Origin of the sequence: Bacillus sp. EB01 (assembly GCF_000613125.1) — a bacterium.
GTDB lineage: Bacteria > Bacillota > Bacilli > Bacillales > Cytobacillaceae > Bacillus_D.
Genome location: NZ_HG964497.1, coordinates 5231300 through 5282259, shown reverse-complemented (window position 1 = coordinate 5282259; position 50960 = coordinate 5231300). Strand labels below are relative to the sequence as shown.

Genomic DNA, 50960 nt, shown 5'->3' with positions numbered 1-50960 from the left:
AGCATGAAGCCCCCCTCAAGATGAGATTTCCCATTCGCAAGAAGTAAGATCCCTGAAAGATGATCAGGTTGATAGGTCAGAGGTGGAAGCACGGCGACGTGTGGAGCTGACTGATACTAATAGATCGAGGACTTAACCATATTTGATTACTTCGTTTCTTCTGATTCTTCCTTTACGATTACCCAGTTTTGAGGGAACAAAATTTCTCTTGAAAAAAAACAAAAAGACATTATAATAAAATATGTCTTCATTGTCTGGCGACTATGGCGAGAAGGTCACACCCGTTCCCATCCCGAACACGGAAGTTAAGCTTCTCAGCGCCGATGGTAGTTGGGGCGTAAGCCCCTGTGAGAGTAGGACGTTGCCAGGCTCCATTATTCCGCAGTAGCTCAGTGGTAGAGCAATCGGCTGTTAACCGATCGGTCGTAGGTTCGAGTCCTACCTGCGGAGCCTTTTATGCATTATAGAATAATGCTTCCATAGCTCAGTAGGTAGAGCACTTCCATGGTAAGGAAGAGGTCAGCGGTTCGAGCCCGCTTGGAAGCTTATTTTTTGAAGGCCCCTTGGTCAAGCGGTTAAGACACCGCCCTTTCACGGCGGTAACACGGGTTCGAATCCCGTAGGGGTCACCATATGGAGGATTAGCTCAGCTGGGAGAGCATCTGCCTTACAAGCAGAGGGTCGGCGGTTCGATCCCGTCATCCTCCACCATTTAATATTTTTTAAAAATGCCGGTTTAGCTCAATTGGTAGAGCAACTGACTTGTAATCAGTAGGTTGGGGGTTCAAGTCCTCTAGCCGGCACCATTTTGGAGGGGTAGCGAAGTGGCTAAACGCGGCGGACTGTAAATCCGCTCCCTCGGGGTTCGGCGGTTCGAATCCGTCCCCCTCCACCATTTTTTGAATATGCTTCAATATTTAGAGGCATACTATGTATGTTCTTTTTAAGTTTATTGACTTTTAAAGAGCTGAAAATAATTATTGGGCTATAGCCAAGCGGTAAGGCAACGGACTTTGACTCCGTCATTCGTTGGTTCGAATCCAGCTAGCCCAGCCATTTTTTATTTTGCGGCTCATTCGCATAAATAAGCAAAACTCTTTCAAGTCATTACATAAGCTTGCAGATACGAGTGGCGCATCGGATTACGCTGCTTATAATTAGTTCGAGCCATTAGCTCAGTTGGTAGAGCATCTGACTTTTAATCAGAGGGTCGAAGGTTCGAGTCCTTCATGGCTCACCTTATAATTATATCATTGTCCATTTTACTATTTTTGGTTATACTTATTTCAGAGTGCGGAAGTAGTTCAGTGGTAGAACATCACCTTGCCAAGGTGGGGGTCGCGGGTTCGAGCCCCGTCTTCCGCTCCATGACTGGGGCCTTAGCTCAGCTGGGAGAGCGCCTGCTTTGCACGCAGGAGGTCAGCGGTTCGATCCCGCTAGGCTCCACCATCACACATACATATAGACCATTTCAGCCTTAAATTCATTGAATTTAAGGCTTTTTTTATTTCAAGGAGTCGATTCCGTGTGGGTTGAATGATTGGTTTCTTAAGATAGAAGCAAAAGGATATGAATGTAACATCAGTTGGAATGCAGCCATATATTTTTTTAGTGAGTACTGTATATATATGCAGTGCTCTGCTGTGTTGAGTCAATTTGCTCATAGAGGTTAAAATGAAAGAAATACAAAGGGGGAGGAAAAGATGAAGAGATTGTCTATAATCGGCATGCCTATGGACCTGGGGCAATTGCGACGAGGCGTGGATATGGGACCGAGTGCAATACGCTATGCAGAGGTAGTTGAAAGGTTAAGGATTTTGTTTGATCATATAGAGGATTTAGGGGATATTCCAATTGGGCGCCCAGAGGTTGTTATTGACCAACAGTCCAATTTGCGCAACTTGGAATTGATAACTGAAAAAAGTGAGCAGTTAGCTGATATAGTGGATCAAGTAGTGGCGAAAGGGGCCTTCCCGCTTGTCCTGGGTGGAGATCATAGTATAGCGATTGGGACACTTGCAGGTATTGGAAAGCATTACAATAACTTAGGTGTCATCTGGTATGATGCGCATGGCGACTTAAATACAGCAGACACCTCTCCATCAGGAAATATTCATGGTATGCCTCTTGCAGTCAGTCTTGGTCTCGGCCATAAGAAATTAACCGAAATTGGCGGTTACAGTCCAAAGATAAAGCCCGAGAATATTGTTATTATTGGTGCAAGAGCATTGGATGAGGGCGAAAAGGATTTAATTAAAGAAAAGGGCATTAAAGTATATACCATGCACGAAATTGATAGAATGGGTATGGCTAAAGTGATTGAAGAAACAATTTCTTATCTTAAAACTAAAACGGACGGTGTCCATTTATCACTTGATTTGGATGCGCTTGACCCACTTGACTGCCCTGGTGTTGGTACTCCTGTATATGGCGGAATAACGTACCGGGAAAGTCATCTGGCAATGGAAATGCTTGCAGAGGCTGAAATCATCACATCAGCTGAATTTGTGGAAGTAAATCCCATCTTGGATGAGCGAAATAAGACAGCTACTGTAGCAGTGGAGTTGATGGGTTCGCTATTTGGGGAGAAGCTGCTTTAATAGATTAGATTAAACTAATAAAATCGGTATGTTGATCCTTCCTCTCTTTTAGTGTCCATTCAACATCTGATTTTTTTCAAAAATGAAAATACCAGCAGACCAATTACTTTGGGACTGCTGGTTTTTAATTACCACTATTCCATTTAGCGGAGATTCAGGCTTTTTTGGCGATCAATAAATGATATGTGTTGAGTAGGTTATCTAATTTTGCACTTGCTTCAACCACATTTCGATCCGTTAGTGGGGTGTTTGAAGCAAGCTTGACCATTTCTTTCCTCGACATTTCTATATCTTGGGCCAATTTTGTAAGCTGATAGTTCATATTTACCATTCCCTTTTAAAAATTTACTATTTTTATCTCCGTTATTTGTTATTTTCAAACCTTTCTACACCATAATTGCCAAGATTTTGATAAAATTGTTTTAAAATAAATGAAACCTTTTTGCAAGCGATTCGTAAAATCGCATAGCCGCAATTGGAGGCGGAGGTAAACCATTGGATGCTCTTGTGAAAAAAAGGATAAAACAAGTAAAAAAAGGTGACCAGGACGCTTTTGCAGAGATTGTTGAAATCTATAAAGACAAACTGTTCCAACTGGCCTTTCGGATGCTTGGCAACAGACATGAGGCTGAGGACATCGCTCAAGAAGCGTTTATCCGGGCATATGTAAATATTAATAGCTATAATCAGGAATATAAATTTTCAACCTGGCTATATCGGATTGCGACCAACTTATGTATAGACCGGATTAGAAAGAAAAAACCGGATTTTTATCTGGATGCGGAAATGGCTGGAACTGAAGGGTTGAATCTCTATTCACGTATACCATCAGAAACACCGCTTCCTGAAAAGGAATTGGAAAAAATGGAACTTCAGGAAACCATACAAGGGGAAATTATAAAACTTCCTGACAAATACAGATCAGCGATTGTTCTTAAGTATATTGATGAACTCTCATTAAATGAAATAAGTGAAATATTGGATTTACCTCTAGGGACGGTAAAGACCCGGATTCATAGAGGACGTGAAGCATTAAGAAAACAGTTACGACATGTGTGAGAGGTGAACTAGTATGAAATGCCCTGATCAAATCATTGGCTACATGCACGACTACCTGGATGAAGATATTGAACCAGAACATGAACAATTGTTAAAGGAACACTTTGGCACTTGCAAAGATTGCCAAAGACTTTTTCATGAACTTGAAAAGTCTGTCGCTCTTGTAAAAAGTACATCCCATATACAGGCGCCACAGGGATTTACCGAGTCAGTTATGGCGAAACTCCCAAGAGAAAAAAGGAAGGTGGGGATCCAGCGTTGGATGAAAGGCCACCCTATCGTTTCAGCGGCAGCTGTATTTATTGTCCTAATGGCAGGGAGCCTCTTTTCAATAGCGGGCAATACCGATCAAGAATTCTCGACTACGAACGCTGACCAGGTAGTAATACAAAATGATACGGTCATTGTTCCTGAAGGCAAGGTTGTCAAGGGCGACCTAGTAGTAAAGAATGGGGATATCAAGATTGAAGGCGAAGTCCAAGGAGATGTAACAGTCATTAATGGTGAAAATTATTTGGCCTCAGCAGGGAATGTAACTGGTAAAATTGAAGAGGTCGATAAAACCTTTGACTTAATCTGGTATCATATTAAGAATGCTGCCACCAATCTTGTTGGACTGGGACAGAATGAATAAACTCGCTGGTTTAGGGGCTGTATTTTTTAAAACAGGCATCGGTGCTATACCGATGCCTTATATTGTTTCAGCAGGATTTCTCCCGTAATAAATGAATATGATAAGTAGTAGCGTATTTTGTGCTATAATGAGAAAGTTACATTTATCTAAATAGATACTCCCAAAAATGGGCTTACATATTAAATTACCGGAGGAAAGCCAATGCCGTTTGGAGATATTTCGCTATTTGACTACTTGGCCGGTATTGTCGATATCGCCATTGTCTGGTATGTCGTATATAAATTAATCATGCTAATAAAAGGAACGAAGGCAGTCCAACTACTTAAGGGAATTTTTGTGATTCTTCTAGTCAAAGTGTTAAGTGACTTCCTTGGGCTTAAAACGTTAAGCTGGATTGTTGATAACATTATCACATGGGGATTCCTTGCGATTATCATTATTTTTCAGCCTGAGCTAAGGAGAGCGCTAGAACAGCTGGGACGCGGCCGTTTCTTTTCTAGGAGCGGCAGCCAGGAAGAAGAGGAGCTGGAGAAGACGACTACAGCCATTGTAAAAGCCGTGGATTACATGGCGAAACGGCGGATTGGGGCTCTGATTTCAGTTGAACGGGAAACGGGAATGACAGATTATATTGAAACAGGCATAAGGCTGGATGGGAAAATTTCATCGGAGCTTCTGATCAATATCTTTATCCCGAACACGCCTTTGCATGACGGGGCTGTAATTTTACAAAAAAACAATGTTGCGGCTGCAGCCTGCTACCTTCCGCTATCAGAAAGTCCCTTCATTTCAAAAGAACTTGGGACCAGGCACAGAGCTGCTTTGGGGATCAGCGAGGTTACGGATAGTATTACAATAGTTGTATCGGAGGAGACCGGTGCAGTTTCTTTAACAAAGAATGGTGAGCTTTACCGGGATCTCAGCATGGATGCTTTTAAGGAAATGGTTACAACGGAATTGGCAGGTTCTGAAAAATCTAAGCCTGCTTCTTCAAACCGGTGGAATTGGAGGATGAAGAGAAATGGATAGATTGCTGGACAACAGCTGGTTTGTCAAGGTCGTTGCCCTCCTGCTAGCCTTCCTGCTCTATTCTTCTGTTCCTGAAAAAGCGGGAAACCAGCTAAAAGAAATTTATGTACCAGGAGATGAAACGACAGAAACAATAGAAGATGTTCCACTTAATGCCTATTATGATACTAAGAATCTTATTGTCACAGGCTTGCCTGAGACGGTCAATGTACAGGTTTCAGGTCCTAAAAGCCATGTTCAAAATGCAAAGACTCTTAAGAATTTCGAGGTTTATGTAGAGTTGTCGGATGCAGAGGTAGGCAAGCGAAACGTAAAGTTAAAGATTAGGAAACTCTCTGATAAACTGGACGCAAAACTGTCCCCCGCCTCTGTTAACATTACGATTCAGGAGCGGATCACCCGTGAATTCAAAGTGGAAGCGGAATACGATTCAGGAAAGGTCTTGGATGGGTTCGGCGCATCTCCCCCGCAGATTAAACCAGAAAGAGTAAAAATAACCGGTCCTCGTGATGTTATTGAAAGTATCACCTATGTAAAGGCAACTTTAGATTTAAAGGAGCCGATTTCAGAAACAACAACACGAGATGCAAATATACGTGTACTTGATAAGGACTTAAATAAACTCGATGTTATTGTGGAACCAGAAGCGGTGGAAGTAACGATACCTGTAAAAAGCTTGACGAAGAAAGTTCCAATAAATATAGTCGAAAAAGGAAGTTTACCTAAAGGGCTGGTCCTGGAATCGATAGAATCCGATACTAAGGAAGCGGTAATAACAGCAGATGAGAATATATTGGCGAATACGGATGCGGTGCGTGCGGAAATTGACTTGAGCAAGATTACAAAAAGCACGACAGTAACAGTGCCAGTTATTATATCAAAGGGTATAACAGCTGTTTCTCCGGAATTGGTCAAAATTACAGTGAATGTCCAAAAAGCTGAAGAAGAGGTCAGTCTCTCTTCTATTCCGGTCAATGTTACTGGTCTTTCAGAGGGGGCTGAAGTTACGTTTGAAACTCCAAAGGATGGTCGTACAAGCCTGCTCGTGTATGGCCCCGCAGAACAGGTCAACACGCTTGAACCAGACGATTTTCGGCTCTTTGTTGAATTAGCCGGACTTGAAGAAGGAGAGCATGATGTTCAAATACAGGTTGATGGGCCTGATGGGGTTTCATGGAGGATGGCCCAGTCCACAGCAACAGTGACAATAACAAATACGGATGTCTAATATTCGATTGGATTTAGCAGAAGGAGCGATTGTGAAAATGGGAAAATATTTCGGTACCGACGGAGTGCGCGGAGTCGCAAATAGTGAACTGACACCTGAATTGGCGTTTAGATTGGGACGTTTTGGAGGTTTTGTCCTTACTAAGGATAAGGACCGCCCGAAAGTAATTATTGGGCGGGATACCAGAATTTCCGGGCATATGCTTGAAGGAGCACTTGTTGCCGGACTTCTTTCAATAGGTGCGGAGGTAATGAGACTTGGCGTTATATCCACACCAGGAGTAGCATTCTTGACAAAGGCACTGGGAGCCCAGGCTGGAGTTATGATTTCTGCCTCGCACAACCCTGTTCAGGATAATGGAATTAAATTTTTTGGCCCCGATGGATTTAAGCTTTCAGACGAACAAGAAGCTGAAATTGAGAAACTGATGGATCTACCTTCTGATGAGCTTCCTCGTCCAGTAGGAGGGGAATTGGGTCAGGTAAATGATTATTTTGAAGGCGGCCAAAAATACCTTCAATATTTGAAACAAACAGTAGATGAAGACTTTTCGGGAATTCATGTTGCCTTGGATTGTGCCCATGGTGCAACATCATCACTTGCTACTCATTTGTTTGCAGACTTGGATGCCGATATTTCCACCATGGGGGCATCTCCCAATGGCTTGAATATAAACGCCGGAGTTGGCTCAACTCACCCTGAAGCACTGGCTGCATTTGTCAAAGAAAAGGGAGCGGATATCGGCCTTGCTTTCGATGGGGATGGAGACAGAATGATTGCAATTGATGAAAATGGTGAAGTCGTTGATGGGGACCAAATTCTTTATATTTGTGGAAAGTATTTGAAAGAACAAAACAGGCTGAAGCATTCCACGGTTGTTTCTACTGTCATGAGTAACCTTGGATTTTATAAAGCTCTTGAAAAGAATGGCATCCAAAGTGCTCAAACAGCTGTAGGAGACCGATATGTTGTCGAAGAAATGAAGAAAAATGGCTTTAATCTTGGCGGAGAGCAATCAGGCCATATTATTTTCCTTGATTACAATACAACTGGAGATGGGCTGTTAACCGGCCTACAGCTTGTAAATATAATGAAAACGACAAAAAAGCCTTTATCTGAGCTCGCGAATGAGTTTAAGAAGTTTCCACAGCTGCTTGTTAATGTTAGAGTAACAGACAAGCATCATGTTACAGATAATGAGAAGGTAAAAGCCATAATTGAAGAGGTAGAAAAAGAAATGGCAGGTGACGGCCGGATTCTTGTTCGCCCTTCTGGTACAGAGCCGCTCGTCCGAGTAATGGCTGAAGCTCCAACTGAGGAGCAATGCTCTAATTATGTGAATAGAATTGTTAAGGTAGTAAAAGAGGAAATGGGATTATTAGAATAAGTTTGTAAAGCATTGGCTCACTAAGCCAATGCTTTTTTACTGTAAATCGATAAAACCAACCTCGCACGTAAGAATAATTAGAATGATTTGCTCATACAGATAGAGTATTAACTAGGAGGGAGGAAAGAGGATGAATATGTTATTTGTTATCGTGAATGTTGCGGTTCTCTTATTGCTAATGTATGGGCTTTTAGTAATGCAAAAAAAGCATGTTTCTTTTTCAAAGCGTGTATTTACGGGTTTGGGATTAGGGGTGGTATTCGGAACAGCGATTCACTTACTTTATGGTACAGCATCAGAGGTTACAACAGTAACAATGGGCTGGCTATCAATCGTCGGCACAGGTTATGTTAAACTGTTGCAAATGATTGTAATGCCGCTAGTTTTCATTTCGGTCGTCGGTGCAATTACAAAACTCAAATTAACTAAAAATATTGGTAAGATCAGCTTCCTGGTTATTGGTCTGCTATTGGGTACGACAGCAATATCAGCAGCAATTGGTATTGGATCCGCCTTGGGATTTGGCCTTGAAGGGGTCCAGTTAACCGAGGGAGAAGCTGAAGCGGCACGTAATGAACTATTGAAGGAAAGGGTCGTCACTGTAGAAAATATGACCATCCCCCAGCAAATCCTTGAAATGTTCCCGGGGAATCCATTTGCTGACCTGACTGGGGCAAGGGCGACTTCAACTATTGGGGTCGTGCTATTTGCAGCGTTTATCGGAGTTGCTTATCTTGGGATTAGGGGGAAAGAGCCAGAACGTGCAGAGTTTTTTGCAAAAATAATAGATACTTTTTATTCAATTATCATGAGGGTTGTTACATTAATCTTAAGGCTTACACCGTATGGTATCCTCGCAATCATTGCAAAGGCCGCGGCGACAAGTGATTATGCCGCGATTGTTAATTTGGGCAAGTTTGTAATCGCATCCTATGTTGCACTTATTCTTATGTTTATTGTTCATTTGGCACTCTTGGCACTGGCTAAGGTTAGTCCGGCCCTATATGTAAAAAAAGGATTGCCTACTTTATCGTTTGCTTTTTCATCCCGTTCAAGCGCGGGAACATTGCCGTTAACTCTTAAAACGCAGACAAAGGATTTTGGTGTCTCAGAGGGAATTGCCAACTTTTCAGGCTCATTTGGACTCACAATCGGTCAAAATGGGTGTGCGGGTATTTATCCAGCGATGCTTGCTGTCATGGTGGCCCCTGCAGCAGGGATTGATCCGACTAGCATTTCCTTTATTGTGACACTGATTCTGGTGGTGACAATCAGTTCTTTCGGTGTAGCTGGTGTTGGCGGAGGTGCGACATTTGCTGCATTGATCGTTCTTTCGGTCATGAACCTTCCAGTCGCGATTGTCGGACTTCTAATTTCGGTTGAGCCTTTGATCGATATGGGAAGAACCGCGCTAAATGTAAGTGGTGCTATGACATCAGGAGTGCTTACAAGTAAAGTGACAGGTGAACTGGATGAAAATGTCTACAGCCGGCCTACTGTTGCAGAGGCATAAAGTCAGCGTTTTAACCCGCATTAACGGGCTGTAAGTCCCCCACCTGAAGGGCCTTAGAATATCCGAAAAAGCTTTAGGTAGGGGACAGCAGCCCGTAAAAGCCCATTCGTTCAACTAACAATCCGTGGCGGAGGAAGAAAACCCCCATGGATTGAAGTTTCACTTTATCTAGCTTGATGCATAAGGGAACGTACTTATTCCCTTATGCATATTTTATTTTATAATAAAGTATCCCTTACTCTCCTTTTTAACAGAATCGTTTAACATAGCCAATTCATGAAGATAGTCTAAGTTTGTGATTCTGCCAATTTGGGGTATAGGAAGGAAAAACTTTACATCTTGACGTAAGTATCATTCTCATGTAAGATGGGTCTTGCTGGTTTTTGTAAAATGCAACCAGCCTATTCAACAATGGAAAGGTGGGCAGTGGTTTACACATACTAAAAGCGCCAGGACTAATCCGGATCGGAAAAAGGGATTAGTTGACGAGGTGGAGGTTTATCGAAGTTTCGGCGGATGCCTCCCAGCCGCAGCGCACGGCTGACTCTTGCTGCTTAAAAACATCAGGGCAACTTGATGGACAAAGAGCTGCAAGATGCGCAAAAGGAATAGGCATGAATGTAGGAGCCGTTCCATTTATTAAACGGGGATAGGGGGCAAGCTGTGCCCTCGGTACTGTCTTGCCCTCTGATACAGGAGGATAAGAGATAATGTGTGGAATCGTTGGATATATCGGTAATAAGGATTCAAAAGAAATATTGCTTAAAGGCCTTGAGAAGCTTGAATATCGCGGGTATGACTCTGCCGGGATTGCTGTAATGAACGAAAATGGGGTTAGCGTGTTTAAGGAGAAAGGGCGAATTGCAGATCTCCGCAAAATTGTTGATCTAGGCGTTGAAGCAAACGCAGGGATTGGCCACACTCGTTGGGCTACCCACGGAGCACCCAGCAAAAGAAATGCACACCCTCATCAAAGTACTGCTTCAAGGTTCACACTTGTTCATAATGGTGTAATAGAAAACTATGAAGAGCTAAAACGTGAATATTTGATTGATGTTAAGCTCGATAGTGATACTGATACAGAAGTTATTGTCCAGATGGTTGACCTTTTTGCAAAGGATGGACTGACAGCTCTGGAATCCTTCCGTAAAGTATTGAGCCTGCTTAAAGGCTCATATGCACTGGGCCTTCTCGACAGTGAGGATAAGGAAACAATTTATGTAGCGAAAAATAAAAGCCCGCTCCTTGTTGGACTTGGCAATGGGTTTAACGTAGTTGCCAGTGATGCTATGGCAATGCTTCAGGTTACTGATCAGTACGTTGAACTTATGGATAAAGAAATCGTGATTGTAAAAAAGAATTCCGTTGAAATTCAGACTCTTGAGGGTGAAACAATAAGCCGTAATCCATATAAGGCGGAACTTGACGCTAGTGATATTGAAAAAGGCACATACCCTCACTATATGCTTAAGGAAATTGATGAGCAGCCGCTTGTCATGCGTAAAATTATTCAGAAGTACCAGAATGATAACGGTGAACTGTCGATTGATGGGGATATTGTAAATGCAATCAAGCAATCCGATAGGATTTATATTATTGCAGCTGGGACTTCTTATCATGCAGGCCTGGTAGGAAAACAATTAATTGAAACACTTGCCAAAGTACCAGTTGAGGTTCATATCTCCAGCGAATTTGGCTATAATATGCCGCTTCTTTCGGAAAAACCTTTGTTTGTATTTATCTCCCAAAGCGGTGAAACAGCGGACAGCCGTGCTGTGCTCGTCCAGATAAAGGAAATGGGCCATCCTGCTCTTACTATTACGAATGTTCCGGGCTCCACCCTATCCCGGGAAGCAGATTTCACATTGCTGCTTCATGCCGGCCCGGAGATTGCTGTAGCTTCAACGAAGGCTTATACAGCCCAGTTGGCTGTACTTGCAATTTTAGCTGAAGTAACCGCGAAGAGCCGTGGTCTTGAAATAGGATTTGACCTTGTCAAGGAATTAGGAATTGTTGCAAATGCAATGGAAGTACTGTGTGATTCCAAAGAAATCGTTGAGCACATTTCGCGTGAATTCCTGACTGTTACCCGCAACGCCTTCTTTATCGGAAGGGCAGTCGATTATTATGTCGGCATGGAAGGTGCGCTTAAGCTGAAGGAAATTTCATATATACAGGCTGAAGGATTCGCCGGTGGTGAGTTGAAGCACGGCACCATTGCGCTAATTGAAGAAGGAACTCCTGTCATTGCCCTTGCAACTCAGGAAAAAGTAAACTTAAGCATTCGAGGAAATGTTAAAGAGGTTGCTGCACGTGGTGCGAACCCTTGTATCATCTCCATGAAGGGCCTTGAAACAGACGAAGATAGCTTCGTAATTCCAGCTGTCCATGATATGCTGACACCGCTTGTTTCTGTCATTCCGCTCCAGTTGCTTGCATACTATGCAGCCCTGCACCGCGACTGTGACGTAGATAAGCCAAGAAACTTGGCGAAATCTGTTACTGTGGAATAATCATGGTAAATGGACACAGTTTACGTCATTCAAGTACTGTAATTTAAGTTGGTATCTGAACGGGGAAAGAAGTTAAATATAATTATAAGCAATCCAGAATCGGGAGACGTACAGTTGGTACGTTTTCTCGGTTCTTTTTTTATTTGTTCATATTTTTTAAATGCAAATTAGGACTGAATTCAGTAAATGATTCACTCCTTCCCTTTTGGAGCCAGAGTGGAAGAGATTGCTTCAAGCATAAGGAAAAAAGTTTTTGGAACTGTATTGAACGTGGGCTATTCAGTCATTTAACAAAAGTAAAAGCTGTTAAGGAGAAATGCAAAAGAATGTTAAAAATTGATTCCCATCAATTTTTAATATCGATAACCGTCCTATAATAAAACCATCAACAGAACAGTCGATTTAGTTGCTCGTGAACTTAGGCTTACTGAAGCACATGGACATATGTTGCCAGAAGATAAATCCGCGTATATCAAAAAAATGCAAACAGAAGGACACATCGTAGCTTTTGTTGGTGATGGGGTCAACGACAGCCCTTCACTAGCCCTTGCAAATATCGGCATCGCAATGGGCAGCGGAACAGATGTTGCGATTGAAACATCTGACGTAGTCTTAATGAATTCCAACTTCAGTAACTTATCACATGCTTTAGGGTTAACAAAGGCAACTGCAAGCAACATGAAACAAAATATCGCTATTGCGGTAGGTGTGGTATTAGTTTTACTTGTTAGCGTATTCTTTAGTGAATGGATGAACATGTCCATCGGCATGTTGGTTCAAGAAGCTAGTATCCTCGTAGTGATCGTGAACGGCATGATATTGCTGAGATATCGATTGGGAGGAAAAAGGACTGTTGGAGAAGCTTAAATAGAAACGCCTGAACCTGCTTAAAAGGTGTTGCCAAAATTTCAAGCTGTCTTACCGAAAAACTTGATTTCTATTAATTTTTTTCAAACGAAACAGGGGCTATACTTGACTTGTGAAGAGGAAGAACAACGAAGCCTCAATGTTAAAGAAAGGAGAGATCAGCTTGCAAAAAGCAGTCATTCAATTAGAAACATTATCTTGTCCATCTTGTATGCAAAAGATTGAGAATGCTGTAAAAGGATTGAAGGGGATCAAACAAGCAAGTGTAACGGTATTATTCAATTCCAGTAAGATGAAAGCAGATTTTGATTCAGAAATATTGATGATAGGAGATATTGAAAATGCCATTGAAGACTTGGGCCATCCGGTCATCAAATCAAAGGTAAAATCCTCATAAGGCGGATAACAAAATTCTTTAAGGGAGCGGAACCCAATAATGTCAGAACAAGTGAGGACCTTTAGCGAAGTTGTCGTTGATTATTTACCGAAGTTGGATTTATACACTAGTGCGATTATCCGTGCCCATGGTAACAATCACCCGGAGGCTTTTGCAGTTCGTGCTCTATTTGAAGGAATGAATGAATGAAAAAGTAAAAAAAGCTGGCACAAACAAACCCAACTTGGAAGCGGAGTTTACTCAGTTGCGTAACATTACAGATAACTACATGATTCCTGGAGATGTATGTGAAACGTATGCAGCCGTATATAATATGTTATCAGAGGCAGAAAGCTCTTATCATAAATAAGAGAATAAGAGGGAGAAATAAATATTGAAAAGGCTATTGAAGACCTGGGAAACTTGTGATTAACACAAAAGTAAAATCTGTATAAGAGCTGTATGCTGGATTGAAAATAGAAGTGTCAAAAAAGAGCGGGAGGATTGATTGTTAATCTTCTGCTCTTTTTGTATCTCTTTTTCAACTTAATAATTGAGAAGATCGGATTAATCATATATTTTTCGGAGGAGAACAAAAATTGAAATTAAAAGGAGAGAGAGCCAAGAAGTAATGTAACCCCTCATTATAGAAAAAAGTATTGCAATAGTCCATTTTTCCGATAGACGAATGGAGAAATTATAGTATATTTAAGTTGAAGAAAGTTTTTGAAAATAATAACAAAATAAAGTTAAGGAAAAAGGAGGTTTTTGGCATGAAGAATAAATTCGAAACGTTTAGCTCCTTAAAACGCACAATATATTTATGGATCATTCCTTGCCTCCTCGTTTCATTGTTATTAAATAACTTCTTGCAAAACACGTCAGGCAACGAGCACATAGTTGGAACTGTAATCAACACTGTTCTTATCGTGTGGTTCAGTATTTCCTGGTTATTATTGTATAAAAATCAACTTCGCCTGGTTGAGTCTGTAAGTGTAATAATAGTAAGCCTTTACCATATAATTACGTTCTATGACGCAGTTAATAAAGTTATTTTAGAAGCCGGGGAAAACTCGCTTGGAGATTTCATCATTTGGATGCCAGTCATTATGATGTACATTTTTGTTTCGACTAGAAGGAAATATAGTTTGATAGTCGCATTTACAATTCTGGGGCTTACATTAATACCAGGCATACTAAACGCGGGTAGAATCTCGGCGGAGGCTATGGACTCGTTTATCCAATATTATGTTGCAACTATTGTTTATATAGTCATGCTTTATTTTACACAGTACCTTTTTGGTGTTTATAAGGAACTGGCTGCGGCAAAACGGGATGCGTATACGGATTCCTTGACCGGGATTGCAAACCGCCATCAGATTGATACTTGGCTAGAAGGATGTATTGAGGATTGTGCTTATAGTAATAATGCTTTTTCTGTGGCATTTTTTGATATTGACCACTTCAAAGCAATTAACGATCGATATGGACATCATGTAGGGGATGAAGCGCTAAAGGAAATTGTCTCCTTAATTGAAAAGAATCTTGGTGCAGGCGAGCTTTTTGGAAGATGGGGAGGGGAAGAATTTATCGTCATCATTCAAAAACCTGAGAAGGAAGCTGTCATTCTTGCTGAAGGGCTGCGAAAAGTAATTGAATCCCATGAATTCAAGGTTGTTGGAAACATTACCTCCAGCTTTGGGATTGCAGGATATAAAAAGCGCGATACGATTGTCAGTCTTTTGGACCGGGCTGATAAAGCTCTTTATACATCAAAACAACTTGGGAGAAATAAAGTTTATTTACATGAAGCACCGGCTGGATGAGCCGGTGCTTTTACTATGGTTTCTTAAAGTCCTGATTGGGCAGGAACAGAATCTTCACGCAGGTAACGTGAGAATGTTTTTTTCCAGACGTGATAAGTAACCAGGAGAAGGATTGCTGCTCCGCTGATGGCCATTAACATCCAGGCGGGAAGAATTTCAAATAGAACACCGAACAAAATAAGCCCTATCGGTGTCATCCCGCTTGCTCCAGTTTCCAATAGAGACATCACCCGTCCCCGAAGTTCATCCGGGGTTTTCTTCTGCAGCAGAACAAAGATAGGCATGTTTATGACCATTGATAAAGAAGAGCTAATTAGGACAAGGGCGATTAAGTATATGAATATGGCTGTGTTGGGTATGCCTGAAACTGCTGGGAGACTGGGAAGACCCATAAGTATTAATGCAATGGACATACCTGTTATACCGCTAAGGATCGCAAACTCTTTCTTCTTAATTTCCGGCCGGACAGACAAAATTAAAGCCATTAGGAGAGTCCCTACTGAAAACGAACCTTCGATAATTCCTAATTGATACGAGGGCATGTTGCGAACGACTAAGACCAAATACGGCAGGGCAACTGGAAAGGCTGTAAACCAAAAATTCAGCCAAATTGCGAAAAAAATAAGATGCTTAATGAACGGTTCATTTCTAACATAGATAAAGCCTTCCTTTAAATCCTGAAAGAAACCAGTTCTTTCAACTAAATCCTTTTTCTCGGCAAAGAGATTGTACCGGATAAACAAGCTGAGAAGGCCTGAAATGGAAAAGGCAGCAATATTTATTGCCATGAAGGTAGTGATTGGCATAAAACCGAAAAAGGCACCACCAAGAACCGGGCCGAGGATGGCGGACATGGAAGCGGCGGACTGGTTCAGTGACATTGCCTTTTGGATATTATCTGGACCAACCATATTAAAAATTGTGGATGTGACTGCATTGGAATAAAAGGTGTTTAATGTAGTAAGAATTGCTGAAGCTATATACAGCAGCCAAATATCCTGTGTAACATAGGTAAAAAGGACAAGGATTATCCCTAGCCATATGGCACAGCCAAAGTCGCTAAAGATAATAATTTTCTTTCGGTCATACCGATCTGCCAGAGCCCCTGCAACAGGTGAGAGAAGAACCCTTGGAAGAGCCGACATTAACAATGTAATGGCAAAGTTGAGGCTTGAGCCGGTTTGTTCAAGGATATAAAGTCCAATTGCAAAGCCGTAAATTGAGGAGCCGAGAACCGCGACCATTTTAGCAGGTACGAAAAGAAATAAATTTCTTTTAACTGCTTGTTTCAAGATTACACTTCCTCTCCAGGTAATAGTTTTTTGAATACTAATGAAAGATCATAAGATGCTCTTCCGTTCTTATGAGCCACGGTTCTCTTTAGCCATTTTTCGAGAAGAGAGTCAAAATCGTCTTCGAATTCCTTCAATTCTTCTTCCGTAAATTCGAGGCTTATGCCTTTTGTGGTAACTCCCATTTGCTTCGTTCCTTCACTGCGTTCTTTTAAGTTAAAGTGCGTTGCTTTTGAGCGGTAGTATTTCTCGACAATCCCCTTATTTTCCTTTGTTTCTGTTAGGTCCAGAATCCCTCCCTTAAAAAGCTGCTGAATATGGTAGTGGATGCTCCCGGCTGTTTTTCCTAGTTCATCAGCAACCTGTTTAGCCGTCATTGCCTGCTCGCTTAAGAGATAGATAATTTTCACACGTAAAGGTGTTGATATTAGTTTCTGCTGTTCCAAGGTTATGTCCATAATCCTATATTCCAATTTTATTGCACTTCTTTCTAAAAAAGTATTTTGATTTAATTTTACTTTACGTTCTAAATAATTAGAATGCAACCTTTAATTGGAAAAAAAGGAATTATATTTTCCATACATAGTAAATGACTATATAAATCAACCTACGGTAAGGAAATGATTTAAAAGGAGCAGAAAGGGGAAGGAATCCTTAACTGAACCTAAAGGCTCCTTGCTTAAACAAGCAAGGAAAGGGAATTTTAAGGTTGACACAACTAGATAATGAAAGTATACTTACTTACATAAAGTAACTAAATTATGAGAGGGGTACAAATATGGAACAGAAATTTCATACTTACCCAAATACGTTTATAGGCGGCGTTCACTTAAAGGTTGAAAATTTAGAGCGATCCCTTGAATTTTATAAAAAAGTAATTGGTTTTCAAGTATTGGAACAGTCCGATCGGCAAGCCGTACTTGGAGCTGGAGGCAATCAACTTGTTACGTTGGAACAGCCTGATAATGTCATTCCAAAACAGCCACGGAGGAGCGGCCTGTATCATTATGCGATTCTTCTTCCTTCAAGGAAGGAATTAGGAAAGGTACTGCGGCATCTTCTGGAAATTCAATATCCAATAGGAGCAGGGGATCATCTTGTTTCCGAAGCATTATATTTGGATGATCCGGATGGAAATGGGATCGAGATTTATTCGGACCGCCCATCTTCAGGCTGGTCCTGGAATGGAAGTGAGGTTGAAATGGCCACGAAGCAAATTGATGCAGAAGGTATTCTGGCTGCTGCAGAAGGAGAAAAGTGGCAAGGAATGCCTTCAGGAACAATCATTGGGCATGTGCATCTTCATGTGGCGAATTTGCAGGAAACCAAAAAGTTTTACGGTGAGGGACTGGGATTTGATCTAGTGAGCAGATATCCACAGGCTTTGTTTATGTCAACCGGCGGTTATCATCATCACCTTGGGCTGAATACCTGGAATGGCGTAGGCGCGCCTTCACCTGATGAGAATAGTGTAGGACTTAAATACTTCACCTTACTTATGCCAGCGGAGCAAAGAGAGACTGTTATTAAAAAACTCCATGATCTTGGTGTGGCAATTGATGATAATTATATGGTAAAGGATCCTTCGGGTACAGCAGTTAAGCTGGAGACAATTTAATAATCATGATGACAGGAAGCACCCATGCGGCTTCCTGTTTTTTCTATTACCAGAATGCAGCTCGAGAGCCTATGCCTAATCGGCCTTTTGTTCCCCCGATACGATAAGTCATCATCAATTTATTGCCCATTTCTTATTGGAAAAACAACCCTTCTTCCTAAGAAGAAGGGTCAGTCTCATCTAAATCTCTGTTTTCGAAATCTTTTTCTTTAATTATTTCAATATAGAGGATTTGGTGTCCATCAAGATCTGTTACTCTGAATATATAACCTTCTTCCTTAATAAAGTCCCCGGTTTTGACATCATATGTATGGGAAAGAAACCAACCTCCCAACGTATCGATATCCTCATCGGAAATAGAAGTACCAAGTACATCATTGACATTTTCAATTAAAACTTTTCCACTCATAATATAATGCCCATTTTTAATTTTACGTATTTCCGCCACCTCATCAGCATCAAATTCATCCTGAATTTCTCCAACAATTTCTTCAAGTATATCTTCAACCGTTACAATGCCAGCTGTTCCCCCATATTCATCAACAAGAATCGCCATATGAGTCCTCTCCTTCTGCAATTTAACAAGAAGATCATGAATTGGAATGGTTTCTATGACATGCATGATTGGCTTGAGGAAACTGCTAAGCGGTTTATCCAGTAAGGCCTCAGGCGTTAAATTGGCAGTCAGGATTTCTTTGATGTTTACCATACCGGCTATATTGTCCTTGTCCCCATTCACCACAGGGTAGCGTGTATATTTTTCACGTCGAATGGTTTCCAGGATGTCTGCCATGCTGTCATCAATAGCTAGTGTAACTATTTCAGTTCGAGGTACCATGATATCCTTAGCAATCCGGTTATCAAATTCAAATATCTTGTTAACATATGTTAATTCGGATTGGTTGATCTCACCCTGTTCAAAGCTTTCAGACAGGATGATGCGCAGCTCTTCCTCGGAGTGGGCAAGTTCATGCTCTGAGGCTGGTTTAAGGCCGAAAAGTCCAACAAGGAATCGTGCAGACCCATTTAAGGCCCAAATAATCGGGTACATGATTTTATAAAAAATAATAATCGGTTTTGATAACAGCAGTGTTACCTTTTCAGCCATCTGGATTGCAAAGGTCTTTGGTGCAAGCTCGCCAATTACAACGTGCAGGAAGGTAATGACTGAGAAAGCAATGGCAAATGAAAGGATTTCAGCAATATGTTCATTCATGTTGAGAGTATGGAATATAGGTTTCAAAAGCGCCTCTACAGTCGGTTCACCCAACCAGCCAAGTCCCAGAGCGGTAATGGTAATACCAAGCTGGCATGCAGATAAGTATTCATCAAGGTGGGTAATGACGTGCTTAGCGGCTTTTGCGCCTTTTTTGTTCTCCTCAATTAGTTGATCAATCCTGGAACCTCTCACCTTCACGATTGCAAACTCAGTTACAACAAAAAATGCGGTCATAGCAATTAGAACAAATACAAGTAAAAGATTAATTAAAGTTATTGTCACTATATGCCCCGAGAACCCTAGGGTCACACCTCCTGTATGATTTAACCAGCCCGGAAATAGCTGTTAGCTAAAAGTTTTCTGTTATATTATTAGCTAATTACAAACATTCAAGGCAAATGATCAAAACCAGTATTCCTTTTCCCCTGTTAGTATGGAGAAAAACATTGGAGGAAAATGCCGAAAATAAATCCTCAGAATTATCAAATTCCGACAAATTTAAATTGTCGAATGAGTTATGATTTTCTTGTAAAATTATTTCAGAGAAATAACAGCATAAAAGGGACCGCCGGTGGATTCAGAGGGATATTTAATACAGTATAGCTAAATTATACCAATGGTTGTTTGTAAGGTTTTCCAGTATACTATATAAAAGGGTAAATTTACACATAGAAAAAGAGGGTTTAATATACATATAGTTATTAGTGCGGTGTGCAGGGAGTTTAGCCAGCAAGGATGTTTCAGCTTCTGGCTTACTTTATAAGGGGGAATCAATGGTGGAGATTTTTGAAATTAAAGATGAAATCAGACCGGATTGCCTACTGCACGACCAGACATGTATTGAAGTAAAAGAAGAATACGATATTATGTCTGCCAGGCAGGAAGCCCGAAAAGCTGCAAAATCTCTGGGTTTCAGCCTCTTTGATCAATCGAGGGTTATAACACTTATTTCAGAACTCGCCCGCAACATATATAAGTATGCAGGATATGGGAGAATATATATTGATACTGTTGAAGAGCATGGCTTACGCGGTATCTCGATCCTTGCCATTGATGATGGCCCGGGAATAGTAAATGTTGAACGTGCTATGGAGCAAGGTTTTTCAACGTCTGGAAGCCTGGGGGCTGGCCTTCCTGCCATAAAGAGAATGGCGGATGAATTTTTAATCCAGACAGTACCCGGAAAAGGGACATGCATCAGAATTATTAAATGGTTAGATTAACGAAAATTCCATGAAACATTTTTCTAATACCACACCTCGTCCATCCTTAAACGTAAGGATGGATATTTTTTTAAAAAAAGGGTGTGTCAATGAATATTGTTGAGGTTATAGCAATTTCGATTGGAGCGGAAGGCGCGAAGGCTCGTCCGAAGATCCTCATTATTCTCAATATCCTAACCCTTATTGAGTACGAAAATCATTCTTGGAAGCTTTCCTTGTACAACCGCATTTTCCCCCGCGAAGTTCAATCCAAGAAGCTTATTCAACGTCCTAACTCTAATACAACCTCAAAAAAATAAAAAAGCCCCTTCACTGAGGGGCGAGAAAATAAAATAATTATGCTTCTATGGTTTTCTTAGTGCTGCGAATTTCATTTAAATAAGCAGCTGCCTTTGCTTCATCGAACTGTTTTTCCCATTTTGACATAACAATGGCAGCAAGTGAATTACCAACCACATTGACGGCGGTACGAGCCATATCAAGGATTCTGTCGATACCAGCAATAAAAGCCAAACCTTCTACAGGTAGTCCGACTGTACCAAGGGTAGCCAGGAGAACAACGAATGAAACTCCAGGTACACCAGCAATACCTTTTGAGGTAACCATCAAGACAAGAACAAGTGAAAGTTGCTGGCCCCAGGAAAGGTCGATCCCATACATCTGTGCAATGAATATAGCGGCAAGAGCCTGATACAATGTCGAACCATCAAGATTGAATGAATAGCCTGTTGGGATAACAAAAGAAGTAATAGCTTTCGGGCAACCGAACTTTTCCATTTTTTCCATCAGCTTTGGCAACACAGTTTCTGAGCTTGCAGTGGAGTATGCCAGAATAAGCTCGTCCTTTAAAATCACAAACAAATTAAATATGTTGATGCCAAAAATCCGGGCAGTTAAACCAAGTACCACAACGACAAAGAATATCATCGTTCCATATGTTGTGAGGACAAGTTTGCTAAGTGGGACGAGTGAGCTGACACCAAATTTCGATACCGTTACTCCAATTAACGCGAATACTCCGAATGGAGCGAATTTCATTATCTGGTTCGTCATATAAAACATGGCATCCGCAACACCCTGGAAGAAACTCAATACAGGTTTTCCTCTTTCACCAATTGCTGCAACACCAAGCCCAAACAGCACGGAGAAGAAGATAATAGCCAGCATATCGCCCCTTGCCATGGCGTCAATAATGTTAGTAGGTACAATGTTAATAAAGGTTTCAGCCATGCTGTGAGATTGTACTTCCTCAGTTGTGGACATATAGCTACCAATATCACCCTTTGTCAGGGAACCCATATCAATGCCTAGCCCGGGTTTAAACAGGTTTGCGCTAAGCAGTCCAACCATGATGGCAATTGTTGTAATAATTTCAAAGTAAAGCAGTGATTTACCGCCAAGTTTTCCAAGTTTTTTAATATCACCAACACCTGCAACTCCAATAACAATGCTGGCGATGACAATTGGCACAACAATCATTTTTATAAGCCGAATAAAAATAGTTCCTATCGGCTGCAGCCATTCCTGAACGGAAGGATTGCCATAAAAAATAGCGCCAATGGCAATCCCGAGTGCAAGCCCAATCAGAATTTGCCATGCCAAACCAATTTTTCTCATATCTATCAAACTCCTTTAATTGGATTGGTTAAAAAAACACATATTCCTCATTTTAATGAGACTCGTAGAATGTGTCAAAAGTAAATATTAACAATAAAAATTAGGAAACCCTTTAAGAGTAGCACGAGAGAAGTGATTAAACCATGTCTATTTAAGCACAGTTTAGGGGTTTTAGAATAAAAAACTTTGGGCCAGACAGCATAATCAGTTATCCGTGTTTTTTTTGAAAACAACAGAGAAGTTAGTGAACATTAAAAAATCCTGCCAACCCTTGGGCTGGCAGGATTCAGTAGGTTACCTTTTGTTAAAAGGATTATTTGGATCATTCGGGTTATGATTATTAGGATCTGTAAAGGTAGGTCCCTGATTAAGATTAGGGTTTCCTGGCTGATTGTGAATCCCGGGATATCCTGGCTGGTTTTGGCTGCCATCGCGGGCAGGTGGTTTCACTACCGTTGTTTGTTCAAATTTTTGATCAAGACGGGCAAGGTATTTGGACGCAAATTCTCTTCCGCCTAGGCCAAATGCCAACCCAAATGCCAATGCCAGACCGCCAAGAATCAAAATGAAAGCGGCGTTTACGATGGAAGCTGCTACACCAAGCTGTGCCAGTGCCATAAAAACTGAAATGGCAATGACAGCGTATTTTGCCACTGAAGAGAGCATACCGTAATGAGGGCCCTGCAGCATGCTCGAAAGCAATCGTTTGAGAAGGTTGCTAACATACAGGCCTACCACAAGAATAATCAGGGCAGCAATAACATGTGGCAAGTAGCCAATAACGCCTGTTGCAAGTGTAACAAAGAAGTCTAGGCCCACTAAATTTAATGCTTCAACTACAAAAAGGAGAACAATGAAAACCTGGGCAACTGTTCCAACAGCTTTTGAAAGTGAAAGTGCGGACGTGGAGTTTTTGCCAATCCCCACTCCTTTTAAAAAGTTATTGAAGCCAACACGGTCAAGCAAGTCAGTGATGAATGTGTTTGCCCATCGGCCAAGCCAGAAACCAATGAGTACCATTATAATGCCTACAATTATATTTGGTATCATCGTTAAAACATCATTCAGCATATTGATGGCAGGGCCTGATATTCCATTAAGATCAAGGCGTTCGAGGGCTGTGATGAATGTTGGGATAAGAATAAGAACAAAAACAATTGTTCCAATTACCGATGATAGGCTTGTCCCTTCAAAAAGCCTTTTTGCCCCGAAACGGTCAACCAGTTTTTCAAGCCCCAATCCTTGAAGCAGATTAGTTACAATATCGCGGACAATTTTTGCGATAAACCAGCCGACGAGGACAATAAGAGCTGCAGCGAACAGTTTTGGCAGGAAAGCTAGGATACTGCCAAGCATGTTTGAGAATGGTTCTGAAATGCCGCTTATGTCAAGGGCTGCCAAAACTCCTGGCAAGAACAGGAGCAGAACGAGATAAAATACAATTTTAGCTATTCGGTCTGCCAGCTGGCCAGGATCTTCACTGTCCTTTGTAATATTTAACTTTTGCGAAAGCTGGTGGACTCTTAATGTACGGCCACCTTTTTTAATTAAATAACTCAGTCCTGAGGCAACAAGCCAGCCTGCAGCTAGAATAAGAGCTGCTTTTAGAATGCTTGGGATAGCAGATGTGATGGCTGACATCATGCTTACTAGTGGTCCAGCAATGATGTTCAGGTCAAGTATATTAAAGAAAAGGATAAATACGAATACCAGCAGGATATAATACACAATTTTGCTGATAATCTTCTCGGACGAGAATTTCCTGTCCTTTACATGAGAGAACAGGCGATTATCGAGATTTGATTTTTGAAGAGCTTTGTAAACCCCTTTTTCTATAGCCTTAGCAAGTAACCAGCCAATTAAAAGGACTGCTAAAGCAATTAGAAGGTCTGGAAGCTTATAAGTAAATTGCTCCCATCCTCCCCATACGTCATTATTAGTTCTCAATATAGACCACTCCTTCTAGTATATCTTGATTCCAAGCTATTCCTGCTTTACCCGGGTTTTTCATTCTTAAACGGGTGTGAAAGTTTAACAATTTTTCAGTGAGGTTTATGAAGTGGTGGGGAAATGGGTATGAAGAAGTAAATTAGAATGGCAGTGGAAGAAGGAGTGACCAGGCATGGCCATGTACAATCGAGGTCTTTTAATATACAACGGAAATGCTGGACAGAAAGATATCGAGAAAAGCCTTGGAGAATGTATTCCGGTATTAAGCAGGGAAATCAATGAATTGATTTTGTTAAAGACGTCAGAGCCCGGTCATGCAGAGCGGTTCTGCATGGAGTACGGGGAAACTGCTGAACTAGTCATTGTCCTTGGAGGGGATGGTACAGTCCATGATTCCATAAATGGCCTGGCTCGTTTGGAAAAAAGGCCAATACTTGCTATTTTGCCCGGAGGGACCTGTAATGATTTCAGCAGGACACTCAATATGCCTCAAACTATTCGACAAGCCGCTGAAATGATTATTACAGGCATAGAGGTTCCTATTGATGTAATGGAAATCAATGGCCGCTATGCCTTGAACTTTTGGGGGACGGGCCTGGTCACCGAGGCTTCCAATAATATAAAGGAATCAGAAAAACAGTGGTTTGGCAAAGTCAGTTATTATCTCAGTGCTTTACGGACAATGAGGCAAATGGAGACGTTTTGCTATCAAATTGATTGCGACGGTGAAATCCTGGAAGGCGAGGCTGTCATGATTTTGGTTGCGAATGGAAGATTTATTGGAACCAATCAGCTTCCATTCTCCAATATCCATGCTAATGATGGCCAGGCCAATGTGTTTATTATTAAAAATACCAATTTGGGGTTAATAAAAGAAATTTTAACGTCGGACGTTACGGCAGGAGACGACGATGCTTCAGGCGAGGTCATCCATTGTATGGGGAGTGAAATAAAAATCTCAACAGATCAAGTGATGGAGGCGGACGCCGACGGGGAGGTATATCTAAAAACGCCTGCTATGGTGAGGGTGCTAAAGCATCATATTCTTGCACTTATTCCCAAGGACGATAGTGTAATGTATTAGGCAAATGATATGTGCCTTTTAAGATTACTTTATCCCGTTTATGAGACTGGGATTTAGCAAGAATGAACAAATTAGTATGTGTGAAAATAAAAGGAGGCCTTCGATTTTCGAAGGTCTCCGATTATCCATTCATGTAAGTTGATGAAGAAATAGAGTAGCAATCCCAAAATATGTGATAAGCGAGAAAATATCATTCAAGGTCGTAATCAATGGCCCGGAAGCTACCGCCGGGTCAATATTTATATGATACAGTATGATCGGAATAATTGTTCCTGCAAGTGTTCCGATAATTAGAGTTAAAAATAGAGAGCTGCCCACTACAATACCAAGTACATAGTTATCCTGCCAAATGAATGCAATAACCGCTATTAAAATCGAACAGATTAGCCCGATAATAAGCCCAACGCCTAATTCGCGGACGATTAATTTTGAAATTACCTTCTTGTCAATTTCATTAGTACTTAACCCACGGACTACAACTGCAAGCGATTGGGTCCCGGTATTCCCTGTCATCCCGGAGATCATCGGCATGAAAAAGGCGAGGGCAACAACTTGCTGAAGTGTGTCAGAATACGAGCTGATAATTCGCCCGGATACAAGCCCAATAAACAAAAGGAGGATTAGCCAGGGGAGCCTTCGGTAAGCAGCTATAAAAGCCTTTGTATCAAAGTCAATTGATTTCCCAGAAGCAGACAACTTTTCAATATCCTCGTTTGCTTCCTGAATGACAACGTCAATGATATCGTCGACCGTAACAATCCCAACGAGGACTTTTTCAGCATTTACAACCGGAATTGCCATAAAGTCATACCGTTCAATCATCCGTGCTACTTCCTCCTGGTCTGTTTCGGCGGAAACAGAAATGACGCGTTCGAACATAATGTTATTTATAATTTCATTAGAATCGGCAATCAACAGGTCTCGGTATGAAACAACTCCGACTAGTCGCCTCTGTTCATCAATTACATATAAATAATTAATGGTTTCGGCAAAGTCGGCGAAGGATTTCAATTTTCCGACCGCTTCTCGGACAGTATAATAATTTCGGATCCAGACAAATCGGTTGGTCATAAGACGGCCAGCGGTTTCTGGAGGATAATTCATGATGTCCTGAACGATTTTTGACTCTTCTTTTTTCATCCCTGAGAGAAGGGCGGAAATTCTTTCAGGAGACAGCTCTTCAAGAAGTGAGGCAAGGTCATCATTATCCATCAAATCAAGGACTTTCCCTGTTTTTTCAATCCCCAATCTGTTAAGGACATCATGCTGTTCTTCAGTATCAAGCTCTTCAAGCAAATCAGCAAGAAGGTGTGGATTCAGATATAGGAGGAAGCGGGTCTTGTGCTTTTCAGGAAAGTCTTCAAAAAGCCTGGCCACATCATACGGCTGGAGCTCATCGAGAATTGTCTCGAATTCTTTTCTTTTGTTTTCTTTGATGGCCTTAATAACCAGAAGGGTAATCTGGTCTTTCGACATGTTTTGAATCATATGCCCACACTCCTTTCCGGCAGAGGTTGCCATGTTCATTATATGAGAATAACCGTCAATTTGAAATAAGAGAGGATAACTTTTTTGTGTATGGTACTTTTATGCAATTCTTTAATTGTAAGGTGTTCGCATATATAGCAGTCTGCGCTGTATATGTGAAGGTTAGAGACATGAAAGATAAGTCTGAAAACGGAATTTGTTGATTAGGGTATAACGAACACTGTAGATTTGTGCTGATTAGCTTTCCACTTATATAGTTTATAAAATTATTCCACAAAACAAGAAAGGCAAACAAGCAGAAAAAAGAATAGAAAAGCGAATTTTTTTCTGGTTTTTGTTATGATGGGAAGGGAACTTTAATGAAGAAAGAATGGAGGGTTTGCCATGAAAAAGCAAAATCAGGACGTGCGTGACCTAATTTATGTTCATTTAAACCAGGCTTCCCAATATGTATTGTCCTGTGGCATTGAATTCCGGGAATTCATGGCCGCTTTTTCAGGCTTTCCAAATCATCTTCTCTTATTGAAACATCAATTTGAGGATGGAGAATTTAATCGCCATACACGGTTTGAATATGTCATGAAGGAAAAAATCGGAAAGTTATCAAAAGAAGATGTGAATGGGTATGGGGATTTCTGCTGGATTGATTTTGCCGAGGAAGCGGTCCTAAACGAATTGAGTGGCCAGGAGATAGCTGAATTGTTATATCTAGGCCACGCAATGCAGCATCTAAAACTGCCATTTTATAATCAGCTGGGGAACAGGTTTGTATATTTGTCCCACGACGATGGCTGGTCTAATAAAACATATTATCGTAGCATGATGGACTTCTTTTCGATGCTCAGCTATGTCATCCCATTGAAAATGGGTGATTTGAAATTTGAAAAAACACTTTTCGGTATAAAAAAGAAACGGCTTTATCCCAGTTTAAACAAGGATCTCCTCTTATCACTAGTACCATTTATGAAGGAAGGAATTTGTATATCTGTTAAGGATGCAGATTCCCAAAAAGGGAGAATTGAAATCCCTATCTGGATGGTTGGGGATTTTGCGAATATGGATGATATGTACGAGGCTTACACAAGAACAGTCCGAAAACAGTGCCATGCCAAGTTGGTGTTTGATAAGAAACTAAAAGACTGGAAACTGTTTGTTATTTGACCGCGAGCTTTTCAGGGTAATAAAAAGTTACTGCGGGTTCCTACATAGTGCATGGCTGGAAATAAGAGACTGGAAACTTTTACCGAGGGTATTTTAGGGGTGGGGATTTCTGTAATTAGTGGTTCCGCCTATGAACCTTCTTAATAAACTAATATGAGGTTAATTATTTCTATCCTGCTCTTACTTATGTAAAATGAGTATGAAAATAAATTGGAGGTAACAAAATGAAGACCAAACTTGGTTTGTTATACGGCGGAAAATCCGCAGAACATAAAGTGTCAATGCAAACCGCACTGGCTGTCATCAAAGCACTTGATGTTGAGAAATTCGACATTTACCCTATCTACATAACCGTAGATGGGAATTGGGTAAAGGGTGAGCAATTGCTGGGTCCGGTTGGATCAATCGAAGAGCTTGAATTTAAACCTCTAGAGGAAGCAAGCCAGTTTGACCCATCAATTTTTAAGGGAGCAGATGGAAATAACCTCGATGTCATTTTCCCTCTATTGCATGGCCCGAATGGGGAAGATGGCACGGTTCAAGGGCTGCTTGAGCTGCTTAATCTTCCGTATGTCGGAAATGGGGTGCTTGCGTCGGCTGCGGGTATGGATAAAGTCATCATGAAGAATATATTTGCAGAGGCAGGTCTTGGCCAGGTTGATTATACTTCATTCATCCGCAGTGAATGGGAAACCGGTAGAGAAGCAGCATATGAAAAGGTAGAGGAAAAGCTGGGGTACCCATGTTTTGTAAAGCCGGCTAATCTCGGTTCCAGTGTCGGTATTAGCAAATGCAGAAACCGTGAGGAACTCGATAATGCCTTTGCAGAGGCGTTCATATTCGATCGCAAGATAATTGTTGAAGTCGGTGTTACAGCAAGGGAAATTGAAGTAGCTGTCCTTGGGAATGATAATCCGGAGGTTTCGGTTGCGGGTGAAATTGTACCTAAAAAGGACTTTTATGATTACAAAGCCAAGTATGAAGACGGCAATACAGCATTGATTATCCCTGCTGAACTAGGCAATGACAAATACAGCAGGATGAAGGATATGGCTGTCAAAGCATTCAAGGCGCTTGATTGCTCAGGGCTTGTACGGGCGGATTTCTTCCTGACAGAGAATGGCACAGTCCTAATTAATGAGGTAAATACAATGCCGGGGTTCACGCCATTTAGTATGTTCCCTCTTCTATGGAAGCATACAGGAATTGAATACCCTGAGCTTATTGAAAAACTTGTGAATCTGGCGCTGGAAAGGCATGCCGAGAAGCAGACGATTAAATACACTTTTTAGCATGTATATAGTGAAAGGGACACGCCTAGGCGGTGTCCTTTTTCCAATGGGAGGTACGTAAATGATTTCTAAAACGATTAAGGAAATTGCGGATATGATTCCAGTTTCCAATGATACGTCTCTTTTTAACGAAACGGTCATTACTGGTGTTGCGATTGATTCGCGTAAAGCCGCTAACGGAAATTTGTTTGTTCCGTTTAAGGGAGAAAAGGTGGACGGCCATCGCTATGTTGCATCAGCTATTAAACAAGGTGCCGCTGCAGCTCTATGGCAAAAAGATGTTCCGAATCCTCCAGAGGGGCTGCCTCTTTTGGTGGTCGAGGATTGCCTGGCTGCACTCCAGGAGCTTGCAAGAGCCTATCTTAAACAGTTGGATGTTAAAGTGGTAGGCATAACAGGCAGCAATGGAAAAACAACTACGAAAGATATGGTTACCAGCCTGCTTTCGCAAAAATACAAGGTGCAAAAAACGGAAGGTAATTTTAATAATCATATTGGACTTCCGCTAACAGTTCTGCAGTTGGATAAAAATACAGAAATTGCTGTTTTAGAGATGGGCATGAGCGCCCGAGGGGAAATTTCCCTGCTGACAAAGCTGGCTGAGCCGGATGCTGTCATTATTACGAATATTGGGGAAGCCCATCTGCTTGACCTGGGATCTAGAGAGGCGATTGCCGAAGCAAAGCTTGAAATTCTTGAGGGGCTGAAAGAAGGCGGACTTGCTGTTTTGAATGGGGATGAACCCCTCTTGATGGATAGGGTTGCAGGCAGAAAAGAGCTGAATGTCCAGACCTTTGGCAGAAGTGAATCTAATAAGATTTATCCAACTACTATTAATCAGACTCAAAGTGGCAATAATTTTAAAATTAACTTATCAGATCAGCCATTTCATTTGCCGGTCCTAGGGATTTACAATATTGTCAATGCGCTGGGCGCTATCCTGATAGCCCGCCATTTTTCCGTTTCCTTTGAAGAAATCGCTAAAGGGCTAAAAGAAACAAGACTTACCCAGATGCGCATGGAAATGACAGAAGGAGCCAATGGAGAAAAAATTATTAATGATGCCTATAATGCAAGCCCTACTTCGATGACAGCTGCAATTGAATTAGTTGCAAATCTGCCGGGCTATGCCAGAAAGGTCCTTGTGCTCGGCGACATGCTTGAGCTAGGGCCAATGGAAGAGGAATTTCATTTTAAAATTGGCGAAACAATCGATCCGGAAAAAATCAGCTTTGTATTTACCTATGGCGAGCTGGGAGCCAAGATCGCAGACGGTGCCAGCAAGATTTTTGGTGGAGAAAGGGTATTTTCATTCACCAGCAAGCAGCACTTAACTCAAGAATTAAAAAAACATACTAATGGTGAGACCCTTGTTTTAGTAAAGGCATCTAGGGGAATGAAATTAGAGGAAGTTGTTACGTCCTTGCAGAAAAACTAATCCAATACAACCTTTGTTAAAAACAATCGAAGAACAATGCAAAAACACAGGGCATCTTTAGAATCAAACCGTCCCTGAGTTGGTTCCCTTTTACGGTTTATAATAGGATTTATCAAGGAGGTGAGACATACATGATAGGCTGCTTATGCATTCATGGTTTTACTGGAGCGCCTTATGAAGTAGAGCCGCTGGCTGAACATTTAATGAAGGTACATCCAGAGTGGGAGTTCCGAATTCCTACTTTACCTGGCCATGGAGAGATGCTTGCATTAAGAGGGGTTGCTTTCCGCGAATGGATTGAACATGCCGAGGAGGAGTATTCTGTTCTTGCCCAGAGGTGCGATACTATATATGTAATTGGCTTTTCAATGGGCGGGATGATTGCGAGTTATATTGCTGCAAACCATAAAGTCGACAAGCTTGTCCTGCTAAGTGCTGCGGCCTATTATTTAAACCCAAGGCAATTGGCACTTGAGATAAAAGATATCGCACGGGACTTGGTTCACGGAAATCTGGCCGAAAATGAATTATTTTTGCGTTATAAACAAAAAATAGTTCAGACACCACTAACCGCTGCTTTGCAGTTTCGAAGATTGGTCAGCTATGTGCGCCCACAGCTTGAATTAATCTCGGTGCCGACTCTTATAGCCCAGGGAGAAATGGACGGACTTGTTCCACCTAAAAGTGCGGAATACTTGTACAAAACGATACCTGCTAAACAGAAGAAATTAACCTATATAAAAGGATCAGCACATCATATATGTCATTGCCAGGAAAAAGATGCCCTTTTTTCCGAGGTAGAAGCCTTTTTGCAGGAAATGCCGGAGATGTCCCTATCCACCTGAAGGGAAGCTTAATTGCATTAGTTTTGCAAAAGTGGTATGATTACACCCAACGTGTCTAAAAGTTCGTCATTACAGGGCATACTCCTACAAGGAGAATGTCTTTTTTTGCTAAAATAGAAAAGTGAAGGTTAAGGACTAACCTCTTATGTGAATTCAGGACGTTTTTCTGCACGTAAACTATAGAGCTTTACAAGAAGGAGAATGAATAACATTGACCAAGTTTGAAGAACTAGGCTTGAGCCCGCAGACTCTTAAAGCCGTTTTGAAGATGGGTTTCGAAGAAGCAACGCCAATTCAGGCTGAAACCATTCCGTTGAGCATGGAAAATAAGGATTTGATTGGACAGGCACAAACAGGTACAGGGAAGACCGCCGCATTCGGAATTCCGCTTGTTGAAAAGGTCGACATTTCCAACCATGCTGTCCAGGGGATTATCATCGCACCGACCCGCGAACTGGCTATCCAGGTTTCAGAAGAGTTGTATAAAATCGGTGCCGGCAAGCGTGTCCAAGTGTTGCCTATTTACGGTGGCCAGGATATTAGCCGTCAAATCCGTTCCCTAAAGAAGGGCCCTCATATTGTTGTAGGGACTCCAGGTCGTTTAATTGACCACATCAACAGGAAAACCCTCCGCCTTGATCAGGTTCATACTGCTATTTTGGATGAAGCGGATGAAATGCTGAATATGGGCTTCATTGAAGATATTGAAGCGATTCTTGCTGAAATACCAGCAGAACGGCAAACATTGCTGTTCTCGGCAACCATGCCAGCTCCAATCCAGAGGATGGCAGAGAAATTCATGCGTGACCCTCAGGTAATTCGCGTAAAAACAAAGGAAATGACTGTTCCTTTGATTGAACAGTATTATGTTGAAGTTCAGGAAAAAAATAAGTTCGATGTTCTAACAAGACTCCTTGACATTCAATCACCTGAATTGGCTATTATTTTCGGCCGTACCAAGCGTCGTGTTGACGAGCTTTCTGAAGCTCTAAACTTACGGGGCTATGCTGCAGAGGGAATTCACGGAGATCTTACTCAGGCTAAGCGTATGTCCGTTTTGCGCAAGTTCAAAGAGGGGACAATTGAAGTCCTGGTTGCAACAGATGTTGCTGCGCGTGGCTTGGATATTTCAGGTGTAACTCATGTTTATAATTTTGATATTCCGCAAGATCCTGAATCCTATGTTCACCGTATCGGCCGGACAGGCCGTGCAGGGAAAGCTGGTATGGCCCTTACATTCGTAACACCTCGTGAAAAGTCTTATCTTTCTGTCGTGGAACGCACTACCAAGCGGAAGATGGAGCGGATGACGCCGCCAACTCTTGATGAGGCACTCGAAGGCCAGCAAAAGGCTGTGATTGAGCGGATTACCCAAACAATTGAAGATAATAATCTCCAGTTTTATTCCCGGGCAGCTGCTGAACTTCTCGAAGGCCACGATGCTTCAACCGTAGTTGCGGCTGTTTTGAAAATGTTAACGAAAGAACCTGACACAACCCCGGTTAAGCTTACGGATGAATCACCGCTTCCACAGCGGAGGGACCGCGATCGGGACCGAAAGCCGTATGATAGGAGAAGGACTGGCGATGCCAAGGGCGGTTATGATCGCCGGAAGAAAGGCTCATATGGTCCTCGCAGTGGTGACAAGCGCCCGTATGAAAAGCGGACAGGTTCAAAGCCTCGCAGCTATAACAATAATACAAGGCCTGAATAAAGCAGGATAAACAAGAGGGTGCCCTTAATTTAGGGTACCCTCTTTATTATTTAATGTTTTGCCTTCTGGAATGGAATACTAAAGGAAAGACCATTTCGGAAGGAGCCGGCCTATGACGATTGTAAGACTAGGATATGTAGCGATGAGCACAACTCTCTCAAACTGTTCACCCTCACAAACCATGACTTTTGCCCAATTCCAGCGATTGAAGGACCGTGATGCTGCCGTCAGGAAACTCGAGCGGATTGCACAGTCAAACCTTGAGAACTGTTTAAGGCTGCTCAGACACAACCGGGCGAATGATATCCTGTTTTTTCGTTTAAGTTCAAGGTTGGTGCCGCTGGCCAATCATGAAGAGCTTGACGATTGGGACTACGTAAGTCCGCTAAGGGAAGGGTTTGGTAATATAGCGAACTTTCTTAAGGAATATCCGATCAGGGTCGATTTCCATCCCGATCATTTTGTTGTCCTGAATACTGATAAGCAAGAAATATTAAGAACATCCATCCAGACACTCAGTATGCACCGGCGTTTTTTAAAGGAAATGAAAATTCCATCCGAGCATCGCTGTGTTATTCATATAGGAGGGGGCTATGCGGATAAAGAAAAGGCACTTGAAATGTTCATTCATAATTGGGCCTATATTCCACAGCAGCTTCAGGCGATGACTATACTCGAAAACGATGATACAACCTTTACATTAAAAGAAAGCCTGTACCTATGCGAGAAGCTGGGGGTTCCTTGTGTATTTGATTATCACCACCATCTTGCCCATCATGATGAAAGCGAGTGGGAGCAGGATTGGGAAAGGGTTGTAGCCTCTTGGTCGTGGTCTAAACTGCCGGTCAAAATGCATATTTCGAGTCCAAAATCAGAGAAGGAATACAGGGCACATGCCGACTATATTGATCCAGCTATGTTCCTTGAATTTTTGCACGGAATTAAGGGATCTGTACCAGAGTTGGATTGCATGATTGAAGCAAAAGCAAAGGATGCGGCCTTATTTAAGCTTATGGATGACTTGAAAAGTGAACCGGGAATTGAGGTAATTGATGGGGCATCATTCTATTTGAAATAGGATCTGTTCATTTTTTCGTGCGAGGCAATGCTCCCTCCGGTATACTTAATGCAGAACATTTAAACGGAGGATATTTATGATTGCACAGCCTGAAACGAAAATTTCCGATAAGGCGCTAAAGGTTTGGAGGATTTCGGGCGGGATTGTAGCTGCTATTGCCTGGTCAATCATGGCTGGAGTCGCGTCACTTTTTTTTATTTTTGATTGGCCGCTGTGGATTCTGGGTCTGCTTGCATTGCTTGAGGCTATACATACAATTCTGTCAGTTACCGTATTCCCCGGAGTTCGTTGGCGTCGGTGGCGCTATGAGGTCCGCGAGCAGGAAATTGAACTCCAGCAAGGGATATTTGTCATTCAGCGCACGTTAATTCCAATGGTCCGCGTCCAGCATGTTGACACATTTCAAGGGCCGCTGCTTCGGAAATACAATCTTGCAACTGTGATGATCTCGACCGCTGCAACAACCCATGAAATTCCCGCCCTCGAAGAAGAGGAGGCGGAAAGATTGAGAATTCAAATATCCAAGCTGGCAAGGGTGGCCGATGATGATGTTTGAACCGAAACGGCTGCACCCGGCAGCCGCAGTGATAAACTCAATTAAGCAATTAAAGGAGCTTGTCGTGCCGGCTGCCGCCTTTCTTATATTTGGCTCTGGAGGGGATAGGCGGAGCTTGTTTTTTGTTAGCCTTGCCATTGTCGGCATACTCATTGCGCTTATCTCCGGAATCCTGACTTGGCTCCGATTCACCTATCGAATAGAGGATAATGAACTGCGGCTTGAATTTGGAGTCGTTGTCAAAAAGAAACGATACATCCCTCTCGAGAGGATTCAGAGCATAGATCGTTCTGAGGGCATCATGCACCGTCCATTTGGTTTGGTGCAGCTGAAAATTGAAACAGCTGGAGGCGGGGCTGGAAGCGACTCGACCGAGGCGAGTCTTACTGCTATAACAAGGGAAGAAGCCGCGCGTTTGGAGGATGTTATTTTTTCCGGGAGAAATTTGGCGCGGGATCAAGGGGGAGAAGAACCAGCCAGGGAGGACTACCCGATTTATAAGCTATCCCCATACCTCCTCTTCATTATGGCCTCCACATCTGGTGGAGTGGGAGTTGTGATTTCCGCTGTTCTTGCATTCCTGACCCAGTTTGATGAATTCATACCATATAAACAAGTTTTTAGCGGATTTGAAACAATAGTGGAAAGCGGGATTGTGTTTGTTTCCATTCTCATTTTTATGGGTTTTCTGATTGCATGGGTATTGGCAATTGCAGGTACGATGATTAAGTATGGAAATTACAAGGTTGAAAAAACGGGTGATGACTTAATCATTTCACGCGGATTGCTGGAAAAAAGAAAAATTACGATCCCTCTAAAGAGAATTCAAGCCATTCAAATTACCCAGAATCCTCTGCGGGAAATGCTTGGTTATGCCGCGGTACATGTGGAAAGTGCAGGTGGTTCAGCTATCGATAAGGATAGGGCAAGAGTCCTTCTTTTACCGCTTATAAAGGTGAGTGAAGTCTCATCGGTTCTATCTGGGCATCTTCCGGCGTATCAGTTTAAAACTACGCTTGTCCCGGTTCCGAAAAGGGCGTTAAGCCGTTATATGTTAAGAAACTTATTGATAACCATGCCCGTTGCGGCAGTTATGGTTTTCTTTTTCCGGCCATGGGGGTATACTGCCTTGTTGCTCCCTATTCTCGGTACAGTTTGGGCATATAGCTGCTATCGGGCAGCCGGCTGGGGGATTGATGGTGGACAGCTAAGCTTCCGTTTTAGAAACCTAGCTAAAGTTACCGTATTTATGACGAAAAACAAAATACAATCGCTGGATTTACGGGAAAGTTATTTTCAAAAAAGAAAAAAGCTTGCCCGGGTGCAAGCATATGCGAAGTCGGGTGCCGGTACAGCCGGGGGCAGTGTGCAGGATGTGGATGCCGAAGATGCTCTTTTTATATACAACTGGTATTCCAAGGAACAGACAAAGCAATGATTGGTTGAGTGCCAACGAAAAAGAAAGGCCGTCTTAGATGACGAGGACGGCCAAATCTTTATTTTTTAGCAGCACCACCGAGCAGGAATCCGGCTAAGAGGCCAAACAAGTGGGCAGTAATGTTAATGTTGGACTGAAAAAAGGTCATGATAACGGAGATGGCGGCGATTGTGAGGATTACTTGGCTGTCTTCTTTGGACATTCTGCCTTTGCGGAGCAGAACAACAGCTACGTAGTAACCAAACAAACCAAATATTGCCCCGCTTGAACCGACGTGGCTAAATGACAAAGGCTCAAGGATGAATGTTGCAATATTGGCTGCAACTCCAGAAAGTAAATACACGAGGGTAAACTTCCCACGTCCAAGCATCCGTTCAAGGCCAGGGCCAAACAAAACGAGTGAAAAGCTGTTGAACAGAAGGTGCGGAAACCCTCCATGCATAAAAATCGGGGTTATGAGCCTCCACCATTCTCCCTCAGCGATGTACAAGTTAACGCCTGTTAAGCGTTCCATGATTAAATAGTTCGGTAAAAACGGCAAGACCGTCGCGAGATAAAAAACAAGATTAAAAGCAATAATTGCTGAAACAATTGGATAAAAACGAATAAATTGGCCAAGGCTTTCAGTCCTTGTGAACATTGGGAACCCTCCTTTATGGGCGAGGCTTTTGGAATGTTTAATATTTAAGGCAAATCTTATTTCTATCATAGCGGTTTCCAATAGGTAAAATCCAACTCAGACTATTGCTATGCGAACAAATTCTTGATTAGAAGGATGTAAATCATGATTAAAGGGATAGGAATCGATTTAATTGAGATTGACAGAATAAAAAAACTGGCGGAGAGGCAATTAAGGTTTCCTGATAGGGTCTTGACACCAGTGGAAAAGGATATGTACTTGAACTTGCCGGAAAGAAGGCGGGTCGAGTTTCTGGCAGGCAGGTTTGCTGCAAAGGAAGCTTTTTCGAAAGCGAATGGAACAGGAATTGGCGAGATCCTTTCCTTTCATGATATTGAAATCGGGAAGGATTCCAACGGAAAACCTTTTTTTTTGAAGCCTGATGGGGTCCGCGCTCATCTTTCCATTTCCCATACGAAGCAGTATGCTACTGCCCAAGTTATCATTGAAGAAAACAACTTAGAACACTGACAATAGGCTTTTCCGGAAGGCTATTACAAGAAGAGAGCATTTTTCTTTTTAATGATAAGGCAAGCTATCATAAACCCCAAGGTTGTCTCATATATTCGTAATGACATAGGGAAGACGGGCTGTAGAGGCAAGTGAGCACCGAGGCCCTAACGAGTGAATAGACAATGAAGGGGTTGAAGGAATGAGGAGAAAAGTGTTGCTGCTGATGGCCGGGCTGTTGGCTTTACTAGTCCTGTCCGCTTGTGGCTCGAAGTCACAGGAATCTGTCCGCAAAGATTTGGAAGGAAAGCTCGAAGATTTATCCGGGTATAAGGTCAATGCAAAAATGACGCTTGCCATGGGGGCGAGCCCTCAGGTTTATGATGTGGAAATTTGGCATAAGGATCCTACTTACTACCGTGTGAATTTAAAAAACGCAAAGAAAGATCAAAGCCAAATGATACTCAGGAACGGGGAAGGTGTTTTCGTACTAACACCGGCTTTAAACAAGAGTTTCCGCTTCCAGAGCGATTGGCCAACGAACAGTAGCCAGGCTTATCTATATGAATCGTTAATTCAGGATATAATGAATGATAAAACGGCCAAATTCTCATCCACAAAAGAATATTATGTCTTTGAAACAAAAACCAGATATCAAAATAACCATATGCTCCCTCTGCAGGAAATTAAGCTGAATAAAAAAGACTTGTCACCAGCGGTTGTGAAGGTAATGGATTCTGACAGGAATGCATTGGTAACAGTCGAGTTTTCCAAGGTGAATTTCAAAGCGAACCTTAATAAAAAGGACTTTGATACACAGAAGAATATGACAAGAGCCCAGGTGGGCACGCCTGCGATGGCTGATGGTGATAATAAGGATACTTCCTTCATTGTAAAGCACCCATCAGCAGAAATTCCTGGTGTTTCACTGATAGAAGAGAAAGAATTGGCAATTGAAGATGGGAAGAGAGTAGTCTTAACGTTTGGCGGAGAAAAATCCTTCACGCTTATTCAGGAAAGGCGCTTAACTGAACCTGCGACTGTTTCCTATCCTGCGGATATGAACGGAGAGCCGGTCGACCTTGGATTTACAATTGGCGCTTTAACCAAACAATCAATCACCTGGAATCAGGATGGAATAGATTATATGATAGCCTCGAAGGATTTGACTGAAGCTGAAATGGTTTCCCTCGCCATGTCTGTACAAGGTGAGCTTGTAAAATAACTAAAAATTATTCACTTTCGGCAGGCCCATTATCCAGGGCCTGCCGCATTATTTCACACGCTTTCCAAAACCCGTAAAAACTGGCGGTATTTTTGAGTATTGGCCTGGCAGGGAGTATGATAAAATAAATGAATTGAAAAATGAACTAGATACACGCCAGGAAGTGAAATAATGGAAGAACAAGGTTTTTTTTATAGAGATACGTGGGCTGAAATAGATTTGGATGATATTTCTCAAAATGTTTCAGCTATAAAAGAACTATTTCCTACAGATGTTGAACTGATTGCTGTTGTCAAAGCCAATGCCTACGGACACGGTGATGTTCAGGTTGCCGAGACGGCCCTTAAAATAGGTGCAAGTTATTTGGCAGTGGCTTTTATGGACGAAGCACTTGCCCTCCGTAAAAAAGGAATAACATCACCAATTCTTATACTAGGAGCAACCCGCCCGGAAGATGTATCTATAGCTGCCAGCCAAAATCTTACTGTGACGGCATTCGATATGGAATGGCTGGAAAAAGCAGCTGATCATCTTGGGGACGATACGCTTTCTATCCATATAAAAGTGGATACGGGAATGGGCCGGCTGGGATTTAAAGACGAGGCATCCCTGAAAAAGGCAGAGGTATTTATTGAAAATGATCCGAGGCTTTTGTTCGAGGGGATATTCACTCATTTTGCGACCGCCGACGAAAATGATGATGACTATTTTAAGAAGCAGCTTCATAAATTTGAAGCGATGCTGGATATTCTTAGCCGCCAACCTCGCTATGTTCATGCTAGCAATAGTGCTGCGGGGATGAGATACCCAGCTGCCAGATTTAATGCAGTTCGATTAGGTATATCCATGTATGGTCTAACGCCATCACAGGAAATCAAGCCTGCCCTGCCTGTTCCTCTTCATCAATCATTCTCACTCCATTCCAGGCTTGTCCAGGTAAAGCAGATTCATAAGGGAGAAAAGGTCAGCTATGGAGCGACATATGAAGCTTCTGGTGATGAATGGATTGGAACAATACCCATTGGCTATGCTGATGGTTGGATCCGGAGGCTTCAAGGTCAGGAAGTCCTTGTGAATGGGCATAGGGCTCCGATTGTCGGAAGGATTTGCATGGACCAATGTATGGTGCGGCTTAAAGAGTACGTTCCTCCTGGTACGGCTGTTACGCTAATTGGGAAGCAAGGCAATGAGATTATTAGTATTGATGAAATAGCTGAAAAACTTGAGACAATCAATTATGAAGTTCCATGTATTATTTCCAATAGAGTGCCCAGGGTTTATAAAAAAGATGGAGAAATTGTGGGACTTCGCAACAATTTGCTTCGCTTATAGAGGAAGTATAATCACTATGAAGTGTATAAAAACCCAGTTTTTAAGCCGATACTAGCTTTGGATTATTAAATACGCTTTGCAAGCCTTGCGAAACGTGGTATCATTAAAACTGGTAGAAAATATGGCAACTTCTTGTCCGATATATAATGGCCGGAAATTGTCCGAATAAAAAGAGATGCTTGCCCGAGTGGTGAGTCCGAAACAAAAAATGGTCTGTATAGTGATGGTGGAGGTGTAGCTTGTGTCAGAGACTGGCGCAACAACGGAAATCCTGGTGAAATTACCGCAACATCTTTTAACCGAGTTGGACGGAATCGTCAAGCTTGAAAATGTAAATCGCAGTGAATTTATTTACCAGGCAACAAAGGCTTATCTACGCGAACGGAAAAAAAGACAAATTCGTGAAGCCATGAGGCGCGGTTACATGGAGATGGCCAAAATTAATTTGACGATTGCATCAGAAGCATTCCTCGCTGAATATGAGGCGGAACACACTGTTGAACGTCTTGTAAGCGGAGGATAATCCTTTGATTGTAAAACGTGGTGACGTTTATTTTGCAGACCTATCCCCAGTTGTCGGTTCTGAACAAGGCGGCGTCCGGCCGGTCCTTGTCATTCAAAACGACATTGGGAACCGGTTCAGTCCCACAGTAATCATTGCAGCAATCACGGCGCAAATCCAGAAAGCCAAGCTGCCGACCCATGTTGAAATCGATGCGAAACGCTATGGTTTTGAACGGGATTCCGTCATCCTGCTGGAGCAGATTCGGACAATTGATAAACAACGATTGACTGACAAAATCACCCATCTTGATGACGAAATGATGGAAAAAGTGGATGAAGCCTTGCAAATAAGCGTGGGTCTCATCGAATTTTAACAAAAATACGCTCTTATCGGAGCGTACTTTACATACCACCTCATCCGAATGATTCTGATCCAGGCAAGCCGAGACGGCTTGTCTTTTTATTTTTGGCTGTGTTAAAGGATATTATTGTTTTTAACAGAGTTGATTGTAGCGGACGGTGCGGAGACTCGTTCGAAAATGCAAAGACGCATTTTCTCCTGCCGTGTTTTTTCAGGGACGATTATTCAACGTCCTAACGAGAAAAGTCAGTGGGAGACTCCACTCATCTCTCGCCGAGGGGAAAGAGATGTGAAGGCGACTGCTCAGCTCCGACAAGCGCTGAAGGCGTGACGCGACCTCGAGCTGTAACAATCATCGCTTTTCCAAAGCCATGATTGTTACAAGATACTCAGGATGCTTAGTCAAGAAGAAAACTAGCTAGGAGCCACGGCAAGACAGGCTCCCAGGCCGCCCGTGGAAAGCGGAGAGGCTCGCGACAGGCAAAAACCGCCTGTCTCTGCGATGATTATTCATGGGAGCTTTCCTTTGTGGAGTGGAAATCAACACCGTTTGATTAATCGTTGGCAGGAGAATGAAATATACATAATTATTTTATTTAAAATGGTTTGCTTTTATCATAATCTGGGTAAAAGTAATAGTCTTGCTTTTGGGTAAACTCAAAAAGAGCCTTAATTTTAGATGGTACTTTTGTCAATCCGTTAGTTTGGAATTGACTGTTTAAAACTGTTATCATTTAATTAATAGTAGAACATTAACGGACAAATCATTTTTTGTGATTTTTTTAGGACACATGGTAGATAAATTGTCCTGAAATAGGGGAGGACCATAGTGGAGAACCTAATATTGGACTATGTGAATGAACAAAAGAACGAACTTGTGTATGAGTGGAGCGAAAGGATGAAAAACGAGGGAGACGAAAGAGTCTTGAAACTCGTTTCTGAGCATGTTTTCGCCTTAACAAGTTCTGAGTTCATAGATTTAATTGCTTCCAGCCTTCAGGGCTCTAAAGAAGAGTTTCAGAACAGGCTGATTGATTTTGCTGAAAAGGTGGTTAGGTTAGGCTGGCCGCTCCATTTTGTCATTGAGGGGATTAGGATTTTCAGCAAAATCGTTTTTGAAGGTATGGTTCAAAAAGGTTTTGTTACTGAAGACAATCAAATGAAGGTCGTATATACCTTCGATCGTTGGGTAAGCCCTCTTCAAAATGAAGTGGTAGATGTCTACTCCCGAACCTGGGAACGGACTGTTTCACTTCAAAAGATTGCCCTCCAGGAATTGTCCGCTCCACTGATTCCGGTATTTGAAGGTATAACGGTAATGCCACTTGTTGGAACAATTGATACAGAGCGGGCAAAGCAAATAATGGAAAATCTGTTGACCGGAGTGGTGAAACACAGATCGGAAGTTGTCTTAATCGATATAACTGGCGTGCCGGTGGTTGATACCATGGTTGCTCACCATATTATCCAGGCTGCTGAAGCCGTCCGTTTAGTGGGGGCAAAGTGTATGCTTTGCGGAATCAGGCCAGAAATAGCTCAAACGATTGTAAATTTGGGAATTGACCTTAATCAGTTCACGACAAAGAATACATTGAAAAAAGGCGTTGAGGCAGCGCTTGAACTTACAAATAGAAAAATAATAAAGGTGGAGGGTACAAAATGAGGATGAGGATACCGATATTAAAGCTGCATGACTGCCTGCTTGTTTCCATTCAGTGGGAGCTGGATGACCAGACAGCCCTCCAGTTCCAGGAAGACCTGCTCCATAAAATTCATGAAACAAGCGCAAATGGGGTTGTCATTGATATTACCTCGATTGATTTTATCGACTCTTTCATTGCCAAAGTTCTAGGCGATGTGATTAGCATGTCCAAACTGATGGGAGCCAAGGTCGTTATTACGGGGATTCAGCCTGCGGTTGCAATTACGCTGATTGAACTGGGTATTGGATTGGAAGATGTCCTGACGGCATTAGACTTAGAAAAAGGTTTGGAGAAATTACAACAGGAATTGGGGGATTAGCTAGATGGGCATCCAATCCTGTGTAAAAATCCTGAACGAATGGGACATTGTGGCAGCCCGTCAGCTCGGCCGTAATGTAGCCAAAGAGCTGGGGTTCGGCACAGTGGACCAGGCCAGAATCACCACTGCAATAAGTGAGCTGGCAAGAAATATCTATTTGTATGCTGGACAGGGGCAAATCTGTATAGAAAAAATATATGAGGGTTCTAAATCAGGCCTAAAAGTAATTGCTGTTGATAGCGGCCCGGGAATTAGTGATATCAGGCAGGTAATGGAAGATGGGTTTTCTACATCAGGCGGCCTGGGAGCCGGCCTTCCCGGTGTAAAGCGACTTATGGATGAATTCGACATTCTCTCGTCACCTGGCAAAGGAACGGATATTCGAGCAGTCAAATGGCTCCGATAGGAGGAGTGTGATGGGTTTGCAGGATAAAATGGAAGAAAAGTACCGGACTATTTTAATGGAATATTTAAAGGAACAGTCAGAGCAAACGCTGTATCAGGGGCAGAAGTTCACAAGGGAATTAATTGAGAAAAATATTTCTCCGGAAGAAATCGTCAGCCTTCATAAAAGTCTGCTGCTTGATCTCTATCCTGATGTTCCTGAAAGTATTGTCCATTCCTTTGATGTCCTGCTTGAAGTTATGGTTGGCTACGGCCTGGCGTATTCCGAGCATCAAAGTTTAAGGAGTAAGCAATTGGAATACCGAACCGAAATGGAAATTGCTGCAAATGTCCAGCAGACACTTCTTGGGACTTCCATCCCGAATGTTCCTGGTTTGGATATAGGGGCTTTGAGTGTTCCAGCAAGGCATATGAATGGGGATTACTTTCACTTTGTCCAGGATGATAATGGCTGTGTGAACGTAGCGATAGCGGATGTTATAGGGAAAGGAATTCCTGCAGCGCTATGCATGTCGATGATTAAATACGCAATGGATAGCCTTCCGGAAAATCGCCATGCGCCTCATATGGTGCTTGAAAGCCTGAACCGGGTTGTTGAACAGAATGTCGATCCAAGTATGTTTATAACAATGTTTTATGGTATGTATGACCCCGAATCACACACGTTTCATTTCTCATCCGCGGGCCATGAACCTGGATTTTACTATATTGCCGAAACAGACGAGTTTTTGGAGATGGAAGCGAAAGGCCTATTGCTGGGGATTGATAAAAAAACCAAGTACCAGCAGTTCGAGCAGAAGGTAAAACCGGGAGACATGATTATCCTCATGTCAGATGGCGTAACCGAATGCCGGACGGAGGAAGGGTTTCTTGAACGCGATGCATTGATTGGATACATAAGAAAATATATCCATATGGAAGCCCAAGAAATCGTAAATAATATATATAAGGACCTGGAGAGGCTTCAGGACTTCCAGCTCAGGGATGATTTTACATTAATCATTCTGAAAAGAAACGTTTAAGCTTGTTTTAAAAGGGTATAGTTTTAAGCGGTATAATAAATAGACAGGGGTGGGTCAAAATGAATATTAAACTTGATGTCAACGAATCCAGTGATTTTGTTGAAATATATGTAAGTGGTGAAATTGATGCATACACTGCACCAAAACTTCGTGAAGCTGTTTTTCCTCTATCTGAGAAAACTGGGGTAAAGATGGTAATCGATCTCTCAGAAGTATCCTATATGGATAGTACTGGATTAGGTGTAATTGTTGGTGTATTCAAATCGGTCAGAAGCCATGACGGCGAATTTAAGCTTGTGGGCTTATCCGAGCGGTTAAATAGATTGTTTGAAATTACGGGTCTGGCAGATATTATTGATATTAACAGCCAGATAGAGGGTGGAGTGCAATGAACCAGGCGTTTGACTATATTGAAATGAAGATTCCTGCCAAACCCGAATATGTTGGAGTCATCCGCCTAACACTCTCGGGAATTGCCAGCCGGATGGGTTTTTCATATGACGACTTGGAGGATTTGAAGATTGCTACTAGTGAGGCATGTACGAATGCTGTCCAGCACGCCTATAAAAACCATGAGCAGGGAGAGGTTATTGTCGGCTTTGGCCTATATTCTGACCGCCTTGAGGTAATGGTTGCTGATAGCGGCCAGAGCTTTGACTTTGAATCCGCCCGAAAAGGCCTCGGACGATATGAAGATAATGATTCCGTAGAGTTTTTGCGTGAAGGAGGCTTGGGTCTCTACCTGATTGAAACCTTAATGGATGAAGTCAGGATTCACCACAAGGAAGGTGTTACCGTCTTCATGACGAAATACCTTGAAGGAGAGCAGGTGGAGACGGATGTCGAAACAATCTCAACCTAACTCTTCCAGCAAACAGGAAGTAAATGAGCTCATTAAAGCGTACCAGTTATATCAGGATGAGAGTGCGCAGGACCAATTAGTAATCCATTATAAAAATCTTGTTGAAACCATTGCCCGGAAATACTCGAAAGGCCGATCCTTTCATGAAGATATCTTCCAGGTGGGAATGATAGGCCTGCTTGGTGCAATCAGGAGATATGATGAGACTTTCGGAAAAAGCTTTGAAGCATTTGCTGTCCCGACAATAATTGGAGAAATCAAACGGTTCCTACGGGATAAAACATGGAGTGTCCATGTCCCAAGAAGGATAAAGGAACTTGGCCCAAAAATAAAAACAACGGTTGAAGAATTGACAACTCAGTTGCACCGCTCGCCTAAGGTAATTGAAATCGCTGAAGCGCTTGAAGTGTCAGAGGAAGAAGTACCGGAAGCGATGGAAATGGGCAAAAGCTATCAAGCGTTGTCGGTAGATCACTCCATTGAGGCTGATTCTGACGGAGGTACAGTTACACTGCTCGACATTGTAGGCAATGTTGATGAGGGATATGAAAGGATAAACCAGCGATTGGTCCTTGAAAAAGTTCTTCATGTTCTGAATGATCGAGAAAAGAAAATCATTCAATATACGTACCTTGAAAATATGAGCCAAAAAGATGCTGGCGATAAACTTGGCATTTCTCAAATGCATGTTTCCCGACTGCAAAGAAGAGCTATTAAGAAACTGCAGGAAGCCATTAATTCGGAGACCAATAATTCGGAGTGTCTTTCATGAACGATCATCTTGTGAAAAACAACATTGAAGTTTATGCATACCAGACAGCCAAGGAAGGAAAGGCGTACTGCGGAGACAGCTATTACTTTGTGGCCACAGATGACTATTTCGTTTGTGTGCTTGCAGACGGGCTTGGTAGTGGGGAGTACGCCTATGAAGCGTCAAATGCTGTTGTTGTGGCAGTTGAACAAAATCATCATGAAGATGTAGAAACTTTAATGAAATTTTGCAATGATGCTCTTATAAACAAAAGGGGAGCGGCTGTCTCTGTATTGAAGGTATACTTTCATGCGAGGGAGTTTGTCTACAGCTGTGTCGGCAATATCCGATTCTTCCTTTATTCTTCGAAAGGGAAGTTGACATATCCCTTGCCAGTGACAGGCTATTTGTCCGGAAAACGGCAAACTTATCATACTCAGCGCTTTTCTTATGATCCCCATTCCAAATTCTTAATTTTCTCAGATGGTTATGAGTTCCAGGGGGTAAAGGGCATGCTGAAAGGTCTATTCCCTGTTGCGATGATTGCCGAAGAAATTAAACGCAAGTATACAAATAAAACAGATGACGCTACCTTTATTATTGGAAGCCTGCACTAAGCAGGTTTCCTTTTTTAGTTGTGTAATAGCATCGTGGCTCTTTAAAAAAGCTTAATTCCGTTTGAACTTAATGTGCTTTTCGGTGTGGCTTTTGATGGAATAGGAGGGAGCTTAAGAATTTGATACAATAAGGAAGTAAGCCAGATGAGTGGAGGAATGCATTGGTGAACGAAATATTATCAAAGCAGGATGAACTAGCAAAACGCATAGCTAAAGAACAAGGGATCGCCTATAAGCAAGTACATAATGTAATGTCCATGGTCAATGAGGGAAATACTGTTCCGTTTATTGCCCGTTATCGTAAAGAGCAAACAGGTTCCCTTGATGAAGTTCAAATTCGGGACATATTGGATAGATGGCATTACTTACAGAGCCTTGCACAAAGAAAAGAAGAAATCCTTCGTTCGATTTCCGAGCAAGGAAAGCTAACGGATGAGTTGTCTGAACAAATCAATAAAGCAGTGAAGCTTCAGGAACTGGAAGACCTATACAGACCATATAAACAAAAACGCCGGACCAAGGCAACTGTTGCAAAAGAAAGAGGGCTAGAACCTTTTGCTGACTGGCTCCTGACTTTCTCTAAAGAATCAGTTGAGGAAAAGGCGCAAGGCTTTGTTTCAGAAGAAAAAGGTGTGAATTCAGTAGAAGAAGCAATTGCCGGAGCTAAGGATATTATTGCTGAACGGGTATCTGATGATGCTGAAAGCAGAAAATGGATTCGCAAGGAAACCTTTAAGTCGGGAGTTGTTACATCCTCTGTGAAAGATGCGGACAAGGATGAGAAAAAGGTTTATGAAATGTATTATGAGTATGAGGAGCCAGCCGGGAAAATAGTACCACACCGAATCTTGGCTCTAAATCGTGGAGAGAAAGATGATATACTCCGTATTTCTATTAAGGTCAACTCCGATACCATCTTAAATTATTTGGCCAGAAAATGGATCCTTAAAACCTATTCTCCTGCTGCTCCTGTTGTTCGTGAAGCAATTGATGATGCATACAAAAGGCTCATTCAACCATCAATTGAACGCGAAATTAGGAATGAGCTAACGGAGAAGGGTGAAGAACAAGCCATCCATATTTTTGCTGAAAACCTTAGGAAACTTCTGCTTCAGCCGCCCCTAAGAGGACGGGTTGTACTTGCTGTTGACCCAGCCTACAGGACAGGATGCAAACTTGCGGTAATTGATGAGACGGGAAAGGTACTGAAGATTGATGTAATTTATCCGCATCCTCCTGTAGCCAAACGACGGGAGGCCCATGAAAAGTTTGTTGCCATTCTTGAGGAATATTCTGTTCAAATGGTCGCAATTGGGAATGGAACAGCATCGAGGGAAACCGAGCAATTTGTTGCTGATATCTTAAAGGAATTAAAACGGGACATCTTCTATTTAATTGTAAATGAGGCGGGAGCGAGTGTATATTCCGCCTCCGACCTGGCCCGTGAGGAATTTCCGCACTTGCAGGTTGAGGAAAGAAGTGCTGTTTCAATCGGCAGGCGACTTCAAGATCCGCTTGCCGAGCTGGTTAAAATTGATCCTAAATCCGTGGGGGTTGGACAGTACCAGCATGATGTATCGCAAAAAAGGCTTTCTGAATCGCTCCATTTTGTTGTGGAAACAGCAGTAAACCAAGTAGGGGTAAATGTAAATACCGCCTCGGTTTCACTCCTTCAGTATGTATCAGGGCTAACCAAAACAACTGCGGGGAACATTGTCAAGAAGCGGGAAGAGGAAGGGAAATTCACAAATCGTAATGAACTAAAGAAAATCCCGCGCCTCGGTTCGAAGACCTATGAACAGGCCATTGGGTTCCTAAGAATTATTGACGGAACAGAACCATTGGACCGAACAGGAATTCATCCGGAGAATTATCAAGTTGTAAAACAATTGCTAAGAAGCCTTGGATTTACATCTGAGGATTTGGGTAGCGAGCACTTGCGGACATCTTTAAGCGGGTTAAATATTGTCCAGCTTGCCCAGGAACTTTCTATCGGGGAAATCACATTAAAAGATATTATCGATGCGCTCGTGCGCCCAGAGAGAGACCCGCGTGATGAAATGGACGCGCCGTTGCTGAAAAAGGATGTCCTGAGATTAGAAGATCTAAAACCTGGTATGGAGCTGCAAGGGACGGTCCGGAATGTAGTGGACTTTGGTGCGTTCGTGGATATAGGTGTAAAACAAGATGGTCTCGTTCACATTAGCAAGCTGAAAAAACAATTCGTTAAACATCCGCTCGACGTTGTTTCAGTTGGGGATGTAGTGACGGTTTGGGTGGATTCTATCGATAAGCAAAAGGGCCGGGTCTCTCTTACGATGCTTGGGGCGGAATAATAGCCTCGAGGCAAAATAATAGTCAACGGCAAAAAGCCATTAACTTAACGGGGCGTGCCTGATGGGCACGTCTTTCTTTTATAGGTGGAAATTATAGATTTCTCGACTGTGTTTACTTTTATTATTGGGCGTGTCTAAGTCTAGTTACACAAAGCTTCCTCGAAAAAGCATCGCACGGAATTGCGCAGTAGCGTAATGAGGAGCGCCTACGCATGCGCAGATTCAAACCTCGCCCTACGATAAGTCATCATCAAACGCTTAAGCTCTTCGTAATTCCTTTATCATATTTGTATGGTGATGAACGAGGCGCTTGCGCTTTTGTTCATTTCTATAATGCCTTTAAGCCGGGTTGTTTTTTCTATAAAAAAACCAGCATTGATTCAGGAGTTTGATTTGGTAGCGGTTTTTTTCATAAAATGCCCGCCTCATTCTGTTCTGAAACCAAGTTGGCATTGGATTCCCTCCCGTCGCTCACGGATTTCTGTATAGTATGATATAATAGGTTGTCATGTTCATCGAAAGTGGGGCTAGAGGCAGGCATGGAAAATCATGAACTTCAAAACCTTACTGAAACGTTGTCTCTTCAACATTTCGGTATTCCCTTTAAGCATAAGGCTGTATTTAATCCAAGGCTAAAAACGACTGGCGGCCGGTATTTGCTTAAGTCACATAATATCGAAATTAACAAAAAGTATTTGGAGCAGTTGGGTTTTGATGAAATGGTGGGCATAATAAAACATGAACTTTGCCATTATCATCTCCATTTAAGAGGGTTGGGATATCAACATAAGGATCCTGAATTTAAAGCATTGTTAAAACAGGTAGATGCCCCCCGGTTTTGCGGACAGCTGCCTGAGAATCAGGAAAAGAGGAGCAACAGAAAAGTTCTTATTTATGAATGTTCTTCTTGTGGGGCAACCTATCAAAGGAAGCGGGCATTAAATACTTCAAGGTATGTATGTGGTAAATGTCGCGGAAAGCTACTTAAAATTAAAGAAATCCGCATTGAGCAGTGAATGGAAATACCGGAAAAATTTAATGCTGAGTTCTTCTTGACATTGGGCTGGACCGTCATTATAATGTAAAGAGTCGACAGGAGATGTTGACTTGAAAAATTAATATTTTTAAACTTATTCCGCAGTAGCTCAGTGGTAGAGCAATCGGCTGTTAACCGATCGGTCGTAGGTTCGAGTCCTACCTGCGGAGCCATTTTTTGGGGAAGTACTCAAGAGGCTGAAGAGGCGCCCCTGCTAAGGGTGTAGGTCGGGTAACCGGCGCGAGGGTTCAAATCCCTCCTTCTCCGCTCCTGTAAAATTATATGTATGGCCCCTTGGTCAAGCGGTTAAGACACCGCCCTTTCACGGCGGTAACACGGGTTCGAATCCCGTAGGGGTCATTGGTTTTTATTTTCATTGGGCTATAGCCAAGCGGTAAGGCAACGGACTTTGACTCCGTCATTCGTAGGTTCGAATCCTGCTAGCCCAGCCATTCTTTTTACCATTAATTCTGTTGTAGATTAGTGTTTTAGTTTGAGCCATTAGCTCAGTTGGTAGAGACGAGCAAGACGTCTGTGAATAGGCTTCGAGTTGCGGAGTAGGACGGAAGTTCTACGGAGCACAGGTTATAGCATAACCGAGTTTTCGGATATTTCTTAGTACGAGCCATTAGCTCAGTTGGTAGAGCATCTGACTTTTAATCAGAGGGTCGAAGGTTCGAGTCCTTCATGGCTCACCATTATATTTGCGGGTGTGGCGGAATTGGCAGACGCACCAGACTTAGGATCTGGCGCCGCAAGGCGTGGGGGTTCGACTCCCTTCACCCGCACCAATGTTTAAAAATACCAGTTGCAAAACAATTGGATACGTGATATTATAATGAATGTCGCTGTGAAACATGCGGTCGTGGCGGAATCGGCAGACGCGCTAGGTTGAGGGCCTAGTGGTGGCAACACCGTGGAGGTTCAAGTCCTCTCGGCCGCACCAAAAAGCTTCATTATCAACGCTGTAAAATGCGCCCGTAGCTCAATTGGATAGAGCGTCTGACTACGGATCAGAAGGTTATGGGTTCGACTCCTTTCGGGCGCGCCATATTACGGGAAGTAGCTCAGCTTGGTAGAGCACTTGGTTTGGGACCAAGGGGTCGCAGGTTCGAATCCTGTCTTCCCGACCATTTACAATCTTATATTATGCGGGTGTAGTTTAATGGTAAAACTCCAGCCTTCCAAGCTGATGTCGTGGGTTCGATTCCCATCACCCGCTCCAAATTGTTCTTTGAAAACTAAACAAACAAGCGTCAACAAACAATAATATTTTGATGGCTTCGGCCATCAGCCAACGTAACTTTATGAGC

Annotated in this window: 49 protein-coding genes, 20 tRNA genes and 2 rRNA genes; 62 read left to right on the top strand and 9 right to left on the bottom strand. The window is 42.3% G+C overall.

The annotated features are described in order from the left end of the window. The 13 genes from TY16_RS24995 to rocF all read left to right on the top strand — a co-directional run. Positions 1–140: ribosomal RNA gene (locus TY16_RS24995) — 23S ribosomal RNA — on the top strand; the annotation flags it as partial. Positions 141–253: 113 nt separating this feature from the next. Next, a 5S ribosomal RNA gene (gene rrf / locus TY16_RS24990) occupies positions 254–370 on the top strand. Positions 371–378: 8 nt separating this feature from the next. Then, positions 379–450 (top strand) — tRNA-Asn (locus TY16_RS24985). A gap of 23 nt (positions 451–473) precedes the next feature. Beyond that, positions 474–546 (top strand) — tRNA-Thr (locus TY16_RS24980). Positions 547–557: 11 nt separating this feature from the next. Further along, positions 558–632: transfer RNA gene (locus tag TY16_RS24975), tRNA-Glu, on the top strand. 3 nt (positions 633–635) lie between these two features. Next, a tRNA-Val gene (locus tag TY16_RS24970) sits at positions 636–711 on the top strand. Between the two features lie 19 nt (positions 712–730). Beyond that, positions 731–806 (top strand) — tRNA-Thr (locus tag TY16_RS24965). Positions 807–810: 4 nt separating this feature from the next. Then, positions 811–895 (top strand) — tRNA-Tyr (locus TY16_RS24960). 86 nt (positions 896–981) lie between these two features. Beyond that, positions 982–1056: transfer RNA gene (locus TY16_RS24955), tRNA-Gln, on the top strand. A 108-nt stretch (positions 1057–1164) separates the two neighbouring features. Beyond that, positions 1165–1237 (top strand) — tRNA-Lys (locus tag TY16_RS24950). A gap of 56 nt (positions 1238–1293) precedes the next feature. Next, positions 1294–1368: transfer RNA gene (locus TY16_RS24945), tRNA-Gly, on the top strand. Positions 1369–1373: 5 nt separating this feature from the next. Continuing rightward, a tRNA-Ala gene (locus TY16_RS24940) sits at positions 1374–1449 on the top strand. Between the two features lie 254 nt (positions 1450–1703). Continuing rightward, positions 1704–2600: an arginase gene (rocF, locus tag TY16_RS24935; RefSeq protein ID WP_043934385.1), complete on the top strand. Its 897-nt coding sequence runs from the start codon at positions 1704–1706 to the stop codon at positions 2598–2600. Positions 2601–2754: 154 nt separating this feature from the next. Here the strand turns inward: rocF and TY16_RS25985 are convergent, their stop codons facing one another. Beyond that, positions 2755–2922 carry an aspartyl-phosphate phosphatase Spo0E family protein gene (locus TY16_RS25985; RefSeq protein WP_155922313.1) on the bottom strand — a complete coding sequence of 56 codons (168 nt, stop codon included), beginning with the start codon at positions 2920–2922 and terminating at the stop codon, positions 2755–2757. Between the two features lie 173 nt (positions 2923–3095). On the opposite strand from TY16_RS25985, the gene sigW reads away from it, so the two are divergent. From sigW to TY16_RS25480, 12 genes are all read left to right on the top strand, one after another. Next, positions 3096–3659, top strand: a complete 564-nt coding sequence (gene sigW / locus TY16_RS24930; RefSeq protein ID WP_043934384.1) for an RNA polymerase sigma factor SigW — start codon at positions 3096–3098, stop codon at positions 3657–3659. A 13-nt stretch (positions 3660–3672) separates the two neighbouring features. Next, the gene (locus tag TY16_RS24925) at positions 3673–4293 is read left to right on the top strand and encodes an anti-sigma factor family protein (RefSeq protein ID WP_043934383.1); all 621 of its coding nucleotides are present in this window, start codon (positions 3673–3675) and stop codon (positions 4291–4293) included. A 201-nt stretch (positions 4294–4494) separates the two neighbouring features. Next, positions 4495–5322: a diadenylate cyclase CdaA gene (cdaA, locus tag TY16_RS24920; protein WP_043934382.1), complete on the top strand. Its 828-nt coding sequence runs from the start codon at positions 4495–4497 to the stop codon at positions 5320–5322. Next, the gene (locus TY16_RS24915) at positions 5315–6550 is read left to right on the top strand and encodes a CdaR family protein (RefSeq protein WP_043934381.1); all 1236 of its coding nucleotides are present in this window, start codon (positions 5315–5317) and stop codon (positions 6548–6550) included. The genes cdaA and TY16_RS24915 overlap by 8 nt, the downstream gene beginning before the upstream one ends. Before the next feature lie 37 nt (positions 6551–6587). Further along, positions 6588–7937: a phosphoglucosamine mutase gene (gene glmM / locus TY16_RS24910; protein ID WP_043934380.1), complete on the top strand. Its 1350-nt coding sequence runs from the start codon at positions 6588–6590 to the stop codon at positions 7935–7937. 130 nt (positions 7938–8067) lie between these two features. After that, positions 8068–9450, top strand: a complete 1383-nt coding sequence (locus TY16_RS24905; RefSeq protein ID WP_043934379.1) for an L-cystine transporter — start codon at positions 8068–8070, stop codon at positions 9448–9450. Positions 9451–10160: 710 nt separating this feature from the next. Continuing rightward, positions 10161–11963: a glutamine--fructose-6-phosphate transaminase (isomerizing) gene (glmS, locus tag TY16_RS24900; protein ID WP_043934378.1), complete on the top strand. Its 1803-nt coding sequence runs from the start codon at positions 10161–10163 to the stop codon at positions 11961–11963. 444 nt (positions 11964–12407) lie between these two features. After that, the gene (locus tag TY16_RS24895; RefSeq protein WP_043934377.1) at positions 12408–12830 is read left to right on the top strand and encodes an HAD-IC family P-type ATPase; all 423 of its coding nucleotides are present in this window, start codon (positions 12408–12410) and stop codon (positions 12828–12830) included. A gap of 163 nt (positions 12831–12993) precedes the next feature. Next, on the top strand, positions 12994–13227 hold the full coding sequence (locus tag TY16_RS24890; RefSeq protein ID WP_043934376.1) for a heavy-metal-associated domain-containing protein: 234 nt from the start codon (positions 12994–12996) through the stop codon (positions 13225–13227). Positions 13228–13266: 39 nt separating this feature from the next. After that, positions 13267–13416, top strand: coding sequence for a hypothetical protein (locus TY16_RS26750; protein ID WP_197028447.1), 150 nt, complete (start codon positions 13267–13269; stop codon positions 13414–13416). Next, positions 13409–13576: a hypothetical protein gene (locus TY16_RS26745; protein ID WP_197028446.1), complete on the top strand. Its 168-nt coding sequence runs from the start codon at positions 13409–13411 to the stop codon at positions 13574–13576. The genes TY16_RS26750 and TY16_RS26745 overlap by 8 nt, the downstream gene beginning before the upstream one ends. A gap of 403 nt (positions 13577–13979) precedes the next feature. After that, on the top strand, positions 13980–15032 hold the full coding sequence (locus tag TY16_RS25480; RefSeq protein WP_052342854.1) for a GGDEF domain-containing protein: 1053 nt from the start codon (positions 13980–13982) through the stop codon (positions 15030–15032). 23 nt (positions 15033–15055) lie between these two features. On the opposite strand, the gene TY16_RS24875 is transcribed toward TY16_RS25480, so the two are convergent. Further along, on the bottom strand, positions 15056–16324 hold the full coding sequence (locus TY16_RS24875) for an MFS transporter (RefSeq protein ID WP_043934375.1): 1269 nt from the start codon (positions 16322–16324) through the stop codon (positions 15056–15058). 2 nt (positions 16325–16326) lie between these two features. Next, complete coding sequence (locus TY16_RS24870) at positions 16327–16782, bottom strand: winged helix-turn-helix domain-containing protein (RefSeq protein WP_043934374.1); 456 nt, start codon at positions 16780–16782, stop codon at positions 16327–16329. A gap of 320 nt (positions 16783–17102) precedes the next feature. Between TY16_RS24870 and TY16_RS24865 the strand changes: the two genes are divergently transcribed. Beyond that, positions 17103–17942, top strand: a complete 840-nt coding sequence (locus TY16_RS24865) for a VOC family protein (RefSeq protein WP_043934373.1) — start codon at positions 17103–17105, stop codon at positions 17940–17942. A 157-nt stretch (positions 17943–18099) separates the two neighbouring features. Here the strand turns inward: TY16_RS24865 and TY16_RS24860 are convergent, their stop codons facing one another. Further along, positions 18100–19437, bottom strand: coding sequence for a hemolysin family protein (locus TY16_RS24860; RefSeq protein ID WP_043934968.1), 1338 nt, complete (start codon positions 19435–19437; stop codon positions 18100–18102). 545 nt (positions 19438–19982) lie between these two features. On the opposite strand from TY16_RS24860, the gene TY16_RS24855 reads away from it, so the two are divergent. Both TY16_RS24855 and TY16_RS24850 read left to right on the top strand, forming a co-directional pair. Beyond that, positions 19983–20384 (top strand): anti-sigma regulatory factor, encoded by a 402-nt coding sequence (locus tag TY16_RS24855; RefSeq protein ID WP_043934967.1) that lies wholly within the window; start codon positions 19983–19985, stop codon positions 20382–20384. Between the two features lie 89 nt (positions 20385–20473). Beyond that, positions 20474–20683 (top strand): hypothetical protein, encoded by a 210-nt coding sequence (locus TY16_RS24850; RefSeq protein ID WP_043934372.1) that lies wholly within the window; start codon positions 20474–20476, stop codon positions 20681–20683. A 37-nt stretch (positions 20684–20720) separates the two neighbouring features. Here the strand turns inward: TY16_RS24850 and gltP are convergent, their stop codons facing one another. Then, complete coding sequence (gene gltP / locus TY16_RS24845) at positions 20721–22001, bottom strand: glutamate/aspartate:proton symporter GltP (RefSeq protein WP_043934371.1); 1281 nt, start codon at positions 21999–22001, stop codon at positions 20721–20723. 294 nt (positions 22002–22295) lie between these two features. After that, the gene (locus TY16_RS24840) at positions 22296–23948 is read right to left on the bottom strand and encodes a mechanosensitive ion channel (protein WP_043934370.1); all 1653 of its coding nucleotides are present in this window, start codon (positions 23946–23948) and stop codon (positions 22296–22298) included. 175 nt (positions 23949–24123) lie between these two features. On the opposite strand from TY16_RS24840, the gene TY16_RS24835 reads away from it, so the two are divergent. Continuing rightward, on the top strand, positions 24124–25035 hold the full coding sequence (locus TY16_RS24835) for a diacylglycerol/lipid kinase family protein (RefSeq protein WP_043934369.1): 912 nt from the start codon (positions 24124–24126) through the stop codon (positions 25033–25035). Positions 25036–25164: 129 nt separating this feature from the next. Here TY16_RS24835 and mgtE read toward each other — a convergent pair whose 3' ends face one another. Next, a complete protein-coding gene (gene mgtE, locus TY16_RS24830; protein WP_043934368.1) occupies positions 25165–26523 on the bottom strand; it encodes a magnesium transporter in 1359 nt (452 codons plus the stop codon). A gap of 384 nt (positions 26524–26907) precedes the next feature. Here mgtE and TY16_RS24825 point away from each other — a divergent pair, with 384 nt between their 5' ends. The 8 genes from TY16_RS24825 to TY16_RS24790 all read left to right on the top strand — a co-directional run bounded on the left by TY16_RS24825 (position 26908) and on the right by TY16_RS24790 (position 36045). Beyond that, the gene (locus TY16_RS24825) at positions 26908–27684 is read left to right on the top strand and encodes a hypothetical protein (RefSeq protein ID WP_043934367.1); all 777 of its coding nucleotides are present in this window, start codon (positions 26908–26910) and stop codon (positions 27682–27684) included. A gap of 224 nt (positions 27685–27908) precedes the next feature. Continuing rightward, the gene (locus TY16_RS24820; protein WP_043934366.1) at positions 27909–28976 is read left to right on the top strand and encodes a D-alanine--D-alanine ligase; all 1068 of its coding nucleotides are present in this window, start codon (positions 27909–27911) and stop codon (positions 28974–28976) included. 61 nt (positions 28977–29037) lie between these two features. Continuing rightward, the gene (locus tag TY16_RS24815) at positions 29038–30414 is read left to right on the top strand and encodes a UDP-N-acetylmuramoyl-tripeptide--D-alanyl-D-alanine ligase (RefSeq protein WP_043934365.1); all 1377 of its coding nucleotides are present in this window, start codon (positions 29038–29040) and stop codon (positions 30412–30414) included. A 131-nt stretch (positions 30415–30545) separates the two neighbouring features. After that, positions 30546–31259 carry an alpha/beta hydrolase gene (locus TY16_RS24810; RefSeq protein WP_043934364.1) on the top strand — a complete coding sequence of 238 codons (714 nt, stop codon included), beginning with the start codon at positions 30546–30548 and terminating at the stop codon, positions 31257–31259. A gap of 205 nt (positions 31260–31464) precedes the next feature. Next, positions 31465–32973 carry a DEAD/DEAH box helicase gene (locus tag TY16_RS24805; protein ID WP_442853264.1) on the top strand — a complete coding sequence of 503 codons (1509 nt, stop codon included), beginning with the start codon at positions 31465–31467 and terminating at the stop codon, positions 32971–32973. Positions 32974–33085: 112 nt separating this feature from the next. Next, complete coding sequence (gene uvsE, locus TY16_RS24800) at positions 33086–34051, top strand: UV DNA damage repair endonuclease UvsE (RefSeq protein WP_043934362.1); 966 nt, start codon at positions 33086–33088, stop codon at positions 34049–34051. A gap of 76 nt (positions 34052–34127) precedes the next feature. Beyond that, a complete protein-coding gene (locus TY16_RS24795) occupies positions 34128–34607 on the top strand; it encodes a PH domain-containing protein (protein WP_043934361.1) in 480 nt (159 codons plus the stop codon). Further along, positions 34597–36045 carry a PH domain-containing protein gene (locus TY16_RS24790; RefSeq protein ID WP_331281074.1) on the top strand — a complete coding sequence of 483 codons (1449 nt, stop codon included), beginning with the start codon at positions 34597–34599 and terminating at the stop codon, positions 36043–36045. Before TY16_RS24795 ends, TY16_RS24790 begins: the two co-directional genes overlap by 11 nt. Positions 36046–36103: 58 nt before the next feature. On the opposite strand, the gene TY16_RS24785 is transcribed toward TY16_RS24790, so the two are convergent. After that, the gene (locus TY16_RS24785; protein WP_043934360.1) at positions 36104–36685 is read right to left on the bottom strand and encodes a rhomboid family intramembrane serine protease; all 582 of its coding nucleotides are present in this window, start codon (positions 36683–36685) and stop codon (positions 36104–36106) included. A 144-nt stretch (positions 36686–36829) separates the two neighbouring features. Between TY16_RS24785 and acpS the strand changes: the two genes are divergently transcribed. The 14 genes from acpS (at position 36830) to TY16_RS24715 (ending at position 48611) form a co-directional block, all read left to right on the top strand. Beyond that, positions 36830–37195, top strand: coding sequence for a holo-ACP synthase (gene acpS, locus TY16_RS24780; protein ID WP_043934359.1), 366 nt, complete (start codon positions 36830–36832; stop codon positions 37193–37195). Between the two features lie 181 nt (positions 37196–37376). Continuing rightward, positions 37377–38399 carry a LolA family protein gene (locus TY16_RS24775; RefSeq protein WP_043934358.1) on the top strand — a complete coding sequence of 341 codons (1023 nt, stop codon included), beginning with the start codon at positions 37377–37379 and terminating at the stop codon, positions 38397–38399. Positions 38400–38570: 171 nt separating this feature from the next. Then, positions 38571–39731, top strand: coding sequence for an alanine racemase (gene alr, locus TY16_RS24770; RefSeq protein WP_043934357.1), 1161 nt, complete (start codon positions 38571–38573; stop codon positions 39729–39731). A gap of 241 nt (positions 39732–39972) precedes the next feature. Beyond that, positions 39973–40254: a CopG family ribbon-helix-helix protein gene (locus TY16_RS24765; RefSeq protein ID WP_043934356.1), complete on the top strand. Its 282-nt coding sequence runs from the start codon at positions 39973–39975 to the stop codon at positions 40252–40254. A gap of 4 nt (positions 40255–40258) precedes the next feature. Next, the gene (gene ndoA / locus TY16_RS24760) at positions 40259–40609 is read left to right on the top strand and encodes a type II toxin-antitoxin system endoribonuclease NdoA (RefSeq protein ID WP_043934355.1); all 351 of its coding nucleotides are present in this window, start codon (positions 40259–40261) and stop codon (positions 40607–40609) included. An 816-nt stretch (positions 40610–41425) separates the two neighbouring features. Next, complete coding sequence (locus TY16_RS24755) at positions 41426–42259, top strand: RsbT co-antagonist protein RsbRA (RefSeq protein ID WP_043934354.1); 834 nt, start codon at positions 41426–41428, stop codon at positions 42257–42259. 2 nt (positions 42260–42261) lie between these two features. Further along, positions 42262–42618 carry an STAS domain-containing protein gene (locus TY16_RS24750; RefSeq protein ID WP_027324001.1) on the top strand — a complete coding sequence of 119 codons (357 nt, stop codon included), beginning with the start codon at positions 42262–42264 and terminating at the stop codon, positions 42616–42618. A 4-nt stretch (positions 42619–42622) separates the two neighbouring features. Continuing rightward, entirely contained in the window at positions 42623–43024 is a 402-nt protein-coding gene (locus TY16_RS24745; protein WP_043934353.1) for an anti-sigma regulatory factor, read from the top strand. A gap of 10 nt (positions 43025–43034) precedes the next feature. Next, positions 43035–44045, top strand: coding sequence for a PP2C family protein-serine/threonine phosphatase (locus tag TY16_RS24740; RefSeq protein ID WP_043934352.1), 1011 nt, complete (start codon positions 43035–43037; stop codon positions 44043–44045). Between the two features lie 59 nt (positions 44046–44104). Further along, positions 44105–44437 (top strand): anti-sigma factor antagonist, encoded by a 333-nt coding sequence (locus TY16_RS24735; protein WP_043934351.1) that lies wholly within the window; start codon positions 44105–44107, stop codon positions 44435–44437. After that, positions 44434–44907 carry an anti-sigma B factor RsbW gene (rsbW, locus tag TY16_RS24730; protein ID WP_043934350.1) on the top strand — a complete coding sequence of 158 codons (474 nt, stop codon included), beginning with the start codon at positions 44434–44436 and terminating at the stop codon, positions 44905–44907. Before TY16_RS24735 ends, rsbW begins: the two co-directional genes overlap by 4 nt. Next, entirely contained in the window at positions 44885–45679 is a 795-nt protein-coding gene (sigB, locus tag TY16_RS24725) for an RNA polymerase sigma factor SigB (protein ID WP_043934349.1), read from the top strand. The genes rsbW and sigB overlap by 23 nt, the downstream gene beginning before the upstream one ends. Further along, complete coding sequence (locus TY16_RS24720; protein ID WP_043934348.1) at positions 45676–46275, top strand: PP2C family serine/threonine-protein phosphatase; 600 nt, start codon at positions 45676–45678, stop codon at positions 46273–46275. Before sigB ends, TY16_RS24720 begins: the two co-directional genes overlap by 4 nt. A gap of 164 nt (positions 46276–46439) precedes the next feature. Next, positions 46440–48611 (top strand): Tex family protein, encoded by a 2172-nt coding sequence (locus TY16_RS24715; RefSeq protein WP_043934965.1) that lies wholly within the window; start codon positions 46440–46442, stop codon positions 48609–48611. Between the two features lie 339 nt (positions 48612–48950). On the opposite strand, the gene cmpA is transcribed toward TY16_RS24715, so the two are convergent. Continuing rightward, a complete protein-coding gene (gene cmpA / locus TY16_RS26465; protein WP_139070042.1) occupies positions 48951–49064 on the bottom strand; it encodes a cortex morphogenetic protein CmpA in 114 nt (37 codons plus the stop codon). A gap of 86 nt (positions 49065–49150) precedes the next feature. On the opposite strand from cmpA, the gene TY16_RS24710 reads away from it, so the two are divergent. The 11 genes from TY16_RS24710 (at position 49151) to TY16_RS24660 (ending at position 50872) form a co-directional block, all read left to right on the top strand. After that, a complete protein-coding gene (locus TY16_RS24710; protein WP_043934347.1) occupies positions 49151–49627 on the top strand; it encodes a SprT family protein in 477 nt (158 codons plus the stop codon). 118 nt (positions 49628–49745) lie between these two features. Continuing rightward, positions 49746–49820: transfer RNA gene (locus TY16_RS24705), tRNA-Asn, on the top strand. Positions 49821–49826: 6 nt separating this feature from the next. Next, positions 49827–49914 (top strand) — tRNA-Ser (locus tag TY16_RS24700). 21 nt (positions 49915–49935) lie between these two features. Continuing rightward, positions 49936–50007: transfer RNA gene (locus tag TY16_RS24695), tRNA-Glu, on the top strand. A 17-nt stretch (positions 50008–50024) separates the two neighbouring features. Continuing rightward, a tRNA-Gln gene (locus tag TY16_RS24690) sits at positions 50025–50099 on the top strand. Between the two features lie 170 nt (positions 50100–50269). Beyond that, positions 50270–50345: transfer RNA gene (locus tag TY16_RS24685), tRNA-Lys, on the top strand. Positions 50346–50353: 8 nt separating this feature from the next. Further along, a tRNA-Leu gene (locus TY16_RS24680) sits at positions 50354–50438 on the top strand. A gap of 68 nt (positions 50439–50506) precedes the next feature. Continuing rightward, positions 50507–50593, top strand: a tRNA-Leu gene (locus TY16_RS24675). A 28-nt stretch (positions 50594–50621) separates the two neighbouring features. Beyond that, positions 50622–50698: transfer RNA gene (locus TY16_RS24670), tRNA-Arg, on the top strand. 5 nt (positions 50699–50703) lie between these two features. After that, a tRNA-Pro gene (locus tag TY16_RS24665) sits at positions 50704–50780 on the top strand. An 18-nt stretch (positions 50781–50798) separates the two neighbouring features. Beyond that, positions 50799–50872 (top strand) — tRNA-Gly (locus TY16_RS24660). The last annotated feature ends 88 nt before the right edge of the window (positions 50873–50960 follow it).

Bases quoted from the DNA above. Each gene is read 5' to 3' on its own strand.
- rocF (WP_043934385.1), top strand. From the start codon at position 1,704: ATGAAGAGATTGTCTATAATCGGCATGCCTATGGACCTGGGGCAATTG.
- TY16_RS25985 (WP_155922313.1), bottom strand. From the start codon at position 2,922: ATGAACTATCAGCTTACAAAATTGGCCCAAGATATAGAAATGTCGAGG.
- TY16_RS24925 (WP_043934383.1), top strand. From the start codon at position 3,673: ATGAAATGCCCTGATCAAATCATTGGCTACATGCACGACTACCTGGAT.
- cdaA (WP_043934382.1), top strand. From the start codon at position 4,495: ATGCCGTTTGGAGATATTTCGCTATTTGACTACTTGGCCGGTATTGTC.
- TY16_RS24915 (WP_043934381.1), top strand. From the start codon at position 5,315: ATGGATAGATTGCTGGACAACAGCTGGTTTGTCAAGGTCGTTGCCCTC.
- glmM (WP_043934380.1), top strand. From the start codon at position 6,588: ATGGGAAAATATTTCGGTACCGACGGAGTGCGCGGAGTCGCAAATAGT.
- TY16_RS24905 (WP_043934379.1), top strand. From the start codon at position 8,068: ATGAATATGTTATTTGTTATCGTGAATGTTGCGGTTCTCTTATTGCTA.
- glmS (WP_043934378.1), top strand. From the start codon at position 10,161: ATGTGTGGAATCGTTGGATATATCGGTAATAAGGATTCAAAAGAAATA.
- TY16_RS24895 (WP_043934377.1), top strand. From the start codon at position 12,408: ATGTTGCCAGAAGATAAATCCGCGTATATCAAAAAAATGCAAACAGAA.
- TY16_RS26750 (WP_197028447.1), top strand. From the start codon at position 13,267: ATGTCAGAACAAGTGAGGACCTTTAGCGAAGTTGTCGTTGATTATTTA.
- TY16_RS26745 (WP_197028446.1), top strand. From the start codon at position 13,409: ATGAATGAAAAAGTAAAAAAAGCTGGCACAAACAAACCCAACTTGGAA.
- TY16_RS25480 (WP_052342854.1), top strand. From the start codon at position 13,980: ATGAAGAATAAATTCGAAACGTTTAGCTCCTTAAAACGCACAATATAT.
- TY16_RS24870 (WP_043934374.1), bottom strand. From the start codon at position 16,782: ATGGACATAACCTTGGAACAGCAGAAACTAATATCAACACCTTTACGT.
- TY16_RS24865 (WP_043934373.1), top strand. From the start codon at position 17,103: ATGGAACAGAAATTTCATACTTACCCAAATACGTTTATAGGCGGCGTT.
- TY16_RS24850 (WP_043934372.1), top strand. From the start codon at position 20,474: ATGAATATTGTTGAGGTTATAGCAATTTCGATTGGAGCGGAAGGCGCG.
- gltP (WP_043934371.1), bottom strand. From the start codon at position 22,001: ATGAGAAAAATTGGTTTGGCATGGCAAATTCTGATTGGGCTTGCACTC.
- TY16_RS24835 (WP_043934369.1), top strand. From the start codon at position 24,124: ATGGCCATGTACAATCGAGGTCTTTTAATATACAACGGAAATGCTGGA.
- mgtE (WP_043934368.1), bottom strand. From the start codon at position 26,523: ATGATTCAAAACATGTCGAAAGACCAGATTACCCTTCTGGTTATTAAG.
- TY16_RS24825 (WP_043934367.1), top strand. From the start codon at position 26,908: ATGAAAAAGCAAAATCAGGACGTGCGTGACCTAATTTATGTTCATTTA.
- TY16_RS24820 (WP_043934366.1), top strand. From the start codon at position 27,909: ATGAAGACCAAACTTGGTTTGTTATACGGCGGAAAATCCGCAGAACAT.
- TY16_RS24815 (WP_043934365.1), top strand. From the start codon at position 29,038: ATGATTTCTAAAACGATTAAGGAAATTGCGGATATGATTCCAGTTTCC.
- TY16_RS24810 (WP_043934364.1), top strand. From the start codon at position 30,546: ATGATAGGCTGCTTATGCATTCATGGTTTTACTGGAGCGCCTTATGAA.
- uvsE (WP_043934362.1), top strand. From the start codon at position 33,086: ATGACGATTGTAAGACTAGGATATGTAGCGATGAGCACAACTCTCTCA.
- TY16_RS24795 (WP_043934361.1), top strand. From the start codon at position 34,128: ATGATTGCACAGCCTGAAACGAAAATTTCCGATAAGGCGCTAAAGGTT.
- TY16_RS24790 (WP_331281074.1), top strand. From the start codon at position 34,597: ATGATGTTTGAACCGAAACGGCTGCACCCGGCAGCCGCAGTGATAAAC.
- TY16_RS24785 (WP_043934360.1), bottom strand. From the start codon at position 36,685: ATGTTCACAAGGACTGAAAGCCTTGGCCAATTTATTCGTTTTTATCCA.
- acpS (WP_043934359.1), top strand. From the start codon at position 36,830: ATGATTAAAGGGATAGGAATCGATTTAATTGAGATTGACAGAATAAAA.
- TY16_RS24775 (WP_043934358.1), top strand. From the start codon at position 37,377: ATGAGGAGAAAAGTGTTGCTGCTGATGGCCGGGCTGTTGGCTTTACTA.
- alr (WP_043934357.1), top strand. From the start codon at position 38,571: ATGGAAGAACAAGGTTTTTTTTATAGAGATACGTGGGCTGAAATAGAT.
- TY16_RS24750 (WP_027324001.1), top strand. From the start codon at position 42,262: ATGAGGATACCGATATTAAAGCTGCATGACTGCCTGCTTGTTTCCATT.
- TY16_RS24745 (WP_043934353.1), top strand. From the start codon at position 42,623: ATGGGCATCCAATCCTGTGTAAAAATCCTGAACGAATGGGACATTGTG.
- TY16_RS24740 (WP_043934352.1), top strand. From the start codon at position 43,035: ATGGGTTTGCAGGATAAAATGGAAGAAAAGTACCGGACTATTTTAATG.
- TY16_RS24735 (WP_043934351.1), top strand. From the start codon at position 44,105: ATGAATATTAAACTTGATGTCAACGAATCCAGTGATTTTGTTGAAATA.
- rsbW (WP_043934350.1), top strand. From the start codon at position 44,434: ATGAACCAGGCGTTTGACTATATTGAAATGAAGATTCCTGCCAAACCC.
- sigB (WP_043934349.1), top strand. From the start codon at position 44,885: ATGTCGAAACAATCTCAACCTAACTCTTCCAGCAAACAGGAAGTAAAT.
- TY16_RS24720 (WP_043934348.1), top strand. From the start codon at position 45,676: ATGAACGATCATCTTGTGAAAAACAACATTGAAGTTTATGCATACCAG.
- cmpA (WP_139070042.1), bottom strand. From the start codon at position 49,064: ATGCCAACTTGGTTTCAGAACAGAATGAGGCGGGCATTTTATGAAAAA.
- TY16_RS24710 (WP_043934347.1), top strand. From the start codon at position 49,151: ATGGAAAATCATGAACTTCAAAACCTTACTGAAACGTTGTCTCTTCAA.